The 57,671-nt window shown below is 41.9% G+C and carries 57 protein-coding genes and 2 pseudogenes (1 of these 59 running past the window's edge); 29 read left to right on the top strand and 30 right to left on the bottom strand.

The genetic code is table 11. The features are described from left to right. The 6 genes from V7K30_RS33600 to V7K30_RS33575 all read left to right on the top strand — a co-directional run. Positions 1–421: the 3' portion of a PP2C family serine/threonine-protein phosphatase gene (locus V7K30_RS33600; protein WP_335006858.1), read on the top strand. The gene continues 530 nt to the left of window position 1, outside the view; only the last 421 of its 951 coding nucleotides appear in the window; its start codon lies off the left edge, out of view; its stop codon occupies positions 419–421. Between the two features lie 137 nt (positions 422–558). Then, entirely contained in the window at positions 559–1,842 is a 1,284-nt protein-coding gene (locus V7K30_RS33595; protein WP_335006856.1) for a vWA domain-containing protein, read from the top strand. A gap of 48 nt (positions 1,843–1,890) precedes the next feature. Next, the gene (locus V7K30_RS33590) at positions 1,891–2,604 is read left to right on the top strand and encodes an FHA domain-containing protein (RefSeq protein WP_335006854.1); all 714 of its coding nucleotides are present in this window, start codon (positions 1,891–1,893) and stop codon (positions 2,602–2,604) included. Between the two features lie 17 nt (positions 2,605–2,621). Beyond that, on the top strand, positions 2,622–4,001 hold the full coding sequence (locus V7K30_RS33585) for a hypothetical protein (protein WP_335006852.1): 1,380 nt from the start codon (positions 2,622–2,624) through the stop codon (positions 3,999–4,001). 229 nt (positions 4,002–4,230) lie between these two features. Further along, on the top strand, positions 4,231–4,461 hold the full coding sequence (locus tag V7K30_RS33580) for a helix-turn-helix domain-containing protein (protein ID WP_335006850.1): 231 nt from the start codon (positions 4,231–4,233) through the stop codon (positions 4,459–4,461). Positions 4,462–4,464: 3 nt separating this feature from the next. Then, positions 4,465–4,674 carry a hypothetical protein gene (locus V7K30_RS33575; protein ID WP_334869220.1) on the top strand — a complete coding sequence of 70 codons (210 nt, stop codon included), beginning with the start codon at positions 4,465–4,467 and terminating at the stop codon, positions 4,672–4,674. Here the strand turns inward: V7K30_RS33575 and V7K30_RS33570 are convergent. Beyond that, on the bottom strand, positions 4,655–4,879 hold the full coding sequence (locus V7K30_RS33570) for a hypothetical protein (protein ID WP_335006848.1): 225 nt from the start codon (positions 4,877–4,879) through the stop codon (positions 4,655–4,657). The genes V7K30_RS33575 and V7K30_RS33570 overlap by 20 nt on opposite strands. A 506-nt stretch (positions 4,880–5,385) precedes the next feature. On the opposite strand from V7K30_RS33570, the gene V7K30_RS33565 reads away from it, so the two are divergent. After that, positions 5,386–8,046, top strand: coding sequence for a CHAT domain-containing tetratricopeptide repeat protein (locus V7K30_RS33565; RefSeq protein WP_335006846.1), 2,661 nt, complete (start codon positions 5,386–5,388; stop codon positions 8,044–8,046). A gap of 59 nt (positions 8,047–8,105) precedes the next feature. Here the strand turns inward: V7K30_RS33565 and V7K30_RS33560 are convergent, their stop codons facing one another. From V7K30_RS33560 to iscB, 4 genes are all read right to left on the bottom strand, one after another. Then, entirely contained in the window at positions 8,106–10,838 is a 2,733-nt protein-coding gene (locus V7K30_RS33560) for an NHLP bacteriocin export ABC transporter permease/ATPase subunit (protein WP_335006844.1), read from the bottom strand. After that, positions 10,831–13,107: a CHASE2 domain-containing protein gene (locus tag V7K30_RS33555; protein WP_335006842.1), complete on the bottom strand. Its 2,277-nt coding sequence runs from the start codon at positions 13,105–13,107 to the stop codon at positions 10,831–10,833. The genes V7K30_RS33560 and V7K30_RS33555 overlap by 8 nt, the downstream gene beginning before the upstream one ends. Before the next feature lie 3 nt (positions 13,108–13,110). Beyond that, on the bottom strand, positions 13,111–13,881 hold the full coding sequence (locus V7K30_RS33550) for a DUF928 domain-containing protein (RefSeq protein ID WP_335006840.1): 771 nt from the start codon (positions 13,879–13,881) through the stop codon (positions 13,111–13,113). A 75-nt stretch (positions 13,882–13,956) separates the two neighbouring features. Next, positions 13,957–15,309, bottom strand: coding sequence for an RNA-guided endonuclease IscB (gene iscB, locus V7K30_RS33545; RefSeq protein ID WP_335006838.1), 1,353 nt, complete (start codon positions 15,307–15,309; stop codon positions 13,957–13,959). A gap of 762 nt (positions 15,310–16,071) precedes the next feature. Here iscB and V7K30_RS33540 point away from each other — a divergent pair. The 3 genes from V7K30_RS33540 (at position 16,072) to V7K30_RS33530 (ending at position 20,939) form a co-directional block, all read left to right on the top strand. Beyond that, positions 16,072–17,112 (top strand): cyclic nucleotide-binding domain-containing protein, encoded by a 1,041-nt coding sequence (locus V7K30_RS33540; protein ID WP_335006836.1) that lies wholly within the window; start codon positions 16,072–16,074, stop codon positions 17,110–17,112. A 38-nt stretch (positions 17,113–17,150) separates the two neighbouring features. Beyond that, the gene (locus tag V7K30_RS33535; protein WP_335006834.1) at positions 17,151–18,644 is read left to right on the top strand and encodes an NHLP bacteriocin system secretion protein; all 1,494 of its coding nucleotides are present in this window, start codon (positions 17,151–17,153) and stop codon (positions 18,642–18,644) included. 150 nt (positions 18,645–18,794) lie between these two features. After that, positions 18,795–20,939 (top strand): NHLP family bacteriocin export ABC transporter peptidase/permease/ATPase subunit, encoded by a 2,145-nt coding sequence (locus tag V7K30_RS33530; RefSeq protein ID WP_442941133.1) that lies wholly within the window; start codon positions 18,795–18,797, stop codon positions 20,937–20,939. A 202-nt stretch (positions 20,940–21,141) separates the two neighbouring features. Here the strand turns inward: V7K30_RS33530 and V7K30_RS33525 are convergent, their stop codons facing one another. Then, positions 21,142–22,158, bottom strand: coding sequence for a cupin-like domain-containing protein (locus V7K30_RS33525; protein WP_335006832.1), 1,017 nt, complete (start codon positions 22,156–22,158; stop codon positions 21,142–21,144). 120 nt (positions 22,159–22,278) lie between these two features. Between V7K30_RS33525 and V7K30_RS33520 the strand changes: the two genes are divergently transcribed. Beyond that, positions 22,279–23,142, top strand: coding sequence for a thiopeptide-type bacteriocin biosynthesis protein (locus tag V7K30_RS33520; protein WP_335006830.1), 864 nt, complete (start codon positions 22,279–22,281; stop codon positions 23,140–23,142). A 39-nt stretch (positions 23,143–23,181) separates the two neighbouring features. Here the strand turns inward: V7K30_RS33520 and V7K30_RS33515 are convergent, their stop codons facing one another. After that, entirely contained in the window at positions 23,182–24,372 is a 1,191-nt protein-coding gene (locus V7K30_RS33515) for an RNA-guided endonuclease InsQ/TnpB family protein (RefSeq protein ID WP_335006828.1), read from the bottom strand. Positions 24,373–25,131: 759 nt separating this feature from the next. Between V7K30_RS33515 and V7K30_RS33510 the strand changes: the two genes are divergently transcribed. Beyond that, positions 25,132–25,494: a hypothetical protein gene (locus tag V7K30_RS33510; protein WP_334869196.1), complete on the top strand. Its 363-nt coding sequence runs from the start codon at positions 25,132–25,134 to the stop codon at positions 25,492–25,494. Positions 25,495–25,567: 73 nt separating this feature from the next. On the opposite strand, the pseudogene V7K30_RS33505 reads toward V7K30_RS33510, so the two are convergent. The 3 genes and pseudogenes from V7K30_RS33505 to V7K30_RS33495 all read right to left on the bottom strand — a co-directional run. Further along, positions 25,568–25,712, bottom strand: a pseudogene (locus V7K30_RS33505) (IS1 family transposase); the annotation flags it as partial. A gap of 477 nt (positions 25,713–26,189) precedes the next feature. Continuing rightward, positions 26,190–28,880, bottom strand: coding sequence for a tryptophan 7-halogenase (locus V7K30_RS33500; protein WP_335006826.1), 2,691 nt, complete (start codon positions 28,878–28,880; stop codon positions 26,190–26,192). Further along, on the bottom strand, positions 28,859–30,361 hold the full coding sequence (locus V7K30_RS33495) for a tryptophan halogenase family protein (RefSeq protein WP_335006824.1): 1,503 nt from the start codon (positions 30,359–30,361) through the stop codon (positions 28,859–28,861). The genes V7K30_RS33500 and V7K30_RS33495 overlap by 22 nt, the downstream gene beginning before the upstream one ends. Positions 30,362–30,537: 176 nt before the next feature. On the opposite strand from V7K30_RS33495, the gene V7K30_RS33490 reads away from it, so the two are divergent. The 5 genes and pseudogenes from V7K30_RS33490 (at position 30,538) to V7K30_RS33470 (ending at position 38,191) form a co-directional block, all read left to right on the top strand. Continuing rightward, the gene (locus V7K30_RS33490; protein ID WP_335006822.1) at positions 30,538–32,307 is read left to right on the top strand and encodes an MBL fold metallo-hydrolase; all 1,770 of its coding nucleotides are present in this window, start codon (positions 30,538–30,540) and stop codon (positions 32,305–32,307) included. Further along, on the top strand, positions 32,307–34,622 hold the full coding sequence (locus V7K30_RS33485; protein ID WP_335006820.1) for a lantibiotic dehydratase: 2,316 nt from the start codon (positions 32,307–32,309) through the stop codon (positions 34,620–34,622). The genes V7K30_RS33490 and V7K30_RS33485 overlap by 1 nt, the downstream gene beginning before the upstream one ends. Positions 34,623–34,923: 301 nt before the next feature. Then, the gene (locus V7K30_RS33480; RefSeq protein ID WP_335006818.1) at positions 34,924–35,667 is read left to right on the top strand and encodes a hypothetical protein; all 744 of its coding nucleotides are present in this window, start codon (positions 34,924–34,926) and stop codon (positions 35,665–35,667) included. Between the two features lie 151 nt (positions 35,668–35,818). Next, a complete protein-coding gene (locus V7K30_RS33475) occupies positions 35,819–37,315 on the top strand; it encodes an MBL fold metallo-hydrolase (RefSeq protein WP_335006816.1) in 1,497 nt (498 codons plus the stop codon). Positions 37,316–37,517: 202 nt separating this feature from the next. Next, positions 37,518–38,191, top strand: a pseudogene (locus V7K30_RS33470) (transposase). Positions 38,192–38,555: 364 nt separating this feature from the next. Here V7K30_RS33470 and V7K30_RS33465 read toward each other — a convergent pair. From V7K30_RS33465 to V7K30_RS33445, 5 genes are all read right to left on the bottom strand, one after another. Beyond that, complete coding sequence (locus tag V7K30_RS33465) at positions 38,556–38,762, bottom strand: type II toxin-antitoxin system RelE/ParE family toxin (protein WP_335006814.1); 207 nt, start codon at positions 38,760–38,762, stop codon at positions 38,556–38,558. Continuing rightward, positions 38,759–38,974, bottom strand: a complete 216-nt coding sequence (locus V7K30_RS33460) for a hypothetical protein (RefSeq protein WP_335006812.1) — start codon at positions 38,972–38,974, stop codon at positions 38,759–38,761. Before V7K30_RS33460 ends, V7K30_RS33465 begins: the two co-directional genes overlap by 4 nt. Before the next feature lie 161 nt (positions 38,975–39,135). Continuing rightward, the gene (locus tag V7K30_RS33455; protein WP_335006810.1) at positions 39,136–39,522 is read right to left on the bottom strand and encodes a helix-turn-helix domain-containing protein; all 387 of its coding nucleotides are present in this window, start codon (positions 39,520–39,522) and stop codon (positions 39,136–39,138) included. Continuing rightward, on the bottom strand, positions 39,497–39,577 hold the full coding sequence (locus tag V7K30_RS33450) for a hypothetical protein (RefSeq protein WP_335006876.1): 81 nt from the start codon (positions 39,575–39,577) through the stop codon (positions 39,497–39,499). Before V7K30_RS33450 ends, V7K30_RS33455 begins: the two co-directional genes overlap by 26 nt. After that, the gene (locus V7K30_RS33445; protein ID WP_335006808.1) at positions 39,556–39,747 is read right to left on the bottom strand and encodes a hypothetical protein; all 192 of its coding nucleotides are present in this window, start codon (positions 39,745–39,747) and stop codon (positions 39,556–39,558) included. Before V7K30_RS33445 ends, V7K30_RS33450 begins: the two co-directional genes overlap by 22 nt. 53 nt (positions 39,748–39,800) lie before the next feature. Here V7K30_RS33445 and V7K30_RS33440 point away from each other — a divergent pair, with 53 nt between their 5' ends. Further along, positions 39,801–39,938, top strand: coding sequence for a hypothetical protein (locus V7K30_RS33440; RefSeq protein ID WP_335006806.1), 138 nt, complete (start codon positions 39,801–39,803; stop codon positions 39,936–39,938). Positions 39,939–39,993: 55 nt separating this feature from the next. On the opposite strand, the gene V7K30_RS33435 is transcribed toward V7K30_RS33440, so the two are convergent. Both V7K30_RS33435 and V7K30_RS33430 read right to left on the bottom strand, forming a co-directional pair. Further along, positions 39,994–40,194 carry a hypothetical protein gene (locus V7K30_RS33435; protein ID WP_335006804.1) on the bottom strand — a complete coding sequence of 67 codons (201 nt, stop codon included), beginning with the start codon at positions 40,192–40,194 and terminating at the stop codon, positions 39,994–39,996. A 1-nt stretch (position 40,195) separates the two neighbouring features. Then, a complete protein-coding gene (locus V7K30_RS33430; protein ID WP_335006801.1) occupies positions 40,196–41,440 on the bottom strand; it encodes an eCIS core domain-containing protein in 1,245 nt (414 codons plus the stop codon). Between the two features lie 62 nt (positions 41,441–41,502). Here V7K30_RS33430 and V7K30_RS33425 point away from each other — a divergent pair, with 62 nt between their 5' ends. After that, positions 41,503–42,024, top strand: coding sequence for a helix-turn-helix domain-containing protein (locus V7K30_RS33425; protein WP_335006799.1), 522 nt, complete (start codon positions 41,503–41,505; stop codon positions 42,022–42,024). Positions 42,025–42,031: 7 nt separating this feature from the next. Next, positions 42,032–42,343 carry a transposase family protein gene (locus V7K30_RS33420; RefSeq protein ID WP_335006797.1) on the top strand — a complete coding sequence of 104 codons (312 nt, stop codon included), beginning with the start codon at positions 42,032–42,034 and terminating at the stop codon, positions 42,341–42,343. Positions 42,344–42,624: 281 nt separating this feature from the next. Here the strand turns inward: V7K30_RS33420 and V7K30_RS33415 are convergent, their stop codons facing one another. The 5 genes from V7K30_RS33415 to V7K30_RS33395 are packed head-to-tail and all read right to left on the bottom strand — an operon-like array spanning position 42,625 to position 48,767. Next, complete coding sequence (locus V7K30_RS33415; RefSeq protein ID WP_335006795.1) at positions 42,625–42,930, bottom strand: hypothetical protein; 306 nt, start codon at positions 42,928–42,930, stop codon at positions 42,625–42,627. Continuing rightward, on the bottom strand, positions 42,927–46,334 hold the full coding sequence (locus V7K30_RS33410; RefSeq protein ID WP_335006793.1) for a hypothetical protein: 3,408 nt from the start codon (positions 46,332–46,334) through the stop codon (positions 42,927–42,929). The genes V7K30_RS33415 and V7K30_RS33410 overlap by 4 nt, the downstream gene beginning before the upstream one ends. Continuing rightward, positions 46,334–47,071 (bottom strand): T4 family baseplate hub assembly chaperone, encoded by a 738-nt coding sequence (locus tag V7K30_RS33405; RefSeq protein WP_335006791.1) that lies wholly within the window; start codon positions 47,069–47,071, stop codon positions 46,334–46,336. The genes V7K30_RS33410 and V7K30_RS33405 overlap by 1 nt, the downstream gene beginning before the upstream one ends. 57 nt (positions 47,072–47,128) lie before the next feature. Then, positions 47,129–47,596, bottom strand: a complete 468-nt coding sequence (locus tag V7K30_RS33400) for a phage tail protein (protein ID WP_334903537.1) — start codon at positions 47,594–47,596, stop codon at positions 47,129–47,131. A 10-nt stretch (positions 47,597–47,606) separates the two neighbouring features. Then, positions 47,607–48,767, bottom strand: coding sequence for a phage tail sheath family protein (locus tag V7K30_RS33395; protein ID WP_335006789.1), 1,161 nt, complete (start codon positions 48,765–48,767; stop codon positions 47,607–47,609). Here V7K30_RS33395 and V7K30_RS33390 point away from each other — a divergent pair. Beyond that, positions 48,745–48,984: a hypothetical protein gene (locus V7K30_RS33390; protein WP_335006787.1), complete on the top strand. Its 240-nt coding sequence runs from the start codon at positions 48,745–48,747 to the stop codon at positions 48,982–48,984. The genes V7K30_RS33395 and V7K30_RS33390 overlap by 23 nt on opposite strands. Before the next feature lie 206 nt (positions 48,985–49,190). Here V7K30_RS33390 and V7K30_RS33385 read toward each other — a convergent pair whose 3' ends face one another. The 3 genes from V7K30_RS33385 to V7K30_RS33375 form a co-directional block, all read right to left on the bottom strand. Then, positions 49,191–49,385 (bottom strand): hypothetical protein, encoded by a 195-nt coding sequence (locus V7K30_RS33385; protein WP_335006785.1) that lies wholly within the window; start codon positions 49,383–49,385, stop codon positions 49,191–49,193. Positions 49,386–49,463: 78 nt separating this feature from the next. Then, positions 49,464–49,691, bottom strand: coding sequence for a hypothetical protein (locus V7K30_RS33380; RefSeq protein WP_335006783.1), 228 nt, complete (start codon positions 49,689–49,691; stop codon positions 49,464–49,466). Further along, positions 49,660–49,839: a hypothetical protein gene (locus tag V7K30_RS33375; RefSeq protein WP_335006781.1), complete on the bottom strand. Its 180-nt coding sequence runs from the start codon at positions 49,837–49,839 to the stop codon at positions 49,660–49,662. The genes V7K30_RS33380 and V7K30_RS33375 overlap by 32 nt, the downstream gene beginning before the upstream one ends. A 152-nt stretch (positions 49,840–49,991) precedes the next feature. Here V7K30_RS33375 and V7K30_RS33370 point away from each other — a divergent pair, with 152 nt between their 5' ends. The 4 genes from V7K30_RS33370 to V7K30_RS33355 all read left to right on the top strand — a co-directional run bounded on the left by V7K30_RS33370 (position 49,992) and on the right by V7K30_RS33355 (position 52,587). After that, positions 49,992–50,534, top strand: a complete 543-nt coding sequence (locus V7K30_RS33370; RefSeq protein ID WP_335006779.1) for a hypothetical protein — start codon at positions 49,992–49,994, stop codon at positions 50,532–50,534. An 87-nt stretch (positions 50,535–50,621) separates the two neighbouring features. After that, a complete protein-coding gene (locus tag V7K30_RS33365) occupies positions 50,622–51,494 on the top strand; it encodes a class I SAM-dependent methyltransferase (RefSeq protein WP_335006778.1) in 873 nt (290 codons plus the stop codon). Positions 51,495–51,683: 189 nt separating this feature from the next. Next, positions 51,684–51,941: a hypothetical protein gene (locus V7K30_RS33360; RefSeq protein ID WP_335006777.1), complete on the top strand. Its 258-nt coding sequence runs from the start codon at positions 51,684–51,686 to the stop codon at positions 51,939–51,941. After that, positions 51,919–52,587 (top strand): Coq4 family protein, encoded by a 669-nt coding sequence (locus V7K30_RS33355; RefSeq protein ID WP_335006775.1) that lies wholly within the window; start codon positions 51,919–51,921, stop codon positions 52,585–52,587. Before V7K30_RS33360 ends, V7K30_RS33355 begins: the two co-directional genes overlap by 23 nt. A gap of 102 nt (positions 52,588–52,689) precedes the next feature. On the opposite strand, the gene V7K30_RS33350 is transcribed toward V7K30_RS33355, so the two are convergent. Then, on the bottom strand, positions 52,690–52,902 hold the full coding sequence (locus V7K30_RS33350) for a hypothetical protein (RefSeq protein WP_335006773.1): 213 nt from the start codon (positions 52,900–52,902) through the stop codon (positions 52,690–52,692). A 222-nt stretch (positions 52,903–53,124) separates the two neighbouring features. Here V7K30_RS33350 and V7K30_RS33345 point away from each other — a divergent pair, with 222 nt between their 5' ends. Then, on the top strand, positions 53,125–54,222 hold the full coding sequence (locus V7K30_RS33345) for an alkene reductase (RefSeq protein WP_335006771.1): 1,098 nt from the start codon (positions 53,125–53,127) through the stop codon (positions 54,220–54,222). A 42-nt stretch (positions 54,223–54,264) separates the two neighbouring features. On the opposite strand, the gene V7K30_RS33340 is transcribed toward V7K30_RS33345, so the two are convergent. Both V7K30_RS33340 and V7K30_RS33335 read right to left on the bottom strand, forming a co-directional pair. Continuing rightward, positions 54,265–54,405 (bottom strand): hypothetical protein, encoded by a 141-nt coding sequence (locus tag V7K30_RS33340; RefSeq protein WP_335006769.1) that lies wholly within the window; start codon positions 54,403–54,405, stop codon positions 54,265–54,267. Between the two features lie 858 nt (positions 54,406–55,263). After that, positions 55,264–55,398 carry a hypothetical protein gene (locus tag V7K30_RS33335; protein WP_335006767.1) on the bottom strand — a complete coding sequence of 45 codons (135 nt, stop codon included), beginning with the start codon at positions 55,396–55,398 and terminating at the stop codon, positions 55,264–55,266. A gap of 233 nt (positions 55,399–55,631) precedes the next feature. Here V7K30_RS33335 and V7K30_RS33330 point away from each other — a divergent pair, with 233 nt between their 5' ends. Beyond that, positions 55,632–55,793: a DUF1392 family protein gene (locus V7K30_RS33330; RefSeq protein ID WP_335006874.1), complete on the top strand. Its 162-nt coding sequence runs from the start codon at positions 55,632–55,634 to the stop codon at positions 55,791–55,793. Here the strand turns inward: V7K30_RS33330 and V7K30_RS33325 are convergent, their stop codons facing one another. After that, entirely contained in the window at positions 55,794–55,961 is a 168-nt protein-coding gene (locus V7K30_RS33325; protein ID WP_335006765.1) for a hypothetical protein, read from the bottom strand. A 445-nt stretch (positions 55,962–56,406) separates the two neighbouring features. On the opposite strand from V7K30_RS33325, the gene V7K30_RS33320 reads away from it, so the two are divergent. Together V7K30_RS33320 and V7K30_RS34505 are read left to right on the top strand one after the other, a co-directional pair. After that, complete coding sequence (locus tag V7K30_RS33320) at positions 56,407–56,754, top strand: transposase (protein WP_335006763.1); 348 nt, start codon at positions 56,407–56,409, stop codon at positions 56,752–56,754. A 297-nt stretch (positions 56,755–57,051) separates the two neighbouring features. Next, positions 57,052–57,372, top strand: coding sequence for a transposase (locus tag V7K30_RS34505; RefSeq protein ID WP_442941132.1), 321 nt, complete (start codon positions 57,052–57,054; stop codon positions 57,370–57,372). Here V7K30_RS34505 and V7K30_RS33315 read toward each other — a convergent pair. Next, positions 57,332–57,553: a Y-family DNA polymerase gene (locus V7K30_RS33315; RefSeq protein ID WP_335006761.1), complete on the bottom strand. Its 222-nt coding sequence runs from the start codon at positions 57,551–57,553 to the stop codon at positions 57,332–57,334. The genes V7K30_RS34505 and V7K30_RS33315 overlap by 41 nt on opposite strands. Positions 57,554–57,671: the final 118 nt, after the last annotated feature.

The raw sequence follows: 57,671 nt of genomic DNA, 5'->3' as shown, positions 1-57,671 counted from the left end.
CCAAAAAGGCATCGCTACTATTGGCTGGTTAGGTGATAGTCGCGCTTACTGGATTTCTGCCAACAATTCCCAACAATTGACTCAGGATGATTCCTGGTTAGCTGAAGTAGTCGCAGCCGGAAAAATGAGCGAAATAGAAGCGAGACATTCTCCCAAATCTCATGCAATTACGCGCTGGTTGGGAGCAGATGCCCTTGAGGATGCTGTTCCCTCAATTGTGAAATTTACTATTCCTGGTTCAGGATATTTGATTTTGTGTAGTGATGGACTGTGGAATTATACCTTAGATGCAGCACATTTGGCTAACCTAATACAGCGATCGCATAACAAAGATGCGATCAGTATATCTCGCACTCTTGTAGAGTTTGCCCGTAATCGTGGTGGACATGACAACATTACTGTTGCTGTTCTCTGCTCATAAATTAAACAGGACTTAGGCAAAATACCTCTCAAACTCTTATTACTCCGTGTTCTCTATGCCTCTGTGGTTCAATTTTTCATTACCTGTGCATCAGTCCTATTAAAATCTCATATCCCAACTTAAACTAACAAAACAGTATGTCTCCTCAATTTAAAGCCGAAGTTTTTCAAAACCAGTACCTACCCCAAGGCGTGAGAGAAGTTGATGCCATTATGACTATTACCGTCGAAAAGGGCGATAGTGCGATCGCAACTGCACCCAATAGCAGACTTTTTGGCATCATCTGCGACACATCCGGTTCAATGGGAGGTGACAAGATCCATGCAGCCAAAGATGCAATGATCAAAATTGTGAATTTGTTACCAGAAGATGCCCATTTCTTCATCGTCACGGGTGCTGGTAAAGCCACAGTAGTTTTTCCTGTTTCTTCAGCCACGACTGAAAAAAAGCAGTCAGCGATCGCCGCCATTAAGGGTACTCTAGCGAATGGTGGTACTCTCATGTCTACTTGGTTGGCTCAAGCCTTAACCCAATTCCAAAAGATGCCTAGCGCAGTTCGTCAAGCACTACTACTTACCGATGGGCAAAATGATGACTCTGATGAGAAATCTTTGAAAAAAGTTTTACTTGAATGTGAAGGTGTCTTTCAGTGCGACTGTCGTGGTGTCGGAACTGATTGGCGAGTTGCTCAACTCCAAGAAATTGCCAACAAACTTTTAGGAACAACCGATATTATTGCCAACGCCGCAATGATTGAAACTGACTTTCGTGCCATTTTGGAAAAAGCCATGAGTAAAAATGTCAGCGATGTCGCTTTACGTTTATGGACACCCCTTGGAGCCAAAATCTTGTTTTGTAAACAAGTTAGTCCCGATATTGTTGACCTTACCCACCGCCATAAACCTGTCAAGCCTCAGATGGTTGATTACCCTACTGGAGCTTGGGGAAGTAACGAGTCTCGTGATTACCACTTTTGTATCGAAGTCAATCCAGGTAATATCGGTGATGAAATGTTAGCAGGTCGAGCTAGTTTAGTATACACCCTCAACGGCATAGAAACTAAAGTTGCAGAAGCCCGTATTTTGGCAACCTGGACTGATGATGAAGCCAAATCTACCAAAATTGATCGGCGAGTTGCCCACTATACTGGGCAAGCAGAACTAGCTCAGTCAATTCAAGAAGGATTGGAAGCTCGTGCTAGGAATGATATTGAGCTTGCTACTGCCAAATTAGGCAAAGCAGTAAAACTAGCCCATGAATCAGGGAATGAAGCCACAGCCAAACTACTAAAAACCGTGGTTGAAGTCGAGGATGCGCCGACAGGGACAGTCCGGTTGAAGCGAGAAGTAGCCAAAGAAGATGCAATGGCATTAGAAACACGTTCCACCAAAACTACTCGAATTCCCAAATCTCCAAATTAGTTACTAGCGAATTCTTTGCGTACCTCAATTCCCTACGAATCAATCGATATGTCAACCCATAAATGTCCTAAAGGACATGAATCAACGGAATTAGATTTTTGTTCAGAGTGCGGTACTAAGATTCTGGGTGTACCTGAACTTCCATTCGCCCAAAAAACAATTTCCTCAACATTAACGCCATCCAAAAGCACAGAACATTGCCCAGATTGTAGCACTGCCCACGAATGCAACAGTGGTAATTTTTGTGAAATTTGTGGTTACAACTTTGTCACTGGGGCGCATGGTGAACTACCAATCGCCAAACCCACCCAACAAAAAGAAATCGCAACAAAGCGACAGAGCAATACCAATGATTCTGGCTCTGGATCAATAGATTCTCAATTCCTAGTAGTTGGTTGGGAAGTAGTTGTTAGTATTGACCCATCTTTACGCCATCCCGAAAGTCCAGAACCACCAATAAATCAACCTCCAATTACATTTCATCTTGATAAGCCAATTAACCTAATTGGTCGTAATAGCCAAGTCAGAGCAATTCACCCAGAAATTGCTTTAGATTTGGATGATGCTGTCTCACACCGCCATGCTTTGCTAACCCTAGAGACAGATAATACATTAACGCTACGTGATATTGGTTCTGCTAATGGTACGCAATTAAAAGCTGTAGAATTGAAGCCGATGGTAGATATAAAACTCCAGGATGGAGACGAATTTACCCTTGGACATTGGACTCGGATTGTCGTGAAAGCTGTTCGCTCTGTTTAGTATAAACTTGCAAATATATGAGTAAAGTCATCGCTGTTTTCAGTAAAAATTATCAGAAATTTACGACTCCACAACTACTCAAGGGAGGATTATACTTAACCGGAGCAACCAGTTTACTATTACTGATTGCTATTATTAGCGCAGTTCAAGGGCAAAGATACGCGATCAAAACCGTTGGTGAAAATTCCACACCCAGTATCGTCACTGCTCAACGCCTCAAGGACGCATTTGCCGGTATGGATGCTAATGTCGCTAATGAACTATTAGTACCACCAGGACAAAACCAAGATGCAGTCAAAGGTTACGAAGAGCGATATCAAAGAGCTGCTGAAAGATTAGTTGCTGCTGCTGAGAATATCACCTACGCAGATAAAGAGCGAAAACCCATTGAGACGATGCAACTCGGCTTAGGTAACTACATAGCCCAAATTCAGCAGGCACGGGATTTTCACGCCCGCGGCGATACTAACGCTATGCTGATTGCTTACCGCGCATCTGCGGAACTTATGGATAAAACGTTACTGCCAGCAGCCGACGAATTAGATAAAGTAAATATACAAGTTTTAGAAGAAACTTATACCGAACAAAAGGTTGCTGCTAATATTTCTTTGAGCTTAATTTTTGTTTCTGGTGCAGCACTGATGATTGTGCTAGTAGGGATTCAGTTATTTCTGAGTCAACGAATGCGCCGCACGCTCAATCTTATGCTGTTGGTTGCGACAGCGATCGCCTTGGCTTTATTAACTTATACGACAGGAACGTTGCACGCTGCTGCGGAAAATCTCAGGACGGCTAAAGAAGATGCGTTCAATTCTATGCACGCTTTGCGAGAAGCTCGTTCTACTGCCTACATCGCTAATGCTGCCGAAAGCCGCTATTTGCTTGACCAAGCTTTTGCTACCAACTATGAACAAGCTTTTTTCAGTAATATAGCGCAAATTGTCCAAATTCCTCAAGGCCAAACTGCTGAAACTATAGCATCTGCGTATAATTCTCAGGGTAAAAAGATAGATGGTTTTAAAGGTTACATTGCTGACGAACTGAATAATATCACTTTCCCTGGTGAAAAAGAAGCCACACTCCTCAGTCTCGTGACTTTGGGTAAATACCTGGCCATTGACCAACAAATTCGCCAGTTAGAGCGCAGTGGTAAGCATCAAGAGGCGATCGCTCTCTGCGTTGGAAACAACCCAGCACAGTCAAACTCGCTGTTTGAAGAGTTCAAAACAGCTAATCAAAAGACATTTGACATCAACCAAGCAGTCTTTGATCGGGCAATTCACCAAGGTTTCAGCAATCTAAACGGTTTTGAGATTAAAACGGTGATTGTAGCAAGTACAATTGTGCTTCTGACTTTCTTTGGATCATTACCGCGTCTCAAAGAATACTCAAATTGAGTTAAAGAAGAATTCAGCTATTCACCAATTTCCTCTAAGAATTCAAGTTCGGCATCACTTAAAAAATTCCCTTCATTAAAGCAAGAAATTTTTACTATAAAAACACAAATTACGCGTATTTACTGATGAAAGCGCCGATTTTGGATGGTTAAGATGTAGCATAATAATAGAGCATTGTCCACTTAAGCTAGAAGGTAAAGTTTCAAAGTAAATGACTATTAAAAAACCCTTGGCCATCAAACAGCCAGAGGTGGGGCGGATCATTCGTGATTTGCGGCTTGCCTTGGGGCTAACGCAAGAACAGTTTGCAGCCCAGTTGCGTGTGATATATAGCACAATCAAGCGTTGGAAAAATGGACGATCAACGCCGTCGCCGCTAGCGATGAAGAAGATTGAGGGAATGTTGGAAAAGATGGGCGGCGAGGGTCAGGATTTGTTGGCTAAGTATTTACCGAATTAATGCGTGTTTAGTTTTGCTATGGGCGGTAAGCGATCGCGTAGCGTCTCGTTGGCGCAGCCTAAGAAGAGAAGAGAGGAAAACTACCAAACAACAATGGCATACTGGCTATTTCAAGGCAACTTCAAATATTACCGCATCATAGACGGTATCCGCGACTTTGAGCAGATGCCTTGGCTTGCAACGCGCTATGCAATCATACATGGTTGCTGGTGATGGGGTGCTGATTTGTTTTTCTGGGGATCAAGCGGGGATTTATGCGATTCCAGAAATTATCGAATCCTCTAAGAATATCGAACACCCTGCTGATATCGGCTACTGGATTGACACCAGTCGCGCCATGAACAGAACCTACTTCAAAATTCGCAATACCTGCAAGTGCTCCTGTTTCCTTTGCATCAAGGGGACATTTTACCTTCATTGGTAAATTCTTTCCTAGAAATCACCTAAGAAAGATGTAGGTAATAGATAATACCTCAGCCGCGAGAGTATATCAATAGCAAGTTGTGAGAAATCCGGGCTAAGGGAATACTTTAAAGCAGATGTTCTTATGCTTTTCAAATAAGAACTTTGTCACCTAATACAGTTTGGAAAGCATCGGAATGGAATGGCACTAAGAAAAGCTATAAGCTTTGCCCTAACTGGTTCCCAGCCTGGAGGCTGGGAACCCATTCTCGGAGGCTCCGCCTCCAGTGGCTTGACCAGAGGCAGAGCCTCTTGGAATACATTCCCAGTCTTCAGACTGGGAACGAGGTGACACAAGCCTTTCGCCTTTTCTTAGTGCCATTCGCATCGCAATGAAAGCCTTGGTGCTTTGATTGCTACAATTACACAACCCAAATTCACCTGCGTAGTTTGATGCAAATGTTTCTTAAAAAAATTGGTTTAACTCTTTTTCTTCCCCTTTCCTTGACTATACTAACTTTAATGTGGCAGCAAATTATCACTGGCAAATCTTCAGATATAGCTACACACAATAAAATTCAAAAGCTGGGAAAACTGGCAAAAAACGATTCTACTCCACATACTGCTCAAAAAGTCCAAATACTCACCCTCTTTCAGCCTCTTCAGCATCTGCAATGGGAAGGAGAACGAGTTAGCAATACTGGAATTGCTTACTTTTCTGTTGATGGTTTCTCAAATGAGTCTATCTCTGAGTCTGATTTAGATGTGGCACGCACTAGTCAAGATCCATATAAAATAGCTAAAGTTTTAACAACATTAGGATTATCTTATCATCTTCAAGGTGAATATGAAAAAGCAATTAGTTACTATAAACAAGGATTAGAAATTAGTAAACAAAATAGATATCCCGAATTAGAAGTTACCCTTTTAGGAAATTTGGGGCTTGCTCATGTCCAACAAGGAGATTATTATGTTGAGGCAATAAATTATTTAAATGATTATTGGCAGTTAATTCACGATCGCCAGCAAAATAGCAACACAGGACAATCTCAAGAAGCCCAAGCATTAGGAAATTTAGGCAATGCTTATTATGGAGCAGACTTGTATGTAAAAGCGATCGCATTTCACCAAAAGCATCTGGCTTTATCTCAAAAAATTAAAGACAAAGCAGGAGAAGCAAAAGCTTTGAGCGACTTGGGGATTGTCTATCAGGCTTTGGGAGATGCAAAAAAAGCGATTGACTATCAACAGCAAGCATTAACCCTAGCTCAACAAATCAAGGAGCAATCCCTAGAATCGTTTGCTTTGGGGAACTTGGGTATTATTTACCAAAATCAAGGCAATTATCCAAAAGCTAGCGATTCTTACCAGCAACGTTTAGCGATCGCTCGTCAACTTAAAGACTTACGTTCCGAAGCTGAAGCTCTAGCAAATCTGGGAGGTGTAGCTTATTTCCAAGGAGATTATAACAAAGCGATCGCCCTTTATGAGCAAGGCTGGAAAATTTCTTGGGAGAAGCTACACGATGCCGATATTCTCTATCGGATTCGTGGTAATCAAGGACTCGTCTACTTTCAGATGGGCAACCTCGACAAAGCCCTAGAGTCCTACGGCAAATATTTTCAGTACGCTTCCTCGCGCAATAACCATCGAGAAGAAGGCATTGCAAAAATTAACGCCGCAGCAGTTCGCCTGCAATCAGGAAACCTAGCAGGGGCAGCAAAAACCCTTGAAGAAGCAATTGAAATTTGGGAGTCATTGCGAGCCAGACTAGGCAGCAACGATGGCTTTAAAATCTCGATCTTTGAAACGCAAAATGCACCTTATAGCAATCTGCAAGCGGTATTAGTTGCCCAAAATCAACCCGAAGCCGCCTTAAAAATATCTGAGCGGGGGCGTGCCCGTGCCCTTGCCGAACTACTCTCTCGTCGCCTTTCCACTGTTGCTATCCAGAAACAAGCGCCGACTGCAACCCTTGCTTCTCCGACAATTGCAGAGATTAAAAAAGTTGCTGAAAATCATCGTGCAACTTTGGTAGAGTATTCCATCGTGCCTGGGAATTTCCTAGTTGAGGGAAAACTAGAAACTCACGAATCTGAACTTTTAATCTGGGTTGTTCAACCCACAGGTAATATTACCCTCCGTCGAGTTGACCTAAAACCTCTTTGGCAGTGTCAAAATCCTCAGTTTTGTTATCCAAAAGGACTAACAGATTTAGTTTCTAAAACTCGTGAATTGCTCAATATGAGAAATCCTAGTTTGCAGAGAAGTAATAACACATCTTCTGTAATTGATAAAAACCCCTTACATCAACTCCATCAATTATTAATTCAACCTATTAACGATCTTCTTTCTCAAGATGCAAATGCCCATGTGATATTTATCCCTCAGCGATCGCTTTTTCTGGTTCCTTTTGCCACCCTTCAAGATGCCACAGGTAAATTTTTAATTGAGCAGCACACAATCTCAACTTCACCTTCTATTCAAGTTTTAGATATTACATATAAACTACGAAAAAAGCCAAGAGCAAGTAATAATTCTGACTCAAACTTGATTGTTGGCAATCCAACTATGCCAAAAATTGTCACTCAATTAGGTGAACCAGCCGAACAATTGCCCCCTCTCCCTGGTGCTGAACAAGAAGCCAAAGCGATCGCTCAACTCTTCCAAACAAAAGCACTGATTGGTGCAAATGCCAACAAATCTAGGGTACTTAAACAGATGAGCAATTCAACTCTAATTCATCTAGCTACCCACGGATTGTTGAGCGACTTTAGCGGCTTAGGAGTACCAGGAGCGATCGCTCTGGCTCCCGATCCTACAGTCCAAGGGCAAACCTCAACAGAAGAAAATGGTATCCTTACCGCCAGTGAAATTATTGACCTCAAATTAGAGGCTGAATTAGTTGTCCTCAGCGCTTGCAACACGGGGCGAGGTAAGATTACTGGAGATGGAGTAGTAGGGTTATCTCGTGCGTTAGTTGCTGCGCGAGTTCCCAGTGTAGTAGTCTCTTTATGGGCACTACCTGATCAACCGACTGCTTTACTGATGACCGAGTTTTATCGCAACATGAAACATCAGACTGATAAAGCAGCAGCATTGCGTCAAGCCATGTTGACCACTATGAAACAATATCCTTACCCATTAGATTGGGCAGCTTTTATATTGATTGGTGAACCATAGTTATTTTTGTTTAAAGTTTTAAATCTTCATCCCAATCAGACATCTGGAGACTTGAACGCTTACACCATTTGTCGTGCCATCAGATTCGCAAATAACCCCTTTTGATTGACTAATTCTTCAAACTTACCTTGCTGGACAACTCGACCGGCTTCAATCACATAAATTCGGTCGGCGTTGCGGATGGTGCTGAGGCGATGGGCGATAATTATGCGCGTTACTCCTAACTGTTCTAAGCTGCTACTAACTATAGCTTGAGTACGATTATCCAAAGCACTGGTAGCTTCATCAAAAATTAGAATTCTCGGTTTTAATACTAAAGCACGAGCAATTAGTAGCCTTTGACGTTGCCCACCAGAGAGATTTGTACCTCCCTCCGAAATGACTGTGTGCATCTCCATTGGCATTGACTTAATATCATCGGCAAACCCAGCCATCTGTACTGCTTCCCAGGCTTCTTCCATTGTCACTAATGCGCCACTAGAAATGTTTTCAAAAATCGAAGCGCTATTGATGCGACCATTTTGCAGCACTACACCAATCTGCCGACGCACTGCCGATGTATCTAATCCTGATAAGTCCTGACCATCATAGTAAATAGTGCCATCTTTTGGCGTTTCAAATCCCAATAACAGCCTAACAATTGTTGATTTGCCACTACCAGAAGGCCCTACTAAAGCAATCAACTCTCCTGCTTCTGCTCGAATTGTCACATCATCTAAATTGAGGGGGCCATCTTCGCGGTAGCGGAAAGTCACATGATCAATTTTTACTTTACCTGTTAATCGCCCCGGATCGCTTTTGCTCAGGTCGATTTCTGGTTCAGCCTGAAAGATGGGTTTTGCACGTTCCCAGAAAATGCTGATATCTAATATGCTGACTATGGTGTTACTCAGCTGAGTTGCCCCAGCAATAAATATGGCAAAGGCGGAATTAAATGCGAGAAATGTACCTGTAGATAATCCTGTTTCGTTTTGAGATGCGGCTTGTGTAATTAATGTAACTGCCAGCCAAAAGATAATTATCGAACTGACAGTTGGCATGGCGATATTAAATATTGCTAAGACATCTTCAATTACCTCTGTACTCAACTTGAGTTTTAGCTGCTGACTATACTTTTTTGCCCAGTAAGCAAAAGCGCGGTCTTCTGCATTGGTAACTCTAAGTTTGGACACACCAGCAACCATCTGTACAGTAAAACCAAAAATTTCCCCCTCTATTTCTTCTAAAGCACGCAACTTTTGGCGACTAAGTACACTTGAGATAGTAGTGAAGATGATTGCAACTAGCGCTACTGCTACTACAACTAAAGCTAGGCTGGAACTGTATATAAATAACAATCCCAGATTAAGTAGAGAGAAAAAGCTAGTAAAAACAGTACGTAGTACTGTGTCATTGAGTTTTTGACGGATTTGAGTTACCGCAGAAACACGAGATTGCAAATCCCCAATTGAATATTCACGAAAGAAAGATACCCGCAGATTAAACAATCTATCCCATAAGGCTGCTTGGGAGTCTAAACTAGCTTTACTTTCTAATCTCAGACCGGCAAAACCTTGGGCGATTTGAAAAATTATCGTACCAAAGCTGGCAGCTATCAGACCCAATCCGATTTGCACTAACAACCCTTTGTCTGCATCGGGAATAACGGAATCGATAAGGATAGCAGTTGCTAAAGGAGTTAACATTCCCAGCAATGCACCAACTACACCAGTAAGGAAGATTATAATCAGTTCTCGAATTTTTCCCTTGAAGGCAAATAGAAGTAAGTCGATCGCAGTTAAATTATTTTCGGGTACAGGACGATAAAATACATAGGCAAAGGGAGCTAGTTGCTGGGCAGTATCCTTGTTTACAGGTATGCGATCGCGCTTCTCTGGGTCAAAGATTTCGTACTTTCCTACCCTTGCTGGTAGCAGTGCAACAGGAAAATTATCTTGATTAGTATATGCCAAGAGAGGACCGCTATCTTTTTGCCACCATCGGTCATTGAGTAATACCCGGCGGATGCGAATCCGGGATGCACGCGCGATCGCTTCTAATGGTTCTTTAATCCGATTCATGTCTTCGGAACGTACAGGTGGCAAAATCTTAATTCCTAATGCCTTTCCCACTGCACCTGCGGCAATCAGCAACGGTGTACCTGACTGCATCAGTTCCGCTTGCTTGGGTTTGAGGACTGATGCTAACTCTCCTAAGGCATTAACTTTCACCTGAGAGTTAAGTTGTTCCCGTGCTTGGAATTGAGTCCATTTTGCTGCCAATTCTTCCTGTTCTATTTGAGTCAAAATTTCGCAGAAATCACTGTGCAGTTCAATCAGAGTAATTTGGATCGTGTTCCAGTTGGTAAGCTTTTCAGCGTCTGAAAAAACTGGTGAAATAGAAAAACGTTGGCGTAGCGTTTCGTTAAGAAGCCCACTGTTCGCGTAGCGTCTCGCAGAGAAGGTATCGCCTACATAACTTTGAATTTTTTTCTCCCAAATCTGCACTAACTTCAGCAAACTTTCTGCCTGATCTTTCTCCTGTCTGATCCATTCTTCACATTCCTGTGCAGATATTTGCAACATTACAGTATCTTCTAGAGATATCGCCAAAATTTTCTGATTATTAGCCAATATCCCAAACAATGCCTCTCCCGAATTGACGTTAAATAGATAACGGCGAACGCCTTCAATACCTTGCTGGATAGGAATAGCAAATATAGCGATCGCACCGGATTCAATCTGCCAAACTATTTGGGGATTGTCTAATACTAAGGATTGATTACTTGTGAGCAGTAACTTGGAATCACTCATCTGGAGTTATAGGTGCAATGGTTCCTTGGCGGAGGCGTAGGGCATTAAATTGTCCTTCCACTTCTAGTGAAATGTTGGTAAAACGAATATAAAAATTATCTGGTTCTGCCGTTTTGTCTAATACTTTAGCATAGATATCTTCACTACTTTCGTTATTTTCGGGCATAAATAAGTTCAGTTTCAGATTAGTAAAGGGCTGTAAAATCAAAGAATTTCCTTTTGAGTCATAGGATATTTTTGCCTCCTTAGCTGACAGCTTCACTAACTTTCCCTCAATTATAGTGCTATTTACATTTTTACCATCCAAAACTGCATATTTTAAGGGAATTGCTTCTAAAAGTTCCAAGAATACTTCTTCTTCATCTTGAGCCAGATATAAATTGTATTGCCCAGCAATACCACCCACTTCATAAATTTTTATAGGTTGCTTCAGTCCTTTTGCTTGTACTTCTTTATATCCAATAACTTTGACAATATAACCAGCCTCTTTAATAGTTGATTCTGAAAGGAAAATTTGTCCGCCGACTGTATAAGATTCAATCCGATAGGTTAAATTAACTTGATTACCGATGATTCCATATTTAGTCCGTTTTTCTGAACCAATATTACCGACTACTACTTCTGCTGTATTAATTCCAATACCCATTTCTAGCTTTGGTAATCCCATTTCCTGGATTTTCTTATTTACTGGTTCCATTGCTAGCTGCATTGCCACAGCACAGGCGATCGCTCTTGTAGAATCATTTTCTCTAGTGATGGGAGCGCCGAACAAAACTAAAATTCCATCACCCATAAACTCATCAATCGTGCCTTGATACTGAGTAATGACATCTGCCATATATCCTAAATAAAGATTAATTATTTTAATTACTTCTTCAGCAGATATTCTCTCAGCAGTAGCGGTAAAACCTCTTAAATCAGAAGTGAGAATAGTAATTTTTTTCCGTTCACCGCCCAGTTTTAAACCTTCGGGATTTTCTAATAAATTAGCGACGACTTCATCGGTGAGATAACGACCAAAAGTTTTCCGAATTTGTCCCGCAGTCCTGGCAATATAGGCAGTAACAGCAATTCCCGAACCAATTAATGTGATTAATGGTGGAACTACAGGAATCCACCAACCTGCTAGAAAAGCCAAATAACTACTACCTATAAGACAGCAAGCAGCTAATAAAATGCTAATCAAAGGTAATAAGGATTTTCTTTTAGAGCCACTGCTATATCGTTGTTGCCATATTACGATTGCACCAATCAGTGACCAAACAGAAATCCATAACCATTGTTGTAGTTTGCTCCATGTTTTGATTAACGAACGATTATCTAAAGTAGCGCTTAAAATTTGACTGATGGTATTGGCATGAATTGCTACACCAGCCATCCGTTTTGGTGCTGTTAATATAGTACTGCTGTAAGGTGTATAAAATAGGTCTTTGAGACTTTCTGCTGTGGGACCAATCAAGACAATACGCCCCTTGACTAAATCCTTGGAGATGCGATTTTCTAACACATCCATAATAGATATATGTTGAAATTTGTCTCTAGAACCACGATAATTTATTAGTACTTGATAACCTTGGTCTTCAGCCCGAACGTAACCACCATCATTTCCTTGAAATAAAGGGTAAATCACATTACCCGTTTTTACCAAAAAATCTTCTGTTTGTCCGACATCAATTTTGCGATCGCTCAGATAAAGATAGGCAAGTTTAAAAGCAAAACTAAACACATTTTCACCATTTTTATCTGCCAAATACATCAAACTGCGGCGAACTTTTCCATCCCCATCTAAGGGAAAATCATTTGCACCTACTTGACCAAGTTTTTTAAGCGCTGGTGGTGGTGCTACTGCCGAGCTATCTTCACTCTCAGCTACTTTTTGTACACCAATTAAATTTGGTGTAGACTCAAACACCTTAACTAAGGATTGATGTCCAAAACCTACTGGAAAATCTCGATATAAATCCAAACCAATAGCACTGGGTTTTTGTTGTTTTAAATTCTCTAAAACTTTTGCCAGCAAGCCGTCAGGCAAAGGCCAATAACCGCGCTTACCAAGTTTTTGCACATCAGATTCATTAATTTCTACAAGGATAATGCGCGAATCAACAGGTTCTGGACAACGTAACAAAAACATTTGATCCAGCGCTGCCAATTCCAACATCTGCAATAATCCACTCAAGTGCAGAATAAACACCAATGCTCCCGCGCTAGGAGCTGCAATGAAGACACCACGCCATTGCCAAAGTTGTCGTTTGATGTTTCTCCACATAAATTACTCAATTTTGTCATTACAAATATTTACTAAAGGTTTGGAAACTAAATTTTTTAATCCCACTGACTCCAATAAAGCTTGCCAATTAGTCATGATTGTGCGATCGCTAGGATTGGCAAGACGTTGCTGTACTAAAGTATCCACTGCTTCGTACCAAATACCAGCTGTGGCATACACTTGGGACAGTTGCTTAGGATTTGTCCTGGCTATCAGCTTCGATAAATCAGGAGTGGGTTGGATTCGTTCTACCCAACCATCAACATTGATTTCCTCTGCTAGTTCCTCTGAATTGCAAGCGTTCACCATATACCAGTGATACTGTTTACCAACTTTGAGGCTTGGCGCTTTTGCTGGGAGAGTAAAACCAATAATTCCTGATTGTTTAGGAAGTTTAAAAGTCGTTTCGTAGATTATATCCTCACCATCTAGAAGTGAAAAGTGAGCAGTTTGTACTTGTATCTGCGGTACAAACCAGTAAAATGTCGGACGTTCTGCAAAGGTTAAACCTAATTTATTTGGCGGCATTAAGGGAGTTAAAGTTTCTTTACTTGCTAAAAAGCAGGAACCACCACGACTTGCTCCACCAGCCGTAGTTTGTGGTGCTTTTCGATTTGGAGGGATAAACTTCTGACTAATTTGCCAACTCTGGAATCTCTGGAATTTAAGTGCAATCGGTGATTCAGCTATCACGATTCTGGGCAAACTAGAAATTATTAATACCAGAGATATAGGAAATGCTGAAAAATTTACAAATTTTTGTATCCAATTCATCAGACTTCTCGCCCCGTGGAAACCCCTGCATTCATGTATGGGGGTAAGGGGCAGGCGATTTTAATCGCTGTGACGTTAATATCCATACGAGTAACCATCCTTTTTATGAATAGCTTTACACAATTTGTAACTTATTCCTTGAACTAACCCTTTTGCTGTTGAAATATTGAAACTACCCGTAGTTCTGACTGCAATGCGACCAACGTATTCACCAATTTTCTTACCACTAGTGACAACAGCTTTTACAATATCCCCAGTCTGAAAACCTTTAACAAATTTAAATCTGGGTACATTGCGAGATGGGAATCCAAACTTGTCTGTACGGCATGATTGTCTAGAGCCGTGACCATTAGGTGTAATTAGCAAAGGTTTAACGCCTCTGATGTTTAAGATTGGCGTTGACTTACCAACACATGCAGCATCTAACCAATGAGTTTTTTCTAAATTCTGCTGACTGCGATTAAACTTTGTTAGACCGCCCGAACCTGTCTCTACTGTTAATCCAGAAGATTTTAAGACTTCCAGCAATGCGAATCTAGTTATATTGACTGCGGCTGCATCCACCAAAGGTTTTTTAGCTTGCTTCAAGATTTTCTCTAATCTAGATGAATCTTTTTTGAGAAAATCTTTAATGTCTTTTGTTCCTTTTTTGATATTACATTTCTTACAACTCAATGTCAGATTTGTAATCGAATTGGAACCTCCTCTAGCCCGTGGGCGAATATGTTCTATTTGAAGTGGAACGTCTTTAATTCCACAGTAAGCGCATTGTCTACCCCATTTTTCAAGTAGGTATTCCCTCGTTTCGTAACCAGCCAAAGTACCTTGTTGGTACTCTTTACCTTCTATATCTGGGTTACGCATCAATTGCATATCAAAGCGTACTAGCTCTTGACTAATTGCTTGAATTGGTGCAAATCGGCGCAACTTCTCAACGAGCGTTTTGATGTTCTCGATTCGACTTTGTAAGCTTGGTGCTAACCAACCATCAGGACGAGTTATATTATTGAATCTGGGTTGACGATATCTAGTTTTGCGATTTATTCTAGCGCGTCTTAGCTGTCGTCTGGATGTTAAAGCATCTCGAATTACGAAGCCTCTATGCTTTAATTCAGCCGCAAATACAACCTCTCCAGTAGTATCGTTGACTAATGCTATTCCTGTTGTTTTTGCACCAGGGTCTAGCTTTAATCTGAGTGGCGATACAGGAGAGGCACTCCGGCCTTGCCCTACGCCGAATTGTTCGCGCAGCGTCTCCGATAGGAGAAGGAAGTTCCGTGAATCTGGACGTGATTCTTTAAGAATCAAAGTGAACGGAAACTGTCTAAAAATTGCTGCTTTTTTGTTTCGTAGTAATTGCCTCGCTTGTGCCGAGTGAATTGGATATAATGGTCTTTTTTCAGAATCAATTAAGAATACTTTGGACACAAGTCCCTCCTTTCGGGTAAAGTTAGCTTCGCCAAAGTTATCGGTCGGTACTATCCAAATTGCACTTCCTTAACCCTGTTACAGATGTTTAACAATTTGGTTTTAGAGCAGGGAACTAGCTTCGCATTCCCTGGTAAGTCTTTAACTCTTACCGATAACGTAGTCAATTAAAACTTAGGCTGGTCAGATTAGGGCTTTCTTAAGCCCCTGCCTTTAGGCATGGGGTTTCTGACATTAAGTTCTATTAATTTTCAATCATCTCACAAAGACAAATATTTGTGATAACACGAAAAGGTGATATTGAGTTAAATTAACTACCAATGATAAAACCTATATTAACTTTTGTTTAAAAAATTTTGTTAAAGATTTTACAAAGATAATTAAGTACTTATACTAGTTCTATGTGAAGCTGCACAAAATAAACTTTGATAAATAAGGGGCTTGAGCAACTGGTTCTATGTAACCTCACAGATAATCGGTATTAGAACTTTGTATAAATAAGAGTATAGCTTGGAATCCTTTGTGAGCAAATACGTAAAAAGTTGTAAGTAGCTTTAATGACAGTGAATAGAGCGATTGCTATAGTTGTCTGGTAACTTTAGCTTCTCATGCAACTCGACCCCTTTTCTGAAAACCTTGTTTTTACTGAATTTATACTACTTCTGTCAGACAACTAGGTTGAAAACTTCAATAAAACTAACAAAAAGCTGTATTTTGCTGCAACAAATGATTTCATTCTACTCATAATCAAGTTTAAATCCTATGCTTAGACAAATCCTGGTTAATACTCCTAATTTTGCTGCTTTCAGGGAAAGTGATATTGATTGGATGCTCAGTGTAGGCAGATGTAGAGAGCATCGTATTAATGAAGTTATCATTCATGAAGGGAAAGAAGTTATTGATACATTAGAAATTTTGCTAGAGGGAGGATTAAGCATTTGTGTTTCTCCCACAGGCAATGTGAAAGACACACAAGAAATTGATCGTGTATCACCAGGGGAAATTGTAGAAACTTTATCTTTGATAGATAATCGTCCTCCATCTACTACTTTTATAGCTCTGGAATTTTCACAGATATTAGCACTGCCAAAACAATTATTACTCAAAAGACTGGAGCAAGATACAGAATTTGCTGCACTTTTTTATCAAATAATGGCTGTTTTACTGTCACAGCAATTGCGGAGGCTTACTGATTTCCTGACTAAGAACAAAGTAGTTCCAGGAGAACCAATGCGAAAAGTTTTGTTTGTATTTGCTATTTTGAATGATAGCGATATTGATTGGATGATTAGCCAAGGAGTAAGAACTAAAGTCAATTCAGGTAAGGTGCTAATTGAAGAAGGAAAACCTGTTGACGCATTATATATATTGTTAGATGGCAAGTTAGGAATTTTTGTTACCACCCCACACAATAAACTTGACGAAAGAGAAATTGCTCAATCAGTCAAAGGCGAAATTTTAGGGGAAATGTCTTTTGTGGAAGCAACAACTGCCTCTGCCACAGTCAAGGCAGCAGAATCTTCTATATTACTAGCTCTACCACAACAGAAACTAGCTGAAAAATTAAAGCAAGATAGAGGATTTACAGCACGTTTTTACAGAGCGATCGCTGTAGTTTTAGTAGATCGGATTCGCGATCGCCTTTTCCGTCGTGGATTTGGGAAATTAGTTTACCAATTAGACCAACTCTTAGCAGAAAATATTGAAGTTGAAGATGAACTCAACTTAGATACATTAGACAATACTGCACTTGCAGGTGCTAGATTTGACTGGATGATTAAACGTCTAAATAGGCAATCTTGAAGTAGGGGAAGGAAAAGACGCAAAGAGGGGTAGACGCGATGACGCAAAGAATTTTCCCTGTCCCCATGTCCCCAATCTCTCTCACGCAAATGGCTGAAAATCAAGATAGTATATTTCGTAAGGAATCACTGGATCGTTTATCCTCTCCAGAAAGATTGGATCAGTTAATGCAGGTAGTCAACCCTTTAGATTGGCTACCTTTGGTGACGCTGGGTAGTTTTATGTTACTGGGGTTAATTTGGAGTATTTTTGGACATATTCCGATGACGGTAACAGGAAAGGGAATACTGATTCAACCCAATCAAGTTGTAACTTTTGAGTCGCCAATTTCAGGACAGTTAAAAAGTCTTAATGTCAAAATAGGACAATGTATAGATCAAGGATATGTTATAGCGACGATTGATCCGACGGAGCTGAAGCAGCAATTGCAACTGCAACGCTCAAAACTAGGACAATTACAAACACAAGAACAAAACTCATCATTGCTTCAGCGACAACGTACCACTAAGGAAAAAGAAGCGATCGCATCTTCTAGAGTTAGTTATCTTCAACGTTTGCGGGATACTCAGACTCTCACGCCTGCGTTTTATGAAAAAGGCTTAAATGCCATCCGCGAACAGCGTATTAGTTTGCAGCAACGGCTCAATGATGCTATAGCGATCGTACCTATACTGAAAGATAGATTGCAGAAGCGCCAGCAACTCGCAAATGCCGGAGCTATTTCTAAAGATATATATTTACAAGCACAGCAAGAATATACACAGGGAATGCAGACGTTATCCGATCTAAGAGCGCAGCTCAAACAGTTAGATGTACAAGAAACAGAAGCACAGCAGAGATACTTACAAAATTTGAGTTCTATAAGCGAACTGCAAGCGCAATTAAAAGATTTAGATACTAAGAGCCAACGTATAGAGCAAGAAAATGTCGAAAATCTCAATACAAAAATTAATCAAATTCAAGAAGTTAATCGAGCGATCGCTCTATTGGAAAAACAAATATTAGATAATAGTCAAATTGTTAGCCCTAGTAATGGCTGTGTATTAGAAGTGACTGGTTTTTTGGGACAAGTTACTAGTCCGAAAACTCCCCTTGTCACCCTGAACATCGGCGACAAAAATACCCCACTAATTGCCGTCTCCTACTTTAATGTCCAAGATGGCAAGCAGATTCAACCAGGAATGATCGTGCAAATCACCCCCACATCCGTGAAAAGAGAACGCTTTGGCGGCATTGTCGGCAAAGTTACCTCCGTTTCCCCCTTACCTGTGACTAAAGAAGGTGCAAAGTCTGTGATTGGCAACTCTGATTTAGTAACCAATATTTTGCCAACTGGCGGCGGAGGCATAGAAGTGCGAGCAGAAATGGAAATAGCTCCATCTACCTTTAGTGGTTATCGCTGGTCTTCTTCCCAAGGGCCAAAATTAAACATTTCTACCGGGACAACTACCAGTGTCCGGGTTAAAGTAGCAGAGCAGGCACCAATTACTTATGTCTTACCCATTCTACGAGAATTTACTGGCATTAACTAAAGTTTTAAAAATGATCTTGTGCAATTGATTCAGCAATTAATTTCCTCAATTCAAAACCTCAATTCCTTACGTAAAAAAGCTCCGTCATCAGACCGAGAAACAGCACAAAGTAAGATAGACTACCGCGTCAAAACTCCTACCCTATTGCAAATGGAAGCAGTAGAGTGTGGAGCAGCAGCTTTCGGGATTATTTTGGCCTACCATCGCAAAATTGTGCCTTTAGCAGAACTGCGGCAAAATTGTGGGGTTTCTCGTGATGGTAGCAAAGCCTCGAACATGATCAAAGCTGCCAGAAATTACGGAATGCAAGCTAAAGGTTTTAAAAAGCAGCTAGCACAATTACAAGAACTTCGTCCGCCATACATTGTTTTCTGGAATTTTAATCATTTCTTAGTAGTAGAAGGATTTAAAAAAGATCGGGTTTATCTCAACGACCCAGCTACGGGGCCGAGGCGAGTCTCCTTCAAAGAATTTGATGAAGCCTATACAGGGGTTGTCCTGGTGATGGAACCAGGGCCAGAATTTCAACGTGGAGGTCGCAAACCTAGCTTAATAGGCGCACTCATTGACCGTTTGCAGGGTTCTTGGGGAGCTATTCTCTATTGTTTTCTGGCAGGATTTTTTTTAGTCATTCCAGGATTAGTTTTACCGGTTTTTAATCAGATTTTTGTCGATAATATTCTGGTAGAAAATCGTACAGAATGGTTGCGTCCATTGATTTTGGGAATGTCAATTACTGTGATTATCCAGGTGTTGCTGACATTACTACAAAGACGGTTTTTGAGAAAGCTAAATATTAAGTTATCGGTGGAGATGTCCGGGCAATTCATCCAGCATATTCTTCGTTTGCCAGTATCATTTTATTCCCAAAGATTTGCCGGAGAAATTAGCAGTCGAATCAATATCAATACTAAAGTTGCAGAAGTGTTATCGGGGCAGTTGGCCAGGACTGTGATTGATACCATGATGGTAGTATTTTACGCCATAGTTATGTTTGCTTATGATGGCGTGCTAACTGCAATCGGTATCTGTTTTGCTGCGATTAATATTTTGACATTGCAGTGGATTTCGCGGCAGCGCACAGATATTTATATGCGAATTATTCAAGATCGGGGCAAAGTTGCAGGTACAGAAATTGCTGCTCTTCAAAGTATGGAAACTCTCAAAGCATCAGCGTTGGAATCTGATTTCTTTTCCCGTTGGTCGGGGTACTACACAAAATTTATCAACGGTCAGCAGGAATTAGGCGTTACCAATCAAGTACTAGGTATTTTACCTGTTTTCTTAACTAGTTTAAGTTCCCTATCAGTTTTAGTTATTGGGGGTCTACGAGTCATGGATGGGCATCTTAGCATTGGGATGTTGATTGCTTTCCAAAGTTTAATGACTAGCTTTTTGACTCCAGTCAACTCTCTGGTTAATTTCGGCAGTACCTTACAGGAACTAGAAGGAGACTTAAATCGGCTGGATGATGTGTTGCAAAACGCAATCGATCCAGAATTGGACAGTCATAATTTACATACTTCTACAGCCAAACCCTTACAAGATATTTCATCCTGCGAACTTAAGGGATATATAGAATTAAAAAATGTTACATTTGGCTACTCACGAACAGATGGGCCTCTAATTCAAGACTTGAGTTTTCAACTAAAACCAGGACAGCGAGTAGCCTTAGTTGGTAGTAGTGGTTCTGGGAAATCAACAGTTGCCAAATTAGTCGCGGGACTTTATCAATCTTGGTCGGGAGAAATTCTCTTTGATGGTGTCCCCAGAGAGCAAATTCCAAGAGCGATACTTTCTAATTCTCTGGCAATGGTAGAACAGGAAATTTTTCTATACGCCGGCACAGTTCGAGATAACTTGACTTTGTGGGATGATACAGTGTTAAATTCTCAATTAGTGCGAGCTTGCAAAGATGCTGCCATTCATGAAGTCATTTTGGCTTTACCTGGCGGGTATGAAGGCAACTTACTTGAGGGTGCTGCTAATTTCAGTGGAGGACAGCGCCAGCGTTTAGAAATTGCTCGTGCATTAGTCAACGATCCGACAATTCTGATCATGGATGAAGCAACCAGTGCCCTAGATACAGAGACGGAAAAAATTATTGACCGAAATCTGCGTTATCGAGGCTGCTCTTGTATTATTGTGGCTCACCGCCTCAGTACCATCCGCGACTGTGATGAAATCATTGTTTTAGAAAAGGGTAAAGTTGTGCAACGAGGCAACCACAAAGAAATGTCCCAGCTTGATGGTTCCTATGCACGGTTAATTCGGTCAGAGCAAGCAAGTGTTTAGCAATGATATTTGCGATCGCAGTCCCTTAACATACAATACGCTTGGCTTTGTGAAAAATTGTAGGTTGGGTTAAGCAAAGCGCAACGCAACAAAGCCTTGGAAATGTTGGGTTTCGTTCCTCAACCCAACCTACGCAGTTTAAGGTTTTGGCGCTAACCCAAGCGTATTGCCTTAACATAACCTCTTAATATGATCAATTAAGTTATATTTTTCCTATCAAAGATTTGTTCAGCATCACTTCACGTCTTCTCAACTCCCGAATATTCTTGATAGGTTCAAGGCCAAGATATTGCCCCCGAATCCTTAAAGATAGGTAGTTCAAAGTGTCCCTGCGATCGCTTTCACTCCCTGACAAGGAATGGCTTGCAGCCTCTAGTTTTTCCAACCATTCCAGATGATATGATTGTGCTTTTGTCTCATCTTGCAGCAACAGCGACAAGAACTGAACATCAACTGAGGGGGCTGGAAACAGATTAGCCAATCGACGATTATAAGAGTTGCGTCCTAAACGATAAGCAATTGACATGGCTGGTTCCAAATACTCAATATAATGCCAGATCATTATCGGCATAAAAATAGTTTCGCCAGGATAAAGTACCGCATCAAATGCGTTGGTATATTGGAGAAAATCTGTTTTCTCAGCTTCTGACATATTTTCCAGGAAGATGCCACTTGTACGACATAGATTAGCCTGATCAATGGCATCTAACTTTTGAGTTTGATGCGGATGAATCAATACAAATCGTTTTGTGCCAAAAATTTGAAACAATAAGACATTACGTTGATCAGCATCATAGTGCAAATGAGCATAGTTATTGCTAGCAGCGATAAACATGTTCGAGTATAAATCGCTCTCATAACTTAAATTTTGGTATAAATTCAAGGGCAATAACTCAAGCAGCTTTTGGGGTGTGGGATACTCAACACAAATATCAAGAGTTGTGGGTTCTGCTTGCAGGAAATCAAGATATGCACCCAAGTTCATCATGCGGGGGACATCGGCTGATGTCGAATCTAGCAGATGGGCAATATAATTTGAACAGATTTGAACTGGGATGTCAGTCAAGCCTGTTCTTACCTTTTCAAGGGTATCCATCTGACGCAGTGATGAATTGTCAAACATATTAGTGATAATCACTGGGCGCTGCGGCAGAATATACTTTTGATAAAACACATCTGCTGAAGGTGCTTCGATACGATCAATGTTGTCGAGAACCATGTTTTTTTATTGCTAACATGCCGTAATGCTGCTTTAAGCCAGCTTCTATTGTCAACCTTTCTTTTCTTGATTTAACATAGGACTTATGCAATGGACTTATGCAATGTTAAAAGACATTTCATGACCGAAGAATCAACTTCAACTACACAATCTAGTAATAAGGACTGGGAAAACGGGAATTGGGTGCAACTTAACGTGGGACTCGTCAGGCATAAGGGTAATGCACTATCGAGTGCGCGTGCCCTCTTTGCCCGACTCGAACCGTTGCTTACTTACTGGCGGAGTAATAATTTGTTACGCTGTTTCTTCTTTATGAGAAAACCGCCAGATATGCGGGTGCGCTTTTTTACAACAGTGGATCGGCAACAAGCGATCGCACAAATTTCTGACCTCATGTATCCTCTTGAACGTGAGAATTTTATTAATCTATTCTTCTTTAGTGACTATCAGCCAGAAAGCGATCAATTTGGTGGGCTTGAAGCCATGAAGTTTGTTCATCAGCACTTTGACGCAGACACTTCAATATGGCTTATACTTGACCATCTCGATCAACATAACCTTAGTATTATCCCTAAAGACTTACTTCTTCCAACTGTGCTGCACGATCTCTTTAGCCGTGCTTTGTCAGATCAAGTATTTATTCTGGCAGCCTGGCACAGTTTAAGGGCTTTGATTCCTACACCTCCTGAAGCCACAATTCCAACAATTGAACTACTTTCTCTCGAAACTTTGTCTGAGTCTCGAACCGTAGCAGGACAAGAAGCTGATGTATTACAAAAATATGCAACAGCTAACAACATGCTTGCAAAGGAATTGGTTAATCTTCAGCATCTTGGTCAATTGACTCAGGATCTGGCTGATATACTTGCCGCAGTAGCAATGTTCAATTTTCACCGCCACGGGTTTGACTGGCGTCGTTCAGGGAAATTAATTGAAGCGATAATCCGAATTATTGAGCAAAAGGATGAAATTCCCATGTGCTAATTGACACTCTCCGGCGTGAACGCACGGGGATTCTTGAATCTAAGACATAACTTGCTCAATCAGGGTTACCCCAGAAGGAGTAGAGGTTTCATCTCCCCAAGCGTTGCTTGCGTCTAGCGCAAAGGTTCCAGTATGCCCTACCGTACCCAATCCTGAGTTAAGAATATTTATACTGGCATTATGATCTCTATCTAACTTGCAGCCACACTGACAAACGTGTGTACGAGTAGATAAGGATTTTTTCACAATTACGCCACAGTTAGAGCATTCCTGACTTGTATACGAGGGATTTACTGCAATAGTAATCCTCTTAAATACTTTCCCAAAATACTCTAACCAAACTCTAAATTGATACCATCCAGCATCATTGATTGATTTTGCCAAACAATGATTTTTCACCATGTTCTTAATCCTCAAGTTTTCATAGACGACTACATCGTTTGATGTGATTACGCACCTTGCCAATTTCACGGCATGGTCAAAACGCTGTCTACTTATTTTGAGGTGAACTCTACCTAATCTCTTTCGTGCAAAGCGTCTGTTGTTAGAACCTTTAACTTTGCGAGAAACAAGTCTTTGTGACCGTTTCATTTTCTGTTCCCCAGTTCGATAGAACCGAGGATTTTCAATCTTTTGCCCAAGGGAATCGGTGTAGAAGCTCTCTAACCCTACATCCAAACCAACTGTCTGATGAGTTGGAGCGATTAATTCTCTTCGGTTTACATCAATGCAGAATTGAGCATACACACCGTCAGCACGTTTTACCAATCTTACCCGTTTTATCTGGTTTATTTGATAAAAATGCAGGTCACGAGTGCCTTTTAACTTTAATCGACCAATACCATTTTTGTCAGTAAAAGTTATGGATTTACGATTATCGGCAAGCTTGCAGCCTGAGGATTTATACTCAACAGAACGGCAGTTTTTCTGAAACTGAGGGAAGCTCTTTTTACCCGATATCTTTTTCTTGCAGTTGTCATAAAATCGAGATATAGAAGCCCATGCTCGTTCGGCTGCGGCTTGCCTAGCCATTGAGTTTAGCTTAGATGCCCAAGGAAACTCTTTCGCTAATAATGCACAATGCCGTGAAAGTTCAACCCAAGATTTAGCAAGCCCATCCATCCACAATCTGATCGCTTTATTCCGAATGAACTGAGTCGTTCGGATCGCTTGATCAATTGCTTGAAACTGCAATGCTTTCCTGTAGGTTTTGAACTCAAAAACTAGCATGAATATTTGTTATTTGACTTATCTAGGACTTACGCATTGACAGGAAGAACCAAATATGGGGTATGGATTTCAGGCATTAGACCTTGATTTTTTGACACTTTTTTGCGATCGCTATTTATCAAAAGATGATTGATAAAAGCCTGAAATGACGCATTTTCGTTAATCCACAAGATAATAAATTTGTACAGTGCGTAAGTCCTATTATCTTATTATAGCACCTCCATCATAAGACTATCAAAGGATTGCCCTGGAAATATAATATAAAGCCGTCGTAGAACGACGGGGCTTTAGACCCATTAATTCCGGTAAAGTTGGGCTTTGTCTGTCGGGTATGAGTCCCAGTTCTAGAAGGCTTGCCAAAGCACAGGATGCTGAGTGTTGCTTTAACACCAAATAATTGCATTAACAACGCATACATGATGTGATGGGCTACTAAAGAGAAATATAAAGTGGCCTATGTAACATTTTAAGCTTCAACTAGCACCATTTTGTCAATTCCAATGTTAATTTTTTTATTGTAAAATCCAAAGCTAATGTATTATTAATTACAAATCTTTACTAAAATTAGCTAGACATTAGCCCATGCTTTAAGCAATTATTGTATTGGAAAATACTAAACCCTCGGTGATATAGCTGATATGTTGCCTAGTGGTTTGGGATTAATACTTTTGAAGTTAATCACCTGACTTTCAGATTTAGTTACCTACTTCGAGATCCCAAAGTATAAAACCAAGTATCTTATCTTAAGGAGAGTTGAAAATGTCTCAGCAAAGTTTTGTCGAATACTATGAAAATTTTTTAGGGCAACCAAGCAATTCTCAGTTGCGTGAGGCTTTGGATGCTACTGAAGCAGGCGAGTTTGCAAGAATCGCTGTTGAACAAGGCCAGTCAAATGGTTTTGATTTTAACACTGATGACGTAAAAGCCGTGATGGTTTCTGCTGAAAAAAAGGTTCTAGGTTTGTCAACTGCTTCTCCATCTGTGAATATCCGGTCTATTAATAGCGTTAACGGTATTAAAGCAAGACCGACTAACCGAGAATTGTCAGAAAATGAGTTAGAAAGTGTTGCTGGTGGGCTGGCTTCATCCAAAGTTGGAGATACAATTATGTGTTGCTGGTAGCCTTGATTTCAGGCTTACAGTGTCAGTACGAATAAAGGTCGTGACTAGAGGCGTTGCTAAATAAAGATATGTTTTAGGCTGACAATAGAACAGAATAATATTTGAGGTAGTGCAGTAACATCAAAGAGAATGCCTCAGTATTTATTGCCTTTGGAATAGCAGAGTGTTTTTTGATGAAGATGAACCAGATAATATCTCAAATGAGTATTTTTCTTCTCGGTTTATCTCAGCATCTTGTCTGTATAACCGACAATTTGATAGCTATCAGAATTCACTTCAATTCATATTAATATTGTCATGCAACGCCTACCTAAAAAGCGAAATCTCAAGGTACTTCCTAAGAAAAAAATGGAGATGCCTACGTTTGATTTGATAAAGCAGCATTAACAACACCAGTCTGATAAAAAGTTCGTTTTAAATTCATCATTTTTTTTGTGCGATCCTAACCTTTTAATGTAACGGTTTTGAGATCGCATTTTTCAAAAGCACTAGTTAGAAGTCATGTGTTGTGTGCTTAATATGATACATAAAAAATCATTCAGATGTATTAAAGCACGAGTATCTATTGTTACTTCAGCATATTATTCTGATCGACCGCTAGATTGGATTTGTGGAACCGATTTTTTTCAGCACTTATAGCAATCGTCATTTGTGGTTCAATTACCTGAAAATTGCTGTAAATGCCGATTAGCTTATTAGGCAGGAAGCCAAGTGTGTAACCAACTATCTTGGCGCTTGGCAAAGTCGTAAAGCAAATCTTGCCGTTTCTCGCGCAAGCAGGAGAGGGCTTCATGTTGGGGCATAGCGGTGCTAGCCAGCCCTTTGAGAATTGCCATTTGGCGTTGCCAAGTGGCTGGATCTTCGACGGGTTCGACAAAGCGGGCGGATACCTGTTGACCAGCTAAGAGTGTGTCATAGGAGTGATCGTCAGAGAAAAACTCTGGAGGATGTAGTGTATAAAACAGAGAATTTCGATAAGACAGGGGGGCCCGCTCACTAAATAACGCTAGTCGCTCTGCTGCGCCAGAGATATCTGTGTCTCTATTGGCTGCTTGCCAGAAGGGAGTAGATAGACGGTGATTGAACTTGTAGTGAATTCCGAGAAACCAACGCAGGGCATCCCAACGATCGCTCATCTTGCGGTTGAGTACAGATTTGATTCCTTCATCTCGTTTTGATGCTGGAAGGTTGGTAAGCAGGAGTTCCAATTCTAGAACGATCATGTGGATGGCTGTTGATTCTAGTGGTTCTACAAAGGCATAGGAATTTCCGATCGCCACAACGTTGCCTTTCCAAAAATGCTCATGCCGCCCAGAACGAAACTTCACCATCCAAGGGTCGCCCATTTCCGGATTTTTGGCCCGCATTTCTTCTAGAGCTTGGTCAACACTACAAAATGCTGAAGAAAACACATACCCCCGATGATCGGCATCCTCAAAGGGAATATTCCAACACCAGCCATTATTCATGGTTTCGGCTAGAGTGTAAGGTTTAACTGTACCATTATGAGGAACGGTAGCAGCGATCGCTTGATCAGTGCTGAGGGTATCTTGGTAACTCACAAATTTTGAGCCAAGTTTCTGCTCTAGCAACAACGAACGGAAGCCTGAACAATCAATATACAAATCGTAAGTTAGTTTCCGCCCATCCTCGGTGATTAAATAGGTAATGGTTTCACCATCGGCAGACATCTGGGCATCACAAATTTGCACATCAATATGCTGTATTCCGGCGGCGATCGCTTCCTCTTGTAGATAACGAACAAACCGCCGATTATCGAGGTGATACGCCCAGCGAATTTGGTGAAGTAGGGACAACGGAGTCCCATCGCCGCGATCAAAAATAGGAGCGCGATCGGCACTCATCAGCATTGCCCCCAATGACTGATTGTTCAGCGTTGACTCATAGAGGAGAGATTCTAGCAAGCGTCCTCGCTGAAACGGAAACGTAAATTCATAATCATCAGGCAGTCCCCACTGGAACTTAATTCCCAACTTCCAGGTAGGACGAACCCGCTGATAAAAATCAACGATGTCTAGTCCTAAAAAGCGGGGACTATGGAGAAACTTAACCAGTTCTGGAGTAGTTGCCTCGCCCACACCAATCACCGGGATGGCACTCGATTCCAGCAAAGTCACCTTAATGTCTGGTCTGAAAGCGCGAAAGGCTAAAGCCGTGAGATAACCGGCTGTGCCGCCCCCCAAAATGCCCACAGTTTGATAAGCATCGGCTGCTGGGCGGATTGCTGCCTTGGGTGAGTTCGGCCAGATCCGCCCAATTTCTTCAGCAGCAGCAGCGATCGCGCTTCGTTCGATAACTCCCAACGGTTCATCTAGTCGCGGGGCACACTCGTGACACTCACTGCTAGGGAGAAGCCGCTTAACGGTGCGTAGGCATAGCCCGCCGTAGGCATCGCCCTGCCCTGTAATTTTCAAAACGTTGGTTGCATGAGTTGGTGTTAAGGTCGGGCCTAGAAGCGAAATGGCTTCTTCAAGACAAGCCTGGGCTACAGAGGATAAGAGTCGGCTATCCGCTTTGGCAACGATTGGGGTTGAAAGTTGCGGCCAAATATCTTGAAATACCGATGGCAACCCTTCCAGGGTGATGACTCGACAGCCAAAACAAGCGGTTGCACCTCGGATAACCGTTGGGCCGATAAGTGCTGTTTCCTGAGAAGCGGTGACAAATAAACATGGAGTGCCACTGGCTAGCGCCGACTTGTTGACATCCAACAGTGCCTGAAATGGTACACCTTCCAAAGCACAAATAACAAAGTCGAATTCTTTAAAGAGTTGGCATAACCCAGAAATACTAACAGAGTCTAGACTATCTTGGTATGCTGTCGGGGCTAGGGAGGATAGATATGCTAAAGTGCCGTTGACGAGTATCCGTTCTTGCTGAAGGGCGCGAAACTTAGATGTTTGACAGGATTCAAAATTCTTCAGATAAAAAGCGCGACGATTATGAAAACCTGCGGCAGCAAATGTTTGATCGAGATGATCAAGTAATTGGTGATTGCCTAGTAAAGCGATCGCCTTTTGACCTAACTGCTTAGAGACTATGGGCAAATCCCAGCGATGATTTTGGGGTGGGATTTCAGTTACTACCTCTTCAATAATATCCAGCTTACTTAAAGCCAAGATGATCTCGTTTAAGTAGTTGCGATCGCTAGAGTCTGCAAGTTCAGCATAAATTGCCTCAAGCGGACGAACTCCATCAATCAGCACCAAGAGTTCGCGGATAATGCTGGGCTGAATGCCTTCGAGAACAAACACTTCGCTGCCCACCCAGCTACAAACCTCACCCGTTTCACTGAGGATTAAATGGGCATTGGGATTAATCCGAGGCACCTGGGGAATGTTATCTATGAAGTCAGCCATTGACATTTTTTTTCTTTCACAACCTGAATCGCCTCCTGGATTGGTAAGGCGTTAGCACAATTCTTGATGAAATAGTTTTTGACTTGTCGCCAATTATCTAAATCCAAGGTATCATTGTTGCTTTGATACTTTGTGGCAACCTGTTGACCCATAAGCAGATTCAGATAGCCGTTATATCCAAAAACACTATTTTTACGCAGCAGCAGTTGACCAATTGGTGATGGGCCATTGTTTTGAAAAAAGTCTACTACTGTTTCGGCATCACCAATATCAGTTTGCTGCCAGCAGTGTCGCCAGAATTCTGATTCTACTCGACGATTGAACTTAAAGTGAATCGATAAAAAATCACGAATATCATCCCACTTTTCGGCGATCGCTCGATTCGCTAGATTAATTAATCCTGCGGTTGGCTGCTGATCTGAATCAATCAATACATCACACACATATTTAATGGTTTCGCCAATCATGTGTAATCCTGTTGATTCTAGGGGTTCTACAAAACCTGATGCGTTGCCAACGGCGACGACATTATTTACCCAAAATCGTTGATGTCGCCCTGACTTGAACCTAATAAGATTATGCTCATCGCTCATTAAGGGATTCTGACGTTTCATCTCTTGCAGAGCATGATCATCACTGATAAAAGCAGATGAATATACATAGCCACGGTTAACTTTATCCTGCAAATCAATTTGCCAACACCACCCACTCTGCATAGTTTGGGCAGTTGTAAAGGGGTAGATCGCATCATCTCGCATCCATGTGCCCGTGACAGCAGAATCACAAAATAAGCTGTTAGAAAAACTGCAAAAGGGTTCTTGCAGAGTCTCTCCTAGCAACGTCGAGCGAAAACCAGAACAATCAACAAATAGATCACCAGCCAATATTGTGCCATCAGAAAATTTCAGCTGGCGAATGTAGCCATTCTCTGCAACCTCAATATTTTTAACAGGTTTATCAATAACTTTTATGTTAAGTTCAGCTGCTCTTCTTTCTAAGTAAGAAACGAAGCTGGTATTTTCAATATGGTATCCAAAGCGTTCATCAACAACAAAATCGCCAGTTTCTTTACGGAAGCAAGGCGATTTATTTTGCTCCATCAACAGTGAATAAATACTGGATTCTGTAGTTGAATCCAGACAATAATAAGCAGTACTTTTACTTAAAACACTGAGTTTATCTGCCAGATGAGTCACGAAAGGATAGTTGAAGTGGGACTGAGTAGAATCCCCCCAAATAAACTTAATTCCCAATTTCCAAATAGGTTGTGTTTCTTCATAAAATTGCTCTCGATTTAATTCTAGGTACTTATGTAGAAACCAAGGTATCCAGGCGGTAGTCGCTTCACCCACTCCAATAATTGGAACGGTTTTGGAATGGACTACAACCACGTTCAACCAGGGCATCTTCACCTTCAAAGCCAAGGCAGAGAGAAATCCAGCACTACCTCCGCCAAAAACTACGACATTATGTATTGTCTTTTCCACACGTATGACTCAGTACTGCTCTGTATTCCAGTATGCAAGCTTCATGGCATTTAGGAATTATTTGCTACCAATCTTAGCAATTGATATTTTGCTTCTTAAATTCCTTAAAGATTTTCCCCTTTTACTGTATAATCAGCTACCATTTTCTGAAAGTACCAACAACGGAAACAATTCTCATGCGTGTCACAATTTGTGGTCATGCCGCTTTATACATTGAAACTACTGATCAACGCATCCTCCTCGATCCATGCTTCTCGGATACACTTGTCGAGGGCACGCTTACTTATTATCCTGGTCGTGTATTTGAGTTAGACAAACTACCAAACCTGACAGCTTTGGTGGTGACTCATGGACATTTCGATCACTTTCATTTAGAAACCCTCCAGAAGCTTAAGCGTGAACTGCCTGTGATCACTGCGGATGAACCGGCACTGGTCGAACAGCTGCAAAAGATCGGATTCTCAAAAATAATCATCTGTCAGCCTTGGCAGGCGATCGCCCTTGGACAAACTTACTTGCTCCCCACTCCTTCAGACCATGAAGAACCAGAGTTTGGGCTGTTAGTTCGAGATCCAACTGGCACATTCTGGCACATGGCAGATGCAGAAGTAACGGCGGAAATTGGAGAACGAATCACGCAAGAATACGGTGCCATTGATTTGATTTCAACCAAGTATCAGCCAGTAGTACGTGCCAGTATGGGCTATTTGCACGGTATGGGAGCAACATTTGATCGGCAAGGGGTAGTCAGTTGGCTGGAAGCGGCATGTGCCTGCAACCCTGCTTTGGTGTTCCCTTACGCCTCAGGTCTGTGCTTTAGTGGTCGGCACGCCTGGTTTAACCGCTATGCGTTTCCGTTAAGTTCAGCAGAAACAGTTCGCTTGTTGCAACGTCGGCTTGGTTCCCTAGAGCGAGCGATAACGGTGCGTCCTGGTGATGTGATTGAGCTTCAAGCTGGGCAACCTCCGCAACGACATGAACAGTCAGCTGATTTCGTTAGAGAAAAGCCATCTCCTGGGTTGCGCTGGGAACCAATCGATATCAGCACCCTCACAGGATTGTCTACACCTGAAGAACGGCGTACCTTGCAACAAAAGCTAGATGTATTCTTGGCAGGGACTTTGGTTTCGTGGCTCAAACATCAGTTCAAACAGACTCACAGCAGTTGGACTAGTTTCCCTGCCGAGCAGGTTGTTTGGCAGTTGGTGGTTCATGCTGGAGATGGAGAACGGCTAAACTATACCATTGATTTTCGTTCACAGGATTTTTCCGTCTTACCAGGTGAGCATCCAGAAGCAAACTTCTTTACCCACATCGCCGGACAAGCTCTTGACGATGTGATGACGGGCAAAATGCCGGGGTTAAATTTTTGGCTGGCGGGTGAGGCTCGTAGTTATGAAAAGGTTATTTGTGTACGCAATGGTCGTTTCGAGTGTCCAAAGTGGCCAAAGACAGCCGAAGATTTCCCCTCAGATCCCCTCACTTACTATCTCCGTCATTTTGGAGCTGGCGAAACTTCTCTCGTTCAGCCGGAATTGGCTGATGCCCAGTCTGAGAAAGCACCAGAGTCACCAAAAAGTGCTAATGATATTCAGATTCTCACCCGTTTAGGGGAGAACGAAAAAGTGATGAACAAAAAAGTTCTACTGGCTTATTTGGCAGTTCAAGAAGCAGAACGCTTGGGACTGAAGATTTCTGATATTGAAATTCAAACAATGTCTGACTCCTTTCGAGAGCAATTTGATTTACTCGATAGCCAAGATACAGAGCAATGGTTAAAGGAAGCAGGCTTGAGTATTGAGGGATACTCAGCTGTGATGCGAGATTTCACCGCAGTACTGAAGCTGGAGCAACATTACACTAAGGTGATCGATCCACTGCTCACCAATCATCGCCGCGTGGCTACAGCGAGATATGCCCGCCCACAACGGGATATAAACGACTGATGAATCATCCCAGAAAACAATTTGAGCTTGCCCCTGTTGGTATTTTGCGGGCTGCTGCTTGGCCAATCGAGAATATTCAGAGTTTTGGGAATCAGGAACTTGCAAGCCTAGCGTTAGCAGCAAGCCGGACAAATGACGATCGCACCTGGAAGGAATATACAACAGCCTATCAGCAGGTGTATGAAGACGAGCGCGATCGCCTTTGGCAGATGACCGCAGCAGATTCATGGTTTATGAAAGCGTTGCTGTTGTCTAATCCGTCACTCGTCACGGAAATACAGCGTGGGCTGCCACAAAGACAGGGAAAACGGACTAAAAAAATTCGGCATCTGGAGACGGCACTGTATCGTTATTTAGCGCGGGCTGTGGGACGGACAACACCATACGGCTTATGGGCTGGTGTCAGTTTAGTCGAATTTGCCAAGACGGTGCGGCAGGAGTCGGTTGCAGCTAAGTATTCATTTACACCTGACCTCCGTCCTTTTCAAACGATATTGCGATCGCTAGCTCAACGTTCAATTTATCGTCAAGGTGCAACTTGGCGATTGAATCCAACCTTGAGACGACAAGCAGATGGTTCTTGGCGCTTTTGGGGTCGCACTCCAGAGGGGTTAGTCGAGCAGCGTGAAATCGAGTTTCAGGAAATTGTGGATATCCTCTTAGAGGAACTGGCCAAATTGGATCTGGGGACATTAGATGAATTAGCTAAAACAGTGGCAGCCTCACCTCGCTGGAACCATGCAGCAGAACTAGAAGATATTCTGCATCTCTTCATTGATGGGGATGTGCTTTTAGGCGGACTCGATCTGCCCGATCGCTTTGAAAATCCTTGGGAAGCATTAGCAATTGCAGCAGACAAACTAATTGAGCCAGATCGGTATCTCTGGAATAGCACTATCCAAGAACTGCATTGCCTTTGCGATACTCTCGCGGCAAAGCTTGATTTCATGTCTCTGGATACACTTGCGGATTATTTACAACAAGCAAAGACTTGTATTCAAGAACTCACTCAAGCCCTTGATGTTTCGCTCGTCCAGCTAACCAAGCCAGTGTTGCACTGCGATTTGGGACTACCGTTTCGGATTGCCATCGATGAGGTGCAGCAAAACATATTACTTCAAACACTCGCAGACTATGAGCGTTGCTGGATTCAAGGTGCAAGTCCAGCCTCGGCAATGCGGATGGCATTTCGTGAGCGGCTGAAACAGGAATTTGCAGAGGGTGTTGCACTTGGGGATCTCAAATCCACCTTGGGTTCTGAAATGAGAACAGTTCATAGCCATCCTGAAGTTATCACCCGGTTGGACGCGTGGGAGCGATCGCTATCGCAAAATACAGAAGTAGTCGTTCTCGAAACCAGCAGCAATTCGCCAAAGTCGGCTCTGTCTAAAGCTCCTTTCGGTTGTTTGTTCACGGGTCTATTTGAGTCTTTCCAACTGGTAGTTCACGGGATTAGTGATGATCCGGTGCGAATCTTTGCTCGGTTTAAAGACTTACTGAATGAGAATCATTTATTGCATTCTTGGTTTCAAGAAAAGCTTGACTGTTTGGCAAGCCAACATCAAATTCAAATTGCAGAACTAAAAAGTCCCTTTGAGTCAAATCCAAATGTACTGGCTCGTCCCCATTTCAACCTTCTTCCCATTGAGTTGTGGGGGGCGAGTCAAAATACTCCATCTCTAGCCGATGCAGAAATTTTTTTAGATCCAAAAACACAGTTGCCTTTTTTAAAACTGCGATCGGCTTCGCCCAACCCTGTTGCAGTATTTTGGTTTTCCTTGGCTGCGGTTAATACCCGTGACCCCATCTCTGAGCAGTTACTTTGGACTACCTTTCAAGATAACCCGATGGCGGTCTTTCGTGCTCTCACAATGCCGATGCAGATTGAACTGACTGCACCTCGTTTCACTCCTCGTGTTCAGCTGCCAAAAGAAGCGATCATCCGTCCTCGGCGGACAGTTTTGAGTGGGCAAGTCTTAGCAGAACTTGCCAAATTGATTGGAACAGAGCGCTTTGCCAGATGGCAGCAATTAGCTGCTGAGTATAGCTGGCCGATACTGCTCAATCTGCAAATAGAGGATAAGCCTTCACTCCTTTTGCATCGGGACAGCCCTTTAGCCCTTGAGTCTTTTTTCAAAAAAGACCTACAAAAACACACCCGATGGCTAATTGTAGAAGAGTTAGTCAATCAACCTTGGCTAGTTGACTCCAAAGGGCAGCATCATATAGCAGAACTTGCCTTACCCTTTGCCCACACCGAACATGGCTGGTCGTTGCGTAGAGATGAAATGTCGATTATAAAGGTAGCTGGCTGAAAAAGAAAAGAGGAACAAGCGCTTTCCTTTTTACTGCCATGATGCTCTTTTTGGCTTGGAAGAGTAGACCTCTTGCAAAAATAAATTATGGTACGATGGGGAGTTTTAAAAATTTGCTTTCTATCTTTATCAGACATACCACCGAGGTAATAAAAGTTCTCTGTATAGATTATGATATGGATTTTTTATAAAAAGCTTAATAATACCATAAAACTTTTTTGCAAGAGGTCTATTGTAATAATTTATATTAGACTCTGTATTAATGAACGAGATAAGTTATTTTATAGAAGGTATTTAGATTGTGGAAAAGCAAGTATTAAAAAGCGAATTTTATTCGAGATTATATAAATGGTCAGCAAACGATGCTTATCGAGAAGCTAGTAATAATTTTCCGTTTCTCAAAACTATGAATGATCTTCACGTATCTCATACGTTAGAGGTAGTAGAGTCGTTCTCAAAATCACAACAAATAAAAATGTTTGTGGCTCTTACTAAAAATTCTTATCAGTTATCAGGAGAGTATTCTAATATGGACTTAACTCCAGAAGAAAAAATAATGCTAGGATTATTTCAAAAAAAACAAGAACTTTTGCCTCACGACAAATCAAAATTGCATGATATTTTTTATATTAAAAAAAGCTTTTTAAAAATACCTATAAAAGAACTAAAAAAAAATATTATTAAAGAATTATTTCCTATCTTTGGTAATCCAAGTGAGCCGGGTAATCATCTCCCTTATATGACAATTATAGAAAACAAGTGGAGTATCTCAACTTTAGTATCTCTGGATATTACAGGCATTTCATATTCACATCTAGTGGGTTTTTTGCCTCAGGGTATAACTTTTTCAAATAATGAAGAACTTTATAAGAAAAGATTGGTTTTCTCAAATCCTATTTCACTACCTAAATGGTTAGGTTTTAAAGGAGGTGGATGGTTTTTTCTCAAAAAGGAACACCCTACAATAGCCGCGAAAACTATAGCAGGAGCATGTTCTCATTTTTTAAATGCTTTTCCTGATTTAATAGATGGCTTAGTTTCTTAGAAAGTTAATACAATTGTATATTATTTACATAGTCGTACAACACCTCAGTCCCAGTCAATTGCTTTGCTTCGGCGTATACCGTTAGTTTTGCCCATTCTTCTGCTGATACCCTTAAATTGTAGACTTTTGACTTTTAACTATTGACTTGCTTATGATACGTCAAAGATTAAGCAGCAGCATTAAATTCCAACTTATATATCAGGACGAAACCAAGTTTGGTAGTGCTGTGACTGGACAATGTGACACTACCATCCGTCGCTACTGCGCCAGCATCACAGAACACCGCAATCGATATGGTCTTGCAGATGTGGTGGTTCATTCGCGGGATTTACTGGCATTAACAATGGTTCCAGGTGGTCTGGCGGATTTGTATCAGCGTCATAGTGTCCTCTTAGAAGATTGGCTATATCCCGATCCCAAAGCTGTTAAACCCATTGCACTTGAGATGGAACGCAATATTGGCAAAACAATCGTCATCCAAGAATTATCTCCCAATCTCCTATCCGATCTAGCTTTGTATTTAGGGGAATGGCAAGAAGGAAGTAACGCTCCAACTACAACCATTGCTCGCGAGTTATGGAACGTATTAAGTGATTATGGCGCACTGGTTGAAGTCAACGAACTATCCGTCAAGCCTCAACTGGGCCATGCCACTTTTGTCGGTCACTCCACCCTACGGCTCAGTGATGGCAACTCTAGTATTCTCTTCGATCCATTTCTGTTGCCCAAGTCTAAACTTTATCCGCCAAACTACCAACCCCTCAGCTTAGAGGAAATGGGACAACCCGATGCAGTATTTATCACCCATTCTCACCCCGATCATTTTGATTTAGGAACGTTGCTGCGAGTTGGTGCAAACACCCCAATCTTCGTTCCCGAAGTTAAGCGAGAATCTGTACTGGCAATTGATATGGCGTTGCGGCTGCGTCAGCTTGGGTTCGAGAATATTCACACCCTACGCTGGTTTGACGAAACTCAAATTGGTAGGATGCGAGTTATTGCCCTGCCCTTCTACGGAGAACAGCCAACGGTTGCCCAAGCCCTCCACCCAGAGATTCGCAATGAGGGCAATACCTACCTCGTCGAGTATTGCGATCGCCGTGTTGCGCTGACAGGAGATTCAGGGAGTGATTGCCTAGGAGATGTCAAAAAACTTGCAGCTACAGCCTTAGAGCGTTATGGTCCCCTTGATACTTTATTTGGTGGATATCGAGGTTTCGGACTGTATCCGATTCAGTATCTCTTTTCATCAGTCGCTCGCTATCTTCCTTTTGTCCCAGAGAATAGCTGGCAAGTACGTCAAAAGATGATGTGTGATGCCGATGATTTAATTGATGTAGCAGAAATCTGGAATGCTAAACGAATTGTACCGTACTCCGATGGGGGTGCGCCTTGGTTTTGGCAGCGCGGTCTTGGCCCTTGCCTTGATGGATTGCAAGCACACATCATGGCAGTTGATCCAACCCCAGAGCATGTTTGCCAGGTAGCGACTGTGCGCTCTGGAACCCGTAAAGATGGAGCAATCGCCTCTCCTGTATCGATTTGCTTGCTTCGCCCTGGAGATGCTCTTGCGTTTGCTCAAGAGGATACACGACTAGTTCAAAACCAATCTTGGCCATATGTTAAGTCGGTAGGTTCGCCCATTTAAAAAAGTTGAAGAGGAATTAAGATGCTGTAAAGCTTATGCAGCTTTATTTAGATAGGATTATTGTTAGCGGGACTTAAACAAAAGTTAAGATTAAAAAAGAGTATAATGCTTAACTAGCATAGCTTTCACGTTGAAAAAAGTCATGAAAGAAACCACCCCCGCAGCCATGCCTCCAAGATGAGAAAGATGGGTCAAAGGTTTGATGATATTGTTGACTCATAAGGCTCAAAAAAGAGAGTTTAGACACTATGTAGGGGGATTATTGGGTGAAAGTGAGAGAAAAAACCTATCTCAAATGGCAGAGAATGCTGTAGGAGTGACTTACCACCGATTACACCACTTTTTAACTGAAGCTCCTTGGTCTAATTGGAAACCGCAATATTGCCATCTTCATGAACGCTGCGAGTTTCTCTGAAGCCACTGATATTGACTATTTAATCACCGACGAGTTGCTTTCCGACGCAAGGCGACAGGAACGCACTCGCCTCACCAATGTTTCCTCATCAATTGTCACACCGCAATGGATAGTTGATACTTATGGATCAAGAAATTGGGTAGAAGTTTTCTATCGAGAAGCTCTCATGCTGGTTAGGACTTAAAGAATATCAAGTCCGAGATAAAAGAAGTTTACTTCGGCATTTTATCTTGGTTTTTTGTGCCTATACTTTTATTCTTTGGCATCAGATGACCGGAGGCTTAAGACGCAGGTGGGCAAGCAAACCTTTGAACACCTTTACTGAAGCCTTAGAAGCTTTTAGAACGGCAATCTATTATCGATTTTTCGTTCGCGTAGGGTGTGCTTTGCACATATGGTTGACCCTCAACCGTGACGTATTTGCTGCTTACAAAGCCAGTTTTGGCTTTATTTGGGCTTAATTTTTGTTTAAGTCCCGTTAGAACTGGGGTAGTTGTAGTCATAGCCAAACTAAATAATCTTCGATCAAAAATTTTGCTTCTTCACCCCAATACTTTACAAAAATTCCAGGACACAGTAGTAACAGAACTATGTTCTGGTGCGAAAGCTAGCCTTACTTTTTTGACCAATTTATAAATTTTACTTATGTTCTATTCCTAAAGGAATTTTCCAAAAATCGGATCAAAAAATACAGTTTTTTAGGCAACAATTCAGATGCACAAGTATCGATCGCAGAACTTTTCGGTCTACTGAATATACTTCATCATGAGATCCAAAATTTATGAGTAATATCGCTTCTTCTTGAACTTCAGGATTTTCCACAAATTAAAACAAAAGACGATAACTATAATCAATTGAACATGACCAGATATTTGATAAATCGCCTTTAAGCTTGTGGGTGTGTAAGCTAGGATCAAAGGGGTCTTCGGCTAACTGGCGTAATGTTTGTTCAATTAGGGGTCTAAGATTTGGGTTTTTACGCGTGAGACGTTTAAAAGCACGGAGGGATTTGGGTGTCCAACCAATTTTCATGGTCGATCTAATTCTGCTAAAAATTGATCGACTGAGCCAAATTTTACGTTTCCTTCAGCAAATTCTTGTTTAATTTCGCTAACTTCTTGGTATAAGTTATTTCGTCGCCGTTGTTGTAATCGTTTTTGCAGGATATCGAGCAAGATTTCTTGATCTTCTAAGGATAAACTTTCTAATGATTCAATGGCTTGCTGAAATGCTGATGTTTTCATAGCGCTCAAGGTGGTTTGAGTTTGCTTTCTATTTTATCTTTATTGGTTGGTTTTCGTTCCCTCAAGCCAACCTACGGGTTTGCGTTCCCTACAAGAGCGATCGCAATAATTTGCCAGTGTTGTTCATCATTCATCTTGAGGTAATCAATTAGTAGCGATCGCTACGCCCAACCCAGGCATCGCACTTTAAAAGCTTCTTGAGAATTGAGTTTACGCTTTCCATTTAATATATCTAAAATTGTTTGTTCTTGCTCAAAAATTCCTAAAAAATCTGGTATTTTTAGATTGTAGTCTTCCATTAATGTTTGTAATAATTCTCCATCGGTTAATTCAGGAAATTTTTCATTTTTTTCTTCATAGTCATAGACTAACGTCCCTAATACCTGTAGATAGTCTCGATCATCTTGATTAATATTATTTTTATCTACAATCGAGTTAATTCTTTGTTGAGTTGCCATTAATTCCGCGTCATTTGTAATCGGACGAGGCGCAAATTCTGTTATTAAACTAAGGTAATAAGGGCTAGGGGTTGTTAAACCAGTTGTCATTTTTCCAATTCTCCTTATCGTAGTCTGCGTGGGTTAAAATGGCACGAATAAAAATGATTTTTGCTTCGTAGTCAATATAAGTACATCATTCATCTTGAGGTAATCAATTAGTAGCGCTCGCCTCTGATCTACCCTTCCACTAACATACTTTACAATATCAGCGATGGCTACGCCCGCCGCAGGCATCGCATTTTGAGTGAGAATGGACAGTGTGTTAATATTCATCCGAACATGATATTAGGCGATCGCATTCCTTTTAACACTGTCCCTACAATAGCTTGTCAGATGAGAAAATCGCACTTGCTCAACCATCCAAAATGAGCGATCGCATTACCTTTTTATACAGTCCCTACAAGAGCTTGAAAGATGAGGCGATCGCACGCTTATCAAACCTCCTACCTGAGCGCATCGCTTGACTTTTAAGACAGTCTCTATATCAGTAGCGATCGCACTCTTCAATTGCCGTAACTGTTAATTATGAAAGTGGCGGTGCGTTAAGCTATCACTTGGGTTCCCTACAAGAGCGATCGCTGTAATTTGCCAGCGTTGTTGATCATTCATCTTGAGGTAATCAATTAGTAGCGATCGCCCATGCTCTACTCTTCCACTAACATACTTTACAATATCGGCGATCGCACTACAAGAGCAGCGATCGCACTTTTGCGAATTCATTTTACAAGCCGATCGTCTTTTCTAATTCCACACGAAATTGGTTCAGATCGCTTCTCCGAGATGCTCCCGTTAAGTCCAGTCCCGTGACGGCTACCCATCTCGTCGGTAGCGATCCGGCTGAGATATCCGTAGGAAAATCTGGTTCTGTATTCGTCTTGGTAGGCCAGAAAAACAAATTCAGAGGCGAGTCACAAATCTTATATAAAAGGTAGTTCAGAGTATTTGTCAAATCATTGCGATCTACATTAGTGCCTTTTCCGAGATGGTTTATAGTTTGGAAATAATTTGTTGGTGGATTTAGCGTGTAAAAGAGGAAGTAAAGTTGAGTCAGTAGCCCGACATAATCAACAACCGTTTCACGTCGACCATAATCCATCAGCACTCCTAACAAATTATCGTAAGACACCGAGTGATTGCAGACCACTCCTACAGGAACAGTCAGCCAATCTTTAGCCTGTGCAGCTTTCCTCGATTGATCACTTACGGCTGTCCGAGTATGCACAACCCCATTAATCTGTGCTACTGGACTAACGCTTTCTTCCCCGACTAAGGTTATACTTGTTGCTCTTTGTATGATCAGGGAACTTCCTCCCAGGATTCTTTGCGGGGCTTGCGGAGGCACACCGACTTGGATTACGTGATCGCCCTCCGATGCCGATGGGTTTTCCGTAGCGGGGTGTTGGGATAACTGCTCCGGTGGTAGAGGCGATCGCTGCACAGCCCCACCATTCTGCTGCACCACATGAGTCAACTCATGGGCAATTAACTCCTGCCCTCCTCTACTCCCCGGCTGATACCTCCCGTGCCGAAAGAACACATCCTGCCCCGTCGTAAAAGCCTTCGCCTGAATCGATTGATTCAACTGGTCCGATTGAGCATCCGTATGTACCCTCACCCTACTAAAATCCGCCCCCATCGCTTGCCCCATTGACTGTTGCAGTCCTGCCTCTAAGGGCTGTCCACTTCCCCTAGCACGGTTAATGGTTGATTCCAAATCCGTTGAAGTTTCCCCTCCTGCGATCGCTTCCCGTCGCTGGAGAGTTAACTTTGCCTGAAGTTCCTCCTCCGGTTTTGACCTGCGTTGGAGTGAAGTAATCTCAGGTTTCGCCTGTATATCCTTTTCGGCTTTTTCTTGGCGCTGTACTGATCGCCCTGCCGATGCTGGTGCATTGATCCTTTGTACTACTTGTGAGGCGACCCGATCTGCCTCCTGTTCATAGCGATCGCCTGGTTCCCCAATAGACATATCCTTAATACAAATATTATGAGATAATTAAATAATTGAATATGAATTAAAGTGCATATAGGATGACGACAGCTTTAGAAAGAATAGAGTCACATCATCATGAATCAAAAAGATTAATAGGTATTGAATACGAACATTTTTTAGCATTAGTAGAGTTAGCAGAAAAAAGACATTTAGAGAAACAGGCGTTTATTGAAAAAAATAAAATTCGGATCGTGGCGAAAGGTGGTGGAAGGAGACCAGATATGTCAGTCAAACAAGGAATATGTTTGTGCCTAATCTATCTGAGACAAAAACCCATATTTGAAATACTCGGTTTATTATTTGACGTTTCTAAAACCAAGGCGAATGATACATTTAATTATTGGATAGCAATATTAAGAGAAATCTTGCCAGCATCTCAAATAGAAGAAGTCAGTGAATCCGAAGAAAAATATCAAAAACTACGCCAATCATTATTAGAATACGAATTAATTGTAGATAGCGCAGAACAGCCTATAGAAAGACCTGTGGACTATCAAGAGCGAAGTCTGCCGGGGGAAGCTTCCCCCGGCGAGCTTCAAGAAAAAATACTACTCAGGTAAGAAAAAGATGCATACTCTGAAAAATCAATTTATTGTTTTACCAAATGGAGAAGATATCGTTGATGTAATAGTTGGAAAACTAGGAAAAACAAGTGATATTAATTTATTTAGAGCCAGGCGCGATAAATTTGACCCTAAACAAAAATTTTTAGGAGATAAAGCTTATAAGGGGGATGCGGCAATAGCAACGCCTCATAAAAAGACTAAAAAAGCCGAAATTACTGAGCGACAAAAACAAGAAAATAAAGAATTATCTTTCAGAAGAATAGGTGTTGAACATCTCATAGGTCGAATCAAAATATTTAAAGTTGCTATTTGATTGATTCCGCCTTGCACATAATAAATATAATCAGCTAATTATGAGTGTTTGCGGATTAGTTAGATTACGAATGAACCAGGTGTTTTTATTAGGTCTTAATAGTTAAAAAGAACTATTTAAAATTAAACATATTTAATTCTATTTTGGATAAAACTTTTGAGAAAATATGACTGTTAGCCTTGAAACCCTGATTCTATCGTCAGACTATTATCAGCGATCGCCAGCCGCAAATAATGGCTAAAACCTATTCCTAGCATACATTTGCTAATTTGCGGATATGTCTATTGAATAGCACCACTCGGCACATGAGGTACTATCCCACCAGCTTGCCAGTTATCTGGTAAACCTTCAGCACTCAACAATCGCGCCAATTCAGCCTCAACTACCGCTTGCAACAACCGCCCTTGACGAGGAGAAATCGCCACTCCCTCTAAAATCAGCCTCTCTATATCAATATTATCTCCTACTTTATCCAATGGTCGTGTCGTCACAGTGATACCGCCAGAACTCTCAGCGTCAAACCTTTGCTGTAACAGGTGACGCAATGCGATCGTGACGGCGGCAATAGCTAAAGCGTTGCTCATCATTTCCCTCCCGCACGTCGGCGCAAGTACTCATTCAAACTCATCACAGATGGTGCTGGACGGGGCTTTGGTCGAGGCGGAGGTGGTGCTGGGGTTGCGCTGCGAATTTCCAACCGACCAATTGTAACTTGAATAGCAGGTGGTGTTTTATATTCTGCCGAGGATCGCCTTTGGTCTTTTTTGCTACTAGCTGCGATGACTGATAAATTTGTCATAGTCAGGTCATTGATCGGCTGAGATAGCGGTCTTAAATCAGATTCCTCTAATTGCCTAAAGTACGAAGACCCCACCCCGTCTTTGCCTCTATCCGCAGACATAGACAAGTTAGGGGATGCCTTCTGGGGCAATATTAAGTTTTCAATTGGGCTGGTCAATATACCTTCATTGGAATGAATTTTCTGGCGTTCCATATTTGCAGGATGATGCACGTGACTAACGTTCATCTCTCCCCCGGCTTGCCCCAATTCATCCCACTGTTCTGCAACACCAATTTTCTGGGTAGCAATATGTTTGCGATAATTTGTATTATACTTTTGTGAGCCGACTTCCTGAGCAGAAGTTTCATTTCCACGCAAATCAGACAAGTGAGAGTTAGAAAACTTTTGCGATTGTGTGTCAGTTCTTGCACTTGAAGGATGTAAAGCAGGAGTTAATACTATATCTGAATTAATAGTAGTTAGCTTTGTCGGTTGTGAAATAATAGATGATGCAAGATTATCTACTAATGGAGCAGTAGAAATGTTTGTATGAAAGGAAGATAGTTGAGCAGAGGCATCTGTTATAAATGGCTGCATTGATGAAACATTTTTCTGGACAAACCTCTGCTGAATTTTTGGCACATCAGACGTAAGTTTTTCCTGTGGTTCAACACTAGGAGGTGGTGATGTAACGTTTGTTTCTGTGGCAATTGTAGGTGTTAAAGGTGACAATTGAGCAATAGCAGGTGCGTAGGCGTTCGCGTAGCGTCTCGTAAAGTTGCCCGTCGTAGACATCGCTGTTGGTTCTTCTATAATCTGACGTGGTAATACTTCTGAAGCGATCGGCTTTTGCACTTGAGCAGATGAAATATTCTCAGTTATTTGTAGCGATCGCTTTTGTGGTAATTCAGTTACAGGTTGCTCCTGTGGTTGAATTGTAGTAGAAGCAGAAGTATTAGCTTCCACTGCCAAAGCAGGTGTTAAAGGTGACAATTGAGCAATAGCAGGTGCGTAGGCGTTCGCGTAGCCTCTCCAAGAGTTGCCCGTCGTTGATATCGCTGTTGCTTCTTCTATAATCTGACGTGGTAATACTTCTGAAATGATCGGCTTTTGCACTTGAGCAGATGAAATATTCTCAGTTATTTGTAGCGATCGCTTTTGTAGTAATTCAGTTACAGATTTTTCTTGCTGTAGGATTACAGAACTTAAGGCGGGAGTACTAGTTTCCACCGCCAAAGCAGGTGTTAAATGCGACAATTGAGTAACCGCAGGTGTGTACGTGTTTGCGTAGCCTCTGGTAGAGAAGCCTGTTTTAGACATCCCTGTTGGTTCTTCTATAATCTGGCGTGGTAATACTTTTGAAGTGATCGGCTTTTGCACTTGAGCAGATGAAATATTCTCGGTTATTTGTAGCGATCGCTTTTGTGGTAATTCAGTTACAGATTTTTCTTGCTGTAGGATTACAGAACTTAAGGCGGGAGTACTAGTTTCCACTGCCAAAGCAGGTGTTAAAGGCGACAATTGAGTAACCGCAGGTGTGTACGTGTTCGCGTAGCCTCTCCAAGAATTGCCCGTCGTAGACATCCCTGTTGGTTCTTCTATAATCTGACGTGGTAATACTTCTGAAATGATCGGCTTTTGCACTTGAGCAGATGAAATATTCTCAGTTATTTGTAGCGATCGCTTTTGTGGTAATTCAGTTACAGATTTTTCTTGCTGTAGGATTACAGAACTTAAGGCGGGAGTACTAGTTTCCACTGTTAAATTAGGTGTTAAATGCGACAATCGAGTAACCGCAGATGTGTACGTGTTTGCGTAGCCTCTGGTAGAGAAGCCTGTTTTAGACATCCCTGTTGGTTCTTCTATAATCTGGCGTGGTAATACTTCTGAAGTGATCGGCTTTTGCACTTGAGCAGATGAAATATTCTCGGTTATTTGTAGTGGTTGCTTTTGTAGTAATTCACTCACAAGTTTTTCCTGTGGTTGAATTACAGGATTTAAGGTAGAAGTGCTAGTTTCCATCCTTAGCACAGATGTTAAAGGCTTTTGATCCCCAATGGGCAAAACCCAATCAACAGCCTGACTTTTCACATGATATGAAAAATTCCCCGAAAAACCTAAATCCCTAACTCCCGTAGCGACGCTATCAGGGAGAAAATTCCAAGTCTCTTTCCTTTGAGGAGAGAGATTTAGAGAGAGGTTTTCTAGATAACTTGAATTGTCAGGTTGTAGAACGTTAAGGATTGGCAGAATAGTGCTGTTTTCTGCTTGCACTTGAGTGGGAGATTGTTTGAGATGCAGTATCTGTAGTGAGGTATGAAGATAAACTGCTTGATTAATTCCAATTGATTGGTTATTTAATGATTGAGTTGTAAGTTCTCCCAATTTTTCAACAGTTAACCTTGACATAGGAGCATTGTTTTTATTTGCGATCGCAGTCCTGAAAATTGTAGTATTTAAACTTGGCTGCGAAAAGGTGTTCTCTTGTGAAGCGAATGGAAATACTACTGTTTCTGTTTGATTTTCGTCAAAATATATTTGCAAGTCTGGCTTAAAAGGCGATTGCAAAGATAAACTTAGACGATTAATTTCAATTGGTTGTTGAGGAAAAGATTTAGTTTTCGGCTGACTCTGCTGATCGATTGGGTTTGATAGAAAAGTATTTGATTCGGTGGCCAGTACAGAAACGACACGACTCGATAAAGAAGGCTTTGTTTGTGATACAGGTGCAGGCTTAAACGGCTCTGAGCTTGGAGGAGATGCTACTTGATTTGTAGCGGGTGAAATCATTTCTGATTCTGAAATAAGTTGAGTTGGTAATTGTTCACCACTTCCTACCTCTGGAGATTGACCAAAATAAACAACCGAATCAATTTCAGTTAGTTGTTTCTGTAATAATCGAGTCGGAGCAGTAATTGGTGGAGTAGGGTTTATTTCTTCGTCTGTGTTTGGAGTCAGCAGCAGATTACCAGGGGTGCTTTGACTCAGTACTGACTCTGGAAAAAACCCATCGAGAGATAATTTAAAGTTAGGCTCCTCTGGCAAATTAGGAGTTGATTTTGGTAACTCAGTTTCTTCTGTCGTCAGAGTCGATGGCTCCCAGTTAGGAATAGACTCTGGTAACGGTTCAAATGCTGATAACACAAGAGGTTGAATTGTATTAATCAGGTTAAAGTTTTTAGCTATTAACTGGTAGAGATAATTGCTCATTAGCCCGCCACCATCTCTAAATACAATTGCCGTCGTCTGGGACTCATCGCCAAAATATCAGCTTCACGCCAACCGTAAACAACAGCCAAAGTATGCACCTCTCGCAAAACTCGAAATGCCCAAGCGTTAATCTCAGTCCAGAAGAATGACATGATGTCAAACAATGATTGCCATTGGTGGTTGCAAGCCGAACAGGAGATATCGATTGGCACATTTGCTTGCGGATCAACCAGAGCCATCTGGGCAATAATTGCATTGATTACATAAGATGGCAATTGCTGAAACGGTAGATATTCATTGTTACAAACTGCTCCCAAAATACATCGCTCTAATAAAACCTCTTGGGCAATCTCTGGCTGTTTGTGTTCAGCGATCGCTATCATATCTAAACTGTTTGGTAAACGAAAACTCACCTGATAATTAGCAAGCTCAAGACAATATTTCTCTACTGGTTCAAGTGACAATGATGCTACACGCATATCTGCAACATCAAAATTGAGTTCCAAGACTTCCCCATAGCTGGGACAGGTCACTTGACTAACCAGTTGGGAACCAAATGTCCACTCTCGCAATGTCATCAGCATGGCATCACGCTGACCGATACTGAGTTGGGTAAGCATATCTATAGAGGTTTCAGAACAAGCACTAGCTAGTAGCTTGATTGCTCTAGAACAAGATGGCTGATTACGTCCCCATTCCCAGATATTTAACAGTTCTGAGGCTGATAGCGATCGCATAGTTAATTTCCTGCTGGTTGAAGAATTAAATCATGATTAACTTGGGTTGGTTAATCATCAAGCACGTTCCCAACCTTCGTTTTCTATCTTGATGTACTCGATAGCGACAGCATTAGCACTAGCATCAAGGTCTGGTAAAGCTTGATATTCCGAAACCCAGCAACCAAAAACGTTATATGAAGTCGCTTTCTTACCAGCTTCATCACGAACCTCAATAGTGATATCTTTACGGAACTCTGTCAGAGACACTTCTGGACTACCACCAAGCGCCCAGACTTTATTTGCCCATTGTTCAAAATCAGGATCTTTGCTAACACCTCGTTCTAAGGTAATGGGATCGTACTTGCTTTGTCCGGGAGACTTATAGACAGTGCTAGGGTCGCCACCTGTACGGTGTTCTATGACCTCAGTGGTTCGCTTAAGACCACTGACTTTACTTACCCCAGCCACGTCTTTACCAGCGAATTTCACAACAAACTTAAAGTTTTTGTAGATGTCTAAACGCTTACCTGAAATAGAAGGCATATATTTCTCCTTAAACTGCTATTTGTCCGGCTATTTGCTGAATCTTAAGAATGACAAATTCAGCAGGTTTGAGAGGAGCAAAACCAACAATGATATTGACAATTCCTAAGTTAATATCATTTTGGATTGTTGTTTCTTTATCGCACTTCACAAAGTAAGCATCTTCCGCCTTAGTACCTTGAAAAGCTCCTTGAAGGAAAAGAGTATGCATAAAAGCCCCAAGATTCAAGCGAATTTGCGCCCACAACGGCTCATCGTTTGGCTCAAAGACAACCCATTGCGTACCGCGATAAAGACTTTCTTCCAAGAAAAGTGCAAAACGGCGAACCGGAATATACTTCCAGTGATCGGTAAGACGGTCATCTCCCTTGCGCGTCCGCGATCCCCAAATCACACGACCAAAAGCTGGCAGAGTTCGCAAACAATTGATCCCCAGAGGATTCAATTCCCCATTTTCTGGATCTGTTAGAGGTACACTCAATTGTGGTACACCGGTCAATGTTGCTTCTGTACCTGCTGGAGCTTTCCACACACCACGTTGAACATCAGTACGAGCAAATACACCTGCGATCGCACCACAGGGAACAAATTCTTCTATTTGATTTTCCCGTAAAGAATTTGGCTGTTTGATTCGGGGAAAGAAAACAGCAGCATAACTAGTCGGTTCACCAATGCTCTGAATACCATTCTTGGCCTTATCCTTATCAGTCCACTCAATAGGCGAGTCGATGATGAAAAACGCTCGTCGGGTTTGGCAAAATTCTGCTGCTGAATCCACTAAAGAGTCATAATCTATATTGTGATTTTCTTTATAAGGCGGAATACAAAGGATATTAAAGAGGTCGGCTTTGTTTAAAGCATAAAGACCCTCTTTATTTGCTTCCTTATTTGACCCTATGAAGTCGCTCACATCTAAATGATCACCATCTGCACCGCTATTTTCTTCAGCTTTGGTGTTTGTGGGGTTTGTCTCGTTATCACCCCACAATTTTTTATTTGATGCTGGTTCCTCATGAGCAGATGGTTTCTCTGTTGGCAGAGGCTCATGCCTAAATCGAACTAAATAAGACTCATTCAACAACACTTTATCTACTTGTCTTGGATGATTCTGAAGCACCGATACATTGCGAAATATTTCCAGTTGACCTGTGTTAGCAACTGTCCTTCCCAATGTAAAAGTGTTGGTACTCAGCACGTTTGACGATGACCAGTACATTGTCGAGTCCATCCGGGCAGGTGCGAAAGGCTATCTGCTCAAAAATATGCCCGCAGACGGGTTAGTGCAAGCAATTCGGCTATCGTGCCAGGGCTATGCTCAATTGGCTCCAGGGCTGTTAGAAAAACTGGTGAAAAATCCTTTGGGCATCGCTAAACCAAGAGCTTTTTGAGCCGCTTTGTAACCAGGCGCTGGCTTACCTAATTTAAGATCCAGCAAAACGTGATCGTAATATCGCAATATCGTAACAATTTATCTGAGGTTTTAAGAATCCTCAAGCATTTGGGTAAAATTATTACAGAATCTTAAGTTACTGACAGCACTGTTTCTTTATTGCATTAGTATCTAATTTCCAACTCCAGAAGCGTCAACAATTTCTCATCCACAGCACTTAAATAAGGTCGATTCAGCTTCCCCAATGACTGCAACAGATTTTTGACTGTCTCCAAAGAGCGAATCGGAATACACTCGACCGATGCGATCGCTTAGGGACTGGATCTGCTCACACTCGGCAGGCAAGTAATTGCATAATTTCAGGTGTTGCAACCCAACTGTATACTCTCCATCCCACATTCTCACGCTGCAACTAAACTCGTTCACTGCCCTGATAATCGCCCAGCACCCACCCTTACCTCTCAATTCCGGGTTATCCTATTTGGCAAGGATTTGGCAGACTTCGCCAACTTGGTAAGTATTGGGTACTTGTGTCCTTTCCATTATCCTTTGTACTACGTCTTTGACGATCCGGTGTGAAGGTACTTTACCCTTAGCAGATTCTACGGCTTGCTCCCATGCTTCGGGCTGAATGTCCGAGTCTAGCTTGGACAGTAGCCTGATTTGCCACTCATTAAGTCGGCAGAATGTGATCGGAACGATCACAATTCTCCAGTAAATTATCAAAAATCACTGCTGCTTCCATTAAAAGGTAGGGTTGTCGTCGGCTGTAACCAAAGCGATCGCGGCAGTATTCTTCAAAAGTACCGTGCGTGGAACGATATAATCTGCGATCGCTATTGTAAGTTTTCACAGGGCTTCACAATGTATTTTTCTACGCTGTAATATACCAAGAATTGACCAAAAGCCAGTATTAGCCAAGATTTAATCTTTTGTTAATACAACACGTAAATTTACTGAGATAATTGAAAATAGCAGATTTATTAGCTTTGCGATTTTCTAATTATGAAACCTAACTTAGAAGATATCTCTGGTAGTTCTCCTCGCCGTCAAATTCTCAAAACTGCTTTTACCTTTGTGACTGGTTTGACCGCCACATCAATGCTCTCTTTTTTGATGCCCAAATCCACAAAGCCAGCACAAGCAATTGTTGTACAACGACCAAATGAGTTTGAACTTAATGGCAAAGGTACTCACATCAAGTATTCAACTTTCAATGGAGTTCCACAGCTTGATTACAAGACTGAAAAGATTTCCCTTCATTTTAGTGGCGATGAAATTCAGACATTAACCACCGATATTGGTACACTAGTGACGGTTATTATTAGCAAGCCACCAAACCCTGATATCGGAGGAAATATTGTCAGATTCAGCTTCCTTCTACCTACTGTTAACCTATTTATCGGTAATAAAGAAACTCCTGTCCAAACCGAAGCCATTTTAACTACTCAAGAAACATCAGGATTTATTCGCAGACCATTGTTTGGACAATTACAGTCATATCAGACTCTAGCACTCCGGGGAACCGCCAAAGCAAACGCATCTTAATTGGATCGGAATAATACTAGAGCGCACACAAACAAAGGTGAAATAATTGAACTGCTATTGCAACGGTAATTGCTAAAACTCCAAGTCATGAATGAAATACCTGAGATTAAAGACGAAGTTTGCCGCACAGCTTTAGTAATGGCAGTTAAACGTGCAATAGAAACGGACAGGGCAGACCACCTGTTTGATGATCTATTCGCCGCACAGTTAGCCGGAGATATAGGTCAAGCTTGGCGAGAGAAATGGGAACAAGAAGATCGTGACAACCCCCTTGGTAGTGCGCTTCGTATTCAGTTTGTTGCAGTCCGTACCCGTTTTTTTGATGACTTCATCTTATCTGTACTACCCGAAGTTAAACAAGTCGTCTTTTTAGGAGTCGGGTTAGACACAAGAGCATTTCGTCTACCTTTTCCACACCAGACTCGCTTGTACGAGCTAGATTTACCAGATTTGATTGAGTATAGAGAAGCTATTCTCCAGAATAAACAAGCCAAGTGTCATCGCCAAGCGATTGCTGCTAACTTAACACAACCTTGGTCACATTTGCTTTTACAGCAAGGCTTTGAGGTTGAAGCCCCGACACTTTGGCTAATGGAAGGGCTGTTGATGTACCTGAACGAAGCCCAAGTAAATGAATTACTCAAAATAATTAGCCAGTTAAGTGCAGACAGGAGTTACTTGGGGGCTGATTTGGTCAGTATCAGGTCGTGGCAGGTTGGAGCTAAACATCAGAATGGCTTGATTAGCAAGCACTGGCGTTTCGGTACAGATGAACCAGAACAATTGTTTGCCGATCGCGGCTGGAATGCTTCAGTTATTCAACCAGGAGAAATCAGAGCAAATTACGGACGATATGCTGTCCAATTGGCTCCACGTGAAATTAAAGGTGTACGGCGTTCTTTTCTAGTTACGGCGAAAAAGCAGAAAAATAATGACCGAACAATACTACAGATAATCTGACTTTTCACGGCATCTTCTGGATTTGGGTTCATAGTCGCTAGGGCAATACAGCACCAGAAAGACCAGGATTAGCGATTGCCCCCTGGAGTTGGCACGACTTGATTAGCTTCCCACACTTTGCTGATGCACCACTATACAAAATCAAAGCAGGTGATATGCTTTTTATCATTGCCAAGCATGAGTTAGGTAATGACGATCTCTCCAATAGGCGATGTCTATCGACAAGCCGTTGCACGTCTACGCACAAATTATCCGAAAGCACTAAACTTCACCATCAAGATTACCATGCTCAAACTATTGCCTAAATTTGCAATTGGGATCGCAACTGCTGCTCTTAGCACTGGCGTAATTGCAACAAGTCTTGCCCAAAACTCTTGGGAGCGTGTCAAACTAAAAGACAAAGTGTTGACAGAGGTTTTTAAGGATGCATTCTCTAGCCCAACTTGAACCAACATGGCACTCGAACGCACTCGATAGCATTATAAATATAGTTTTAGCGCCCGATGGTGATTTTGAAAGTATTGGCAACCTTGCAAATACTCTTGGTGATTTAAATAGTTTACAAAAAACAATAGATTTTCTTCGTAGCACACCACAAGGAGAGAAAGCATTTCAAAAGCATCCAAGACTTGGTGATATCGACCTCGAAAAACTTTCTCGTTTACCTACCAATACACTTGGATATATCTATGCCGAACATTTGCTCAAAAATAACTTGAACCCTTTAATTTCTTCTGGGCAAGTAGAGAATGATTACCAATTTCTCGGAGCGCATATCACAGAAACACACGACATCTGGCATATTATTACTGGATGCAATACAAATATTCTCGGAGAAATTCAATTAGAAGCTTTTTACGTTGCACAATTACATTTTTCGCGTTTCTGGTTAGCATTATTGGCTAAAAATCTTGTCAAAGCCGCTATTTACGATATTGAGGTTTCGACAAAATACATGGATGCAATCACTCAGGGATGGTTAATGGGAAAACACGCTTTGCCTCTGTTTGGTACTGAATGGAATTTGTTGTACTCAAAACCACTTGAAGATGTCCGTACTTCCTTCAACATCATTCTTTCTGAAATTTCATGATGCAAAAATTCAGCCAGCATGAGGTTATGCACTTTCTAACAATGACGCTCTCTTGACAGTGACAGCGATCGCAAAAAGCGGCACTTTGAGTCGGGAGTATTCCTACTCCAAATCCACTCGTGTAAGGCGATCGCCCTCGCTCAAGGATTGCATCTGTTGACATTCCTGGGGCAGGTAGTTGAAGGACTTCAGGTACTGCAACCTAACAGTACACTCGCCATGCCAGGTTCTGACTGTAGAACTGAATTCGCCTACATAGTTGACTATGCCCCAGCACCCACCTTTGCCGCTGAGTTCAGAAGTGATCGCACTCATCCGTCACTCCGTCACTTGAGATTTCCTTATTGCCAGACATAAGGCTCTAAGGACTGCAACCGGAGATTTCCCTTGTTGCCACAATTGACGATAATTAAAATAATTAAGAAATATTTGTCAGCGTTTCCAATTCACTTATCTTGAAATTATCTGTAGGGCAGTATTTTGAGGTTGTCGATGGGGCGATGGCACTGGTTCTATTTTAGAAGGGGAAAAATACTAATGCCAGAAAACCCAGGACTGTTCACCCCAATGAGACTAGGTTTGCTTGACCTGACTAACCGCATTATCATGTCTCCCATGTCCCGTCTCCGAGCTACTACTGACTGTGTACCTACCTCCATAATGGTCGAATACTACACCCAGAGAGCTTCGGCAGGACTGATTATTACCGAAGGAACGCATCCGAGTCCAATGGGGCGAGGCTACACAACCTGTCCTGGGCTGCACAACCAAGAGCAGGTTGAAGGCTGGCGAAAAGTGACAGATGCAGTTCATACTGCTGGAGGTCGAATATTTGTGCAACTGATGCACGCTGGACGGGTGTCACACTCCTCCTTATTACCTAACCATGCCTCACCGATCGCGCCTTCGGCTGTCCCGGTGGTGTCCGAAGAAGTTCACGTTTGGGATGGTAAAGTCCCTTTCGAGACACCGCGTCCGTTAGAGTTGGCAGAAATACCCGACATAGTGGAGGAATACCGCAGATCAGCAGAACTCTCTATTCAAGCAGGTTTCGATGGCGTGGAACTTCATGCAGCAACTGGATACCTACCCAACCAGTTCCAAGTCAGTGGCTCTAACCAACGCACGGATGCCTATGGTGGCACATTGGAGAATAGAACTCGCTTCACACTCGAAGTGGTCAATGCTCTGTGTAGCGTCCGGGGAGCAGAGCGGATTGGAGTCAAGATCGCCCCTGGCTTCACAGTCAACGACACATTTGACGACAATCCTGCCGAAACTTACACTTATGTCGCAAAAGCACTCAGTCCACTCGGTTTGGCATACTTGCACGTTGGGTATGACCGAGGTTATGCCAGAGGAACTGCACCGGACTTCAAGCCCATTGATTTACTACGTACCGTTTACCAAGGAACACTACTAGCTGTGGGTGGGTTTGATCGACAACGGGGTGATCTAGCAATTACAAGCGGACGGGCTGATGCCATAGTTTTCGGGCGTTCATTCATCTCTAACCCTGACTTAGTTAATCGGCTACGACTCAATGCGCCTCTGAGCGAAGGTGATGTCAGGACGTTCTATGGTGGTAGTCAACATGGCTACACAGACTATCCAACACTGCCGCAACTCCATTGAACAGCATAACAACCCTCAGATCATCTAAGCGTTTGATGTTATTTAGTCCCCATACTCAGACTCCAACACACTCAACTGAGTCAGGCGATCGCTCCTTGCGTTGGCGGAGCCATCACATCTCTCCTCCATCTGCTGACATTCCGAATCCAGGTAATTCAGCAGCTTGAGATGGTCGATTCTCACAGTCTGTTCTTCATCCTACGTTCAGAAGTATACCAACTCTCTGCATCTCCCCTGTTCTGCAAGTTCTATTTATTATGGTCGCATTTTTAGCCAGTTGCTCTCGTGGTGACTCATTACTGTATCAATCATGTAGCGTCATTCGTTAAAGGTCTAACTTGCCACTCATTTGTCGGCAAAATGTGAACATTCCGTTCACATTTTTCCACCAAATTATCAAAAATAACGGCAGCTTTCATTACAAAACTGAGCCAGAAGAATTGAAACTGGCAAATTGACTTAACCAAAAATCTGGTGGTGCATTAGGATATTGCTCTCACAACGCACCAACAGATTTACTGCCAATTGGTAACTTGAGATTTTATTTGAGGGTTGAATACCTTTGTTAAGAGCAGAGTTGACAGCATTTCTGGCAAAAACTGCCAAAATTACCTATATACTAAGCTCGTAGTTGACAAGGGAGCTTGGAATACTAGAACTTTTACACTACTGACAGTAGGTTAAAAAAACCTTACGGAAAACCTTAAAGGAATTTTAAGGACTCATTGTTTTTGCCAACTTTCTCCCAGAACCGCCTGACTGTACACCCAATCTCTGCGTTTAGCCAAAACTGTGATCGCCTTTCCCAAATTCCCCAATGCTATACTCCCCATCCCAAACTCTCACGCTGCAACTAAATTCATATGCTTGGCTGACAATCACCTTTTCCCCCGCCCTTTCTGCTGAAGTGGAACAAATCACCAACTATTTCTGAAGCGCCTGTTGAAAAGTCTTGATAGCATCAACATGATTTACCATATTTATGCAGCGTAACAATAAATCCAGATCAATCCCTTTGACCTCTTCACTACTGGAAACTCTTTAATAGTCAAGTCCGTCTCCCTCATAGCGCAGGTGATAAACTTCTAACACACCATCTGACCAGAACCACACTTCTGGAATCAACAGCCGCTTATATGCCTCCAGTTTATTGATGCCACCACTGGTAAACACCACCTCGATCACCAGATCGGTACGAAATTATCCCTGTTCTGTCACTCTCCGAGAGGGCGATCGCTAGAAGCCTCATGAGGCAATCAATACAAGCTATCCTATTAGAAAAAAATTGTGATTGTATTTGTTATTAGAAAAAAATCGTGCGATCGCTTCCTATACAAAGGCTCTAGAATTCAGAAATGGCAAGAGTTTTCCGAGAGTGACAGAAGAGGGATACTACTGGTAATGACAATATTAGTGTTTGGGGTAGCGAACTTATTGTCACAGGTAATTTGCAACCGAACACCAAAGAAAAACCTGTGTTTCGACTCGGTGAGTTAGTCGAGTTTCGGTTTCATGGCGATGGCCCACTAATTCGGATTATCCAGAGCATTTTTAAGCTATGTAGGCAATAACTAAGGCTCTATTCCTTCATCAATCCAAGCATCAATTGCTGTTTTTACCTTTAATTCAGTCACGGCAGACCATTCTTTTTCGTTGATAGTTGTTTTAAATACCGCTCTTTTACCGTGACCAACTTTTTCCATTGAGTGTCCGCGATACAAATTTTTAGGCTTAATCATTTTTATAGAATATTATAAACTGTCGCTCAATAAGAAGAGTAGTTTGATTTTCTATGATGGCTGCTGATCGAGGGGATTATCATATATTTCGTTCCATTGCTCGGTTGGCGTGGGTCTTTTATCTTCCCCATCACTGCCTGGAAATGACCCAGTAGACTTACAAAACTCAGCACTCTTAATCCAAACATCACCCTGACTTGAATTTGCCTGCTCTCAGTCTCAAGTTATTTCTGCACCCTGTCAAATTTTGAATTTAGAATTGCTGCCTTTTCCCGCACCCTCTTGACAAATGTGCAATCACTCTAACCTCTCACTGATGATACCAGGGTCAGTTTAGCGATCGCCAGAGTCTCATGAGCCTATCCCACTAATATGAAAATGTGATAATCTACTTTCTATCTGAGAAGGCTATATCACTTTATGGCTGGACGTTTTGAAGGACTGAGTGACGAAGAAATGGAAGTTGTTTGAAGATATCTTTTCTGAGGAGGCATCCAAACGTGGCAAAGGAATGCCTCATGCACCATATCGTCATGTATTAAATAGTCTGTTGTACATTATGATTACTGGGTGTCGATGGTGTGACTTACCATATGGTGATGTGTGGGCATCCAAAAGCTCATCCCATCGATGGTTAAAGCGATGGCGTTCCGATGGAATATTTGAGTACATACAAGCACGTATATTAGCGATGCCTGGGTTGGGCTACGCCTACGCTGATGAAAAAGGTCTGATAAACTGGGATTTTGGGGCTGTAGACGGCTCTTTTTCCCCCTGGAAAAGGAGGAGGTGAAGAAGTTGAGCCAGTGCGTTGCGGGGGTTCCCCCCGTTGTAGCACCTGGCGTGCGTATGGTGGTAAAGGAAAAGGTATTCTTATCCACACGCTTACAGAGGGTAATGGAATGCCCCTGTTTAATTCAACAACTCCAGCTAACGGCAACGAGAGGAAACAGGTAAGCTGATGTGCAGCTAAATTGTATAACACGAAAACGTCAAATTATTGTAGTGCGGGCATCTTGCCCGCGTCGCATATACAAATTAAATACGCAACAGCTTATTACCAATACTCATTAAAGTCAGATTAAGAACTTTGAAACGCGGTAGATCACGTAAACGAGTTAGGGTTTTGGCTGCCGATAAGGGGTATGACTCGAAACAACAACGTGCGAGTCTACGCAAACGAGGGATTCGACCCCAAATACCAAAAAGAGTTTGGAAAACTAAGAAAAATAAAGGTAGACCGATCAAGATATCTGTGACAAGATACCAGCAAGAACGTTGTTTTGCTTGGTATCAACGTAAATACCGTCGTTTAGTTGTTCGCTGGGAGCGTCGAAAAGTATATTTTGATGCTTTTCTTGATCTTGCTACTATTCATATTTGGATTCAAAGAATTTTATTAGTGGGATAAGTCCAGGGCATTTTGCAAAAGCGGTTACTGACGGCATCGCGGAGTGAATACCAAACTTACGAGCTTCATAACTGACTGCTGCAACCACGCCTCGCTGATTCGGACTGCCACCGACTACTAACGGTTTGCCTCGGTAGCTAGGGTTGTCCCTCTGTTCCACCGATGCGTAAAAAGCGTCCATATCAACATAAATTATCTTCCTAGTTAGGGCTTGCTGATTAAAGCTAAAACCCTTATATAAATAGTGGTTGAGGTCGATAGGTCGGTAAAAAGTGCAAAAAAATCAGGTAAAATGGCTC

It is taken from the genome of Nostoc sp. (genome assembly GCF_036917655.1).
Lineage (GTDB): Bacteria > Cyanobacteriota > Cyanobacteriia > Cyanobacteriales > Nostocaceae > Nostoc.
Note: the sequence above shows the minus strand (reverse complement) of the source record. Positions and strands in the feature narration are given on the sequence as shown.

Coding starts and splice junctions, on each gene's coding strand:
- V7K30_RS33595 (WP_335006856.1), top strand. CDS start 559: ATGTCTCCTCAATTTAAAGCCGAAGTTTTTCAAAACCAGTACCTACCC.
- V7K30_RS33590 (WP_335006854.1), top strand. CDS start 1,891: ATGTCAACCCATAAATGTCCTAAAGGACATGAATCAACGGAATTAGAT.
- V7K30_RS33585 (WP_335006852.1), top strand. CDS start 2,622: ATGAGTAAAGTCATCGCTGTTTTCAGTAAAAATTATCAGAAATTTACG.
- V7K30_RS33570 (WP_335006848.1), bottom strand. CDS start 4,879: ATGAAGGTAAAATGTCCCCTTGATGCAAAGGAAACAGGAGCACTTGCA.
- V7K30_RS33565 (WP_335006846.1), top strand. CDS start 5,386: ATGTGGCAGCAAATTATCACTGGCAAATCTTCAGATATAGCTACACAC.
- V7K30_RS33560 (WP_335006844.1), bottom strand. CDS start 10,838: ATGAGTGATTCCAAGTTACTGCTCACAAGTAATCAATCCTTAGTATTA.
- V7K30_RS33555 (WP_335006842.1), bottom strand. CDS start 13,107: ATGTGGAGAAACATCAAACGACAACTTTGGCAATGGCGTGGTGTCTTC.
- V7K30_RS33550 (WP_335006840.1), bottom strand. CDS start 13,881: ATGAATTGGATACAAAAATTTGTAAATTTTTCAGCATTTCCTATATCT.
- V7K30_RS33540 (WP_335006836.1), top strand. CDS start 16,072: ATGCTTAGACAAATCCTGGTTAATACTCCTAATTTTGCTGCTTTCAGG.
- V7K30_RS33535 (WP_335006834.1), top strand. CDS start 17,151: ATGACGCAAAGAATTTTCCCTGTCCCCATGTCCCCAATCTCTCTCACG.
- V7K30_RS33530 (WP_442941133.1), top strand. CDS start 18,795: ATGGAAGCAGTAGAGTGTGGAGCAGCAGCTTTCGGGATTATTTTGGCC.
- V7K30_RS33525 (WP_335006832.1), bottom strand. CDS start 22,158: ATGGTTCTCGACAACATTGATCGTATCGAAGCACCTTCAGCAGATGTG.
- V7K30_RS33520 (WP_335006830.1), top strand. CDS start 22,279: ATGACCGAAGAATCAACTTCAACTACACAATCTAGTAATAAGGACTGG.
- V7K30_RS33515 (WP_335006828.1), bottom strand. CDS start 24,372: ATGCTAGTTTTTGAGTTCAAAACCTACAGGAAAGCATTGCAGTTTCAA.
- V7K30_RS33510 (WP_334869196.1), top strand. CDS start 25,132: ATGTCTCAGCAAAGTTTTGTCGAATACTATGAAAATTTTTTAGGGCAA.
- V7K30_RS33500 (WP_335006826.1), bottom strand. CDS start 28,880: ATGTCAATGGCTGACTTCATAGATAACATTCCCCAGGTGCCTCGGATT.
- V7K30_RS33490 (WP_335006822.1), top strand. CDS start 30,538: ATGCGTGTCACAATTTGTGGTCATGCCGCTTTATACATTGAAACTACT.
- V7K30_RS33485 (WP_335006820.1), top strand. CDS start 32,307: ATGAATCATCCCAGAAAACAATTTGAGCTTGCCCCTGTTGGTATTTTG.
- V7K30_RS33475 (WP_335006816.1), top strand. CDS start 35,819: ATGATACGTCAAAGATTAAGCAGCAGCATTAAATTCCAACTTATATAT.
- V7K30_RS33465 (WP_335006814.1), bottom strand. CDS start 38,762: ATGAAAATTGGTTGGACACCCAAATCCCTCCGTGCTTTTAAACGTCTC.
- V7K30_RS33460 (WP_335006812.1), bottom strand. CDS start 38,974: ATGAAAACATCAGCATTTCAGCAAGCCATTGAATCATTAGAAAGTTTA.
- V7K30_RS33455 (WP_335006810.1), bottom strand. CDS start 39,522: ATGACAACTGGTTTAACAACCCCTAGCCCTTATTACCTTAGTTTAATA.
- V7K30_RS33445 (WP_335006808.1), bottom strand. CDS start 39,747: ATGAATATTAACACACTGTCCATTCTCACTCAAAATGCGATGCCTGCG.
- V7K30_RS33435 (WP_335006804.1), bottom strand. CDS start 40,194: ATGAATTCGCAAAAGTGCGATCGCTGCTCTTGTAGTGCGATCGCCGAT.
- V7K30_RS33430 (WP_335006801.1), bottom strand. CDS start 41,440: ATGTCTATTGGGGAACCAGGCGATCGCTATGAACAGGAGGCAGATCGG.
- V7K30_RS33425 (WP_335006799.1), top strand. CDS start 41,503: ATGACGACAGCTTTAGAAAGAATAGAGTCACATCATCATGAATCAAAA.
- V7K30_RS33420 (WP_335006797.1), top strand. CDS start 42,032: ATGCATACTCTGAAAAATCAATTTATTGTTTTACCAAATGGAGAAGAT.
- V7K30_RS33415 (WP_335006795.1), bottom strand. CDS start 42,930: ATGATGAGCAACGCTTTAGCTATTGCCGCCGTCACGATCGCATTGCGT.
- V7K30_RS33410 (WP_335006793.1), bottom strand. CDS start 46,334: ATGAGCAATTATCTCTACCAGTTAATAGCTAAAAACTTTAACCTGATT.
- V7K30_RS33405 (WP_335006791.1), bottom strand. CDS start 47,071: ATGCGATCGCTATCAGCCTCAGAACTGTTAAATATCTGGGAATGGGGA.
- V7K30_RS33400 (WP_334903537.1), bottom strand. CDS start 47,596: ATGCCTTCTATTTCAGGTAAGCGTTTAGACATCTACAAAAACTTTAAG.
- V7K30_RS33385 (WP_335006785.1), bottom strand. CDS start 49,385: ATGTGGGATGGAGAGTATACAGTTGGGTTGCAACACCTGAAATTATGC.
- V7K30_RS33370 (WP_335006779.1), top strand. CDS start 49,992: ATGAAACCTAACTTAGAAGATATCTCTGGTAGTTCTCCTCGCCGTCAA.
- V7K30_RS33365 (WP_335006778.1), top strand. CDS start 50,622: ATGAATGAAATACCTGAGATTAAAGACGAAGTTTGCCGCACAGCTTTA.
- V7K30_RS33360 (WP_335006777.1), top strand. CDS start 51,684: ATGACGATCTCTCCAATAGGCGATGTCTATCGACAAGCCGTTGCACGT.
- V7K30_RS33355 (WP_335006775.1), top strand. CDS start 51,919: ATGCATTCTCTAGCCCAACTTGAACCAACATGGCACTCGAACGCACTC.
- V7K30_RS33350 (WP_335006773.1), bottom strand. CDS start 52,902: ATGAGTGCGATCACTTCTGAACTCAGCGGCAAAGGTGGGTGCTGGGGC.
- V7K30_RS33345 (WP_335006771.1), top strand. CDS start 53,125: ATGCCAGAAAACCCAGGACTGTTCACCCCAATGAGACTAGGTTTGCTT.
- V7K30_RS33325 (WP_335006765.1), bottom strand. CDS start 55,961: ATGATTAAGCCTAAAAATTTGTATCGCGGACACTCAATGGAAAAAGTT.
- V7K30_RS33315 (WP_335006761.1), bottom strand. CDS start 57,553: ATGGACGCTTTTTACGCATCGGTGGAACAGAGGGACAACCCTAGCTAC.